Annotated in this window: 35 protein-coding genes, 1 tRNA gene and 10 pseudogenes; 21 read left to right on the top strand and 25 right to left on the bottom strand. The window is 48.8% G+C overall.

Features of this window, described 5'->3' with window-relative positions; translation table 11 throughout:
• The 9 genes and pseudogenes from JNC77_RS15450 to JNC77_RS15410 form a co-directional block, all read right to left on the bottom strand.
• The coding region (locus JNC77_RS15450; RefSeq protein ID WP_374834087.1) for a recombinase family protein at positions 1-221 on the bottom strand (221 nt) is incomplete at its 3' end.
• A 12-nt stretch (positions 222-233) separates the two neighbouring features.
• Positions 234-614, bottom strand: a complete 381-nt coding sequence (locus tag JNC77_RS15445; protein WP_374834085.1) for a helix-turn-helix domain-containing protein — start codon at positions 612-614, stop codon at positions 234-236.
• Positions 604-792 (bottom strand): annotated as a pseudogene (locus tag JNC77_RS15440) (type II toxin-antitoxin system HigB family toxin); the annotation flags it as partial. The pseudogene JNC77_RS15440 and the gene JNC77_RS15445, both read right to left, overlap by 11 nt.
• A 142-nt stretch (positions 793-934) precedes the next feature.
• Positions 935-2,473 (bottom strand): IS3 family transposase, encoded by a 1,539-nt coding sequence (locus tag JNC77_RS15435; protein ID WP_374834083.1) that lies wholly within the window; start codon positions 2,471-2,473, stop codon positions 935-937.
• A 54-nt stretch (positions 2,474-2,527) separates the two neighbouring features.
• Positions 2,528-2,884 carry a hypothetical protein gene (locus tag JNC77_RS15430; RefSeq protein ID WP_374834081.1) on the bottom strand — a complete coding sequence of 119 codons (357 nt, stop codon included), beginning with the start codon at positions 2,882-2,884 and terminating at the stop codon, positions 2,528-2,530.
• 18 nt (positions 2,885-2,902) lie between these two features.
• Entirely contained in the window at positions 2,903-3,787 is an 885-nt protein-coding gene (locus JNC77_RS15425) for a hypothetical protein (protein WP_374834079.1), read from the bottom strand.
• Positions 3,784-4,605 (bottom strand): hypothetical protein, encoded by an 822-nt coding sequence (locus JNC77_RS15420; RefSeq protein WP_374834077.1) that lies wholly within the window; start codon positions 4,603-4,605, stop codon positions 3,784-3,786. The genes JNC77_RS15425 and JNC77_RS15420 overlap by 4 nt, the downstream gene beginning before the upstream one ends.
• Before the next feature lie 28 nt (positions 4,606-4,633).
• Positions 4,634-5,287 carry a hypothetical protein gene (locus tag JNC77_RS15415; RefSeq protein ID WP_374834075.1) on the bottom strand — a complete coding sequence of 218 codons (654 nt, stop codon included), beginning with the start codon at positions 5,285-5,287 and terminating at the stop codon, positions 4,634-4,636.
• Positions 5,287-6,570 carry a hypothetical protein gene (locus JNC77_RS15410; RefSeq protein WP_374834073.1) on the bottom strand — a complete coding sequence of 428 codons (1,284 nt, stop codon included), beginning with the start codon at positions 6,568-6,570 and terminating at the stop codon, positions 5,287-5,289. Before JNC77_RS15410 ends, JNC77_RS15415 begins: the two co-directional genes overlap by 1 nt.
• 261 nt (positions 6,571-6,831) lie before the next feature.
• Between JNC77_RS15410 and JNC77_RS15405 the strand changes: the two are divergent.
• A pseudogene (locus tag JNC77_RS15405) lies at positions 6,832-7,173 on the top strand (DDE-type integrase/transposase/recombinase); the annotation flags it as partial.
• 257 nt (positions 7,174-7,430) lie between these two features.
• On the opposite strand, the gene JNC77_RS15400 reads toward JNC77_RS15405, so the two are convergent.
• Positions 7,431-9,050, bottom strand: coding sequence for a GMC family oxidoreductase (locus JNC77_RS15400; protein WP_116088964.1), 1,620 nt, complete (start codon positions 9,048-9,050; stop codon positions 7,431-7,433).
• 31 nt (positions 9,051-9,081) lie between these two features.
• Positions 9,082-9,339: a sugar dehydrogenase complex small subunit gene (locus JNC77_RS15395; protein WP_374834070.1), complete on the bottom strand. Its 258-nt coding sequence runs from the start codon at positions 9,337-9,339 to the stop codon at positions 9,082-9,084.
• 365 nt (positions 9,340-9,704) lie between these two features.
• Here JNC77_RS15395 and JNC77_RS15390 point away from each other — a divergent pair.
• Positions 9,705-10,363 (top strand): annotated as a pseudogene (locus JNC77_RS15390) (IS6 family transposase).
• Between the two features lie 237 nt (positions 10,364-10,600).
• On the opposite strand, the gene JNC77_RS15385 reads toward JNC77_RS15390, so the two are convergent.
• Positions 10,601-13,726, bottom strand: coding sequence for an autotransporter domain-containing protein (locus tag JNC77_RS15385; RefSeq protein WP_374834091.1), 3,126 nt, complete (start codon positions 13,724-13,726; stop codon positions 10,601-10,603).
• Positions 13,727-13,833: 107 nt separating this feature from the next.
• On the opposite strand from JNC77_RS15385, the pseudogene JNC77_RS15380 reads away from it, so the two are divergent.
• The 6 genes and pseudogenes from JNC77_RS15380 to JNC77_RS15355 all read left to right on the top strand — a co-directional run bounded on the left by JNC77_RS15380 (position 13,834) and on the right by JNC77_RS15355 (position 26,920).
• A pseudogene (locus JNC77_RS15380) lies at positions 13,834-15,052 on the top strand (IS3 family transposase).
• 493 nt (positions 15,053-15,545) lie between these two features.
• Complete coding sequence (locus JNC77_RS15375; RefSeq protein WP_374834068.1) at positions 15,546-18,803, top strand: S41 family peptidase; 3,258 nt, start codon at positions 15,546-15,548, stop codon at positions 18,801-18,803.
• A gap of 133 nt (positions 18,804-18,936) precedes the next feature.
• Positions 18,937-22,374: an autotransporter family protein gene (locus JNC77_RS15370; protein ID WP_374834066.1), complete on the top strand. Its 3,438-nt coding sequence runs from the start codon at positions 18,937-18,939 to the stop codon at positions 22,372-22,374.
• Between the two features lie 125 nt (positions 22,375-22,499).
• Positions 22,500-23,192 carry a response regulator gene (locus tag JNC77_RS15365; RefSeq protein ID WP_374834064.1) on the top strand — a complete coding sequence of 231 codons (693 nt, stop codon included), beginning with the start codon at positions 22,500-22,502 and terminating at the stop codon, positions 23,190-23,192.
• Entirely contained in the window at positions 23,189-25,036 is a 1,848-nt protein-coding gene (locus tag JNC77_RS15360) for a sensor histidine kinase (RefSeq protein ID WP_374834062.1), read from the top strand. The genes JNC77_RS15365 and JNC77_RS15360 overlap by 4 nt, the downstream gene beginning before the upstream one ends.
• A 745-nt stretch (positions 25,037-25,781) precedes the next feature.
• Positions 25,782-26,920, top strand: a protein-coding gene (locus JNC77_RS15355) for an IS3 family transposase (RefSeq protein ID WP_374834060.1) whose coding sequence is annotated in 2 segments (ribosomal slippage) — positions 25,782-26,049 and positions 26,049-26,920 — 1,140 coding nt in all. Because the reading frame shifts where the segments join, the coding sequence is not laid out codon by codon here.
• Positions 26,921-27,130: 210 nt separating this feature from the next.
• Here the strand turns inward: JNC77_RS15355 and JNC77_RS15350 are convergent.
• The 5 genes from JNC77_RS15350 to JNC77_RS15330 all read right to left on the bottom strand — a co-directional run bounded on the left by JNC77_RS15350 (position 27,131) and on the right by JNC77_RS15330 (position 36,435).
• On the bottom strand, positions 27,131-30,535 hold the full coding sequence (locus tag JNC77_RS15350) for an AAA family ATPase (RefSeq protein ID WP_374834058.1): 3,405 nt from the start codon (positions 30,533-30,535) through the stop codon (positions 27,131-27,133).
• On the bottom strand, positions 30,532-31,710 hold the full coding sequence (locus JNC77_RS15345; protein ID WP_374834056.1) for a metallophosphoesterase family protein: 1,179 nt from the start codon (positions 31,708-31,710) through the stop codon (positions 30,532-30,534). Before JNC77_RS15345 ends, JNC77_RS15350 begins: the two co-directional genes overlap by 4 nt.
• Positions 31,711-31,777: 67 nt before the next feature.
• Positions 31,778-33,619 carry a UvrD-helicase domain-containing protein gene (locus JNC77_RS15340; protein WP_374834054.1) on the bottom strand — a complete coding sequence of 614 codons (1,842 nt, stop codon included), beginning with the start codon at positions 33,617-33,619 and terminating at the stop codon, positions 31,778-31,780.
• Positions 33,616-35,706: an ATP-dependent nuclease gene (locus tag JNC77_RS15335; RefSeq protein ID WP_374834052.1), complete on the bottom strand. Its 2,091-nt coding sequence runs from the start codon at positions 35,704-35,706 to the stop codon at positions 33,616-33,618. Before JNC77_RS15335 ends, JNC77_RS15340 begins: the two co-directional genes overlap by 4 nt.
• 498 nt (positions 35,707-36,204) lie before the next feature.
• The gene (locus JNC77_RS15330; RefSeq protein ID WP_374834050.1) at positions 36,205-36,435 is read right to left on the bottom strand and encodes a hypothetical protein; all 231 of its coding nucleotides are present in this window, start codon (positions 36,433-36,435) and stop codon (positions 36,205-36,207) included.
• 201 nt (positions 36,436-36,636) lie between these two features.
• On the opposite strand from JNC77_RS15330, the gene JNC77_RS15325 reads away from it, so the two are divergent.
• From JNC77_RS15325 to JNC77_RS15315, 3 genes and pseudogenes are all read left to right on the top strand, one after another.
• Complete coding sequence (locus JNC77_RS15325; protein WP_374834048.1) at positions 36,637-36,858, top strand: hypothetical protein; 222 nt, start codon at positions 36,637-36,639, stop codon at positions 36,856-36,858.
• 46 nt (positions 36,859-36,904) lie between these two features.
• A pseudogene (locus JNC77_RS15320) lies at positions 36,905-37,321 on the top strand (DDE-type integrase/transposase/recombinase).
• 69 nt (positions 37,322-37,390) lie between these two features.
• A pseudogene (locus JNC77_RS15315) lies at positions 37,391-37,546 on the top strand (DDE-type integrase/transposase/recombinase); the annotation flags it as partial.
• 44 nt (positions 37,547-37,590) lie between these two features.
• Here the strand turns inward: JNC77_RS15315 and JNC77_RS15310 are convergent.
• The 3 genes and pseudogenes from JNC77_RS15310 to JNC77_RS15300 form a co-directional block, all read right to left on the bottom strand.
• Positions 37,591-37,875 carry a helix-turn-helix domain-containing protein gene (locus JNC77_RS15310; protein WP_374834046.1) on the bottom strand — a complete coding sequence of 95 codons (285 nt, stop codon included), beginning with the start codon at positions 37,873-37,875 and terminating at the stop codon, positions 37,591-37,593.
• Positions 37,872-38,165: pseudogene (locus JNC77_RS15305) on the bottom strand (type II toxin-antitoxin system RelE/ParE family toxin). Before JNC77_RS15305 ends, JNC77_RS15310 begins: the two are co-directional and overlap by 4 nt.
• Before the next feature lie 363 nt (positions 38,166-38,528).
• Positions 38,529-39,257 (bottom strand): annotated as a pseudogene (locus JNC77_RS15300) (IS6 family transposase).
• A 175-nt stretch (positions 39,258-39,432) separates the two neighbouring features.
• On the opposite strand from JNC77_RS15300, the gene JNC77_RS15295 reads away from it, so the two are divergent.
• Positions 39,433-39,702 (top strand): integrase core domain-containing protein, encoded by a 270-nt coding sequence (locus JNC77_RS15295; RefSeq protein ID WP_374834044.1) that lies wholly within the window; start codon positions 39,433-39,435, stop codon positions 39,700-39,702.
• Between the two features lie 146 nt (positions 39,703-39,848).
• On the opposite strand, the gene JNC77_RS15290 is transcribed toward JNC77_RS15295, so the two are convergent.
• Positions 39,849-40,763: a LysR family transcriptional regulator gene (locus JNC77_RS15290; protein WP_374834042.1), complete on the bottom strand. Its 915-nt coding sequence runs from the start codon at positions 40,761-40,763 to the stop codon at positions 39,849-39,851.
• A gap of 128 nt (positions 40,764-40,891) precedes the next feature.
• Here JNC77_RS15290 and JNC77_RS15285 point away from each other — a divergent pair, with 128 nt between their 5' ends.
• The 6 genes from JNC77_RS15285 (at position 40,892) to JNC77_RS15255 (ending at position 47,449) form a co-directional block, all read left to right on the top strand.
• Positions 40,892-41,932 (top strand): aromatic ring-hydroxylating dioxygenase subunit alpha, encoded by a 1,041-nt coding sequence (locus JNC77_RS15285; protein ID WP_374834040.1) that lies wholly within the window; start codon positions 40,892-40,894, stop codon positions 41,930-41,932.
• A gap of 9 nt (positions 41,933-41,941) precedes the next feature.
• Positions 41,942-43,045 carry a 2Fe-2S iron-sulfur cluster-binding protein gene (locus JNC77_RS15280; RefSeq protein WP_374834038.1) on the top strand — a complete coding sequence of 368 codons (1,104 nt, stop codon included), beginning with the start codon at positions 41,942-41,944 and terminating at the stop codon, positions 43,043-43,045.
• Positions 43,046-43,089: 44 nt separating this feature from the next.
• Positions 43,090-45,051, top strand: a complete 1,962-nt coding sequence (locus JNC77_RS17625) for a DUF2817 domain-containing protein (RefSeq protein ID WP_445482849.1) — start codon at positions 43,090-43,092, stop codon at positions 45,049-45,051.
• A gap of 63 nt (positions 45,052-45,114) precedes the next feature.
• Positions 45,115-45,909, top strand: a complete 795-nt coding sequence (locus JNC77_RS15265; protein ID WP_374834036.1) for a transporter substrate-binding domain-containing protein — start codon at positions 45,115-45,117, stop codon at positions 45,907-45,909.
• 150 nt (positions 45,910-46,059) lie between these two features.
• Positions 46,060-46,782 carry an ABC transporter permease gene (locus JNC77_RS15260; RefSeq protein WP_374834034.1) on the top strand — a complete coding sequence of 241 codons (723 nt, stop codon included), beginning with the start codon at positions 46,060-46,062 and terminating at the stop codon, positions 46,780-46,782.
• Entirely contained in the window at positions 46,772-47,449 is a 678-nt protein-coding gene (locus JNC77_RS15255; RefSeq protein WP_374834032.1) for an ABC transporter permease, read from the top strand. Before JNC77_RS15260 ends, JNC77_RS15255 begins: the two co-directional genes overlap by 11 nt.
• An 84-nt stretch (positions 47,450-47,533) precedes the next feature.
• On the opposite strand, the pseudogene JNC77_RS15250 reads toward JNC77_RS15255, so the two are convergent.
• Positions 47,534-47,875: pseudogene (locus JNC77_RS15250) on the bottom strand (DDE-type integrase/transposase/recombinase); the annotation flags it as partial.
• A gap of 8 nt (positions 47,876-47,883) precedes the next feature.
• Here JNC77_RS15250 and JNC77_RS15245 point away from each other — a divergent pair.
• Positions 47,884-48,460: pseudogene (locus JNC77_RS15245) on the top strand (IS6 family transposase); the annotation flags it as partial.
• Between the two features lie 183 nt (positions 48,461-48,643).
• Here JNC77_RS15245 and JNC77_RS15240 read toward each other — a convergent pair.
• The 3 genes from JNC77_RS15240 to JNC77_RS15230 all read right to left on the bottom strand — a co-directional run bounded on the left by JNC77_RS15240 (position 48,644) and on the right by JNC77_RS15230 (position 49,710).
• A complete protein-coding gene (locus JNC77_RS15240; RefSeq protein WP_374834030.1) occupies positions 48,644-49,024 on the bottom strand; it encodes a CrcB family protein in 381 nt (126 codons plus the stop codon).
• A gap of 10 nt (positions 49,025-49,034) precedes the next feature.
• Positions 49,035-49,424 (bottom strand): fluoride efflux transporter CrcB, encoded by a 390-nt coding sequence (crcB, locus tag JNC77_RS15235; RefSeq protein ID WP_374834028.1) that lies wholly within the window; start codon positions 49,422-49,424, stop codon positions 49,035-49,037.
• A gap of 210 nt (positions 49,425-49,634) precedes the next feature.
• Positions 49,635-49,710: transfer RNA gene (locus JNC77_RS15230), tRNA-Thr, on the bottom strand.
• Between the two features lie 513 nt (positions 49,711-50,223).
• Here JNC77_RS15230 and JNC77_RS15225 point away from each other — a divergent pair.
• Positions 50,224-51,222 carry a hypothetical protein gene (locus JNC77_RS15225; RefSeq protein ID WP_374834026.1) on the top strand — a complete coding sequence of 333 codons (999 nt, stop codon included), beginning with the start codon at positions 50,224-50,226 and terminating at the stop codon, positions 51,220-51,222.
• Positions 51,223-51,458: 236 nt separating this feature from the next.
• Entirely contained in the window at positions 51,459-53,234 is a 1,776-nt protein-coding gene (locus JNC77_RS15220) for a TIGR03767 family metallophosphoesterase (RefSeq protein ID WP_374834024.1), read from the top strand.
• The last annotated feature ends 435 nt before the right edge of the window (positions 53,235-53,669 follow it).

The following is a 53,669-nucleotide window of genomic DNA, read 5'->3' as shown; positions in this document are numbered from 1 at the left end:
AGCACAACGTCGAACTGGCCTGCCTGCGCATCCTGAATGAGCGCCTGAATGCCGGGACGCAGGATCATACTTGCGCCAGAGATGCCTGCATCCTTGTAGGTTCCGACGATCTTCCAGTTTTCCCGCTTCGCCTGTTCACGGCAGATGCGCATCTGGTCTTCAATTGATGCCGCGCGCTGATTGTCGGAGGAATAACGGGCATAAAGTGCAACGCGGGTCATCGGCTGTCTCTCCTAAGCTACCTTATCCATCCGGCTTGGCCGGATTAGCACCTCGGCCGAGATGCCGAGGCGGATATGCAATTGCCGGATCATGTCGATAGATAGGCTGCGCTTGCGGTTGAGAACGTCCGCAACCCGATTGCGCGGGCCGATCATCGGCTCCAGATCCTTGCGGGTCAGCCCCTGTTGCTCCATGCGGAAGCGGATCGCCTCTACCGGATCAGGCGGGTCCATAGGATAGTTCTTCGCCACATAGACGTCGATCAGTGTTGCCAGCACATCCAAGCGGTCGCCTTCTGGTGTGCCGCTCTTGGCGCCCCACAGCCGTTCGACATCGGCTAGCGCTTCATCGTAATCCGATTCCGTGCGGATCGGTTTCAGATCAGTTGCCATGTTCGATCTCCTTCGCGTCGATTCTGTCATAAGCCTTGTGCGTGCCGAGCCACTTGATCCAGACGATACCCTTCTCGAAGTCCGCCGACACGATGAGGCGGTAGTCATTGCCCTTGATGTTGAAGACGATCCGCTCGGCGCTGACGATGCTCGCCGTCGCATAAAGTCGCTTCACATCGGCGGTGCTCGCCCATTCCGTCTTGCTGACTTCGTCAAACCAGGCATCGAGTGCAGCCTTTACGGCCGGCTGCTCTTTCTGCCCTGTTGATTGCCGCTGAGAACTGACCCAGTGGGGGTGCGGATAAAAACTTGGACTGGTTTTACGTCACAATGCCAAGACAGTTTCGATATTCGATTGGGCTGCGTGCGCCAAGTGATATCTTAATCCGCTTCTCGTTATACCACCGAATGTAGCCATCAACTTCATTGATAAACTGCTCGAGTGTGGTGTTCTTCCAATCGCTGAGATAAAAGAACTCTGTTTTCAGCCTTCCGAAGAAGCCTTCGCATGCAGCGTTATCTGGAGAACACGCCTTGCGGGACATTGAGCGCACCAGCTTCGCATCACTGATCCTCGATAGCCAACCCGGCCAGCGATAGTGTGCACCCCGATCAGAATGCACTATTGGCCGCTCATCTGTACCTGTGAGAGTTTCTATTGCGGTATCGAGCATCGTGTTGACCAATTCCGCATCTGGTCTCGTTCCGATAGACCAGCTTATAACCAACCCATCGAAACAGTCGATGATGGGCGAGAGATATACCTTGCCAGCCGGGATATGGAATTCAGTGATATCGGTCAGCCATTTCTCGTTTGGGCCTGCGGCCTGGAAATCGCGATTAATAAGGTTCTCGGGTGCCGGACTGATTTCTCCGAGATAAGAGCGATATCGCCGCCGCTTTGGCGTGGCAACGATCAGGTTCTCCTGTTTCATCAAGCGCTGCACAACTTTCTCTGAGATTATAACGGATTGTTTGGCCAATGAAGCCTGTAGCCTGCGGTAGCCATAGCATCGACGGTTAAGTTCAAAGATTTCAGTGATGTTCTGACGTATAGTGAGGTACTTGTCGCTCATCCTCATGCGGGTTCGATGGTAAAAATATGAGCTGCGCGCCAGTCCCAACTGAGCAAGCAGATCCGGGAGTTGATAAAGATCTTTTAGGGCGCCGACCAACAGCGTTTTCTCCCGATTACTCAGAAGTTGTAGATCGACGCCCAGGTCTTTTTTTAGAATTTCATTCGCCTTCTTCAAAAGGTCGTGCTCAAGCTGCAGTTTCTGAATATCGTGCTGCAGTGTTTCGAGCTGAAACTCTAATTCTTTTCGCTCAGGCACTGGCGGTAAGTTGTTCTTGCGTTTCATGAATGCGGGAGCCTCCGGACCAAGTAACTGATTTTTCCAGTTATACAGTGTCGGTCTGCATACGCCGAGTTTTTCGGCCAAGGCCTGCGCGCTTTCTTGCCGAGTATAAAGCCCGACAACGCCCGCCTTCTTCAATGCATCAGGATATCGTGGACGTCCAGTTCTTCCAGTGACAGCTTCGCTAGTTTCGGGAAACGCCTCACGAACCCATGCTGTCAACGTTGCACGGCCGGGATAGCCCAAGGCGCGCATGGTTGCAGAAACACAACGACCATGCGTACTGTAGTGCTCAACAGCCACTTCCTTCTGCGCCTGTGTGAACTTAGGGGCTCGGGGCGCAAATCCTAAACGCAGATCAAGATGGTGCTCATATTCCAGGTACCAGCCCTTCAAAGCATTCTTGCTTGGATAGCCCAACTGGCGAATAGTCGCTTTCGGGCGCTTGCCCAGCTTGATGTAAAGCGCAACTGCTCGCATCCGGTCTTCGTAGGAATACATGAACTACCTCCCTGATAGTCCAAGTTTTCGTCCGCACCCCCACCGGGTCAGTTCTCAGCGGCAATCAACAGTGTCCGTGACAGCCTGCCGGGAGTAGGGTGTGCCAAGGCCTGTTCGGCGGCCGTTCGTGTCTCGAACGGTGCCGGCATCAGTCGGGTGGGCCGATGTGATTGAAGCGATGGAACGTGGTTTGAGCACGATGCCGATCGAGCCGAAGGTCTTGCAGTGGCCAGGCCAAATCACAGAACAGCTCACGTCGCCGACGCCGGTCTCGCAAACCTTGATGGCATCGCGCAGATCATCTGGAAACAGCCGACCTTTCAGCCCTTCGTCGCCTTTCCCTGGCCGGGAGCAATGCACGATGAGCGCGTTGCGTGATCTTAATAGGTCGATGAGTTCCTCATAGGGCATAGCAAATCCTGAATATCGTTAGATGGCGAATGGCTGTCGCGAGCCGGGCCACTCGTCGCTTTCCATCTGGAGGGCGAGATCAGCCCCAGCCAGCCGCCGAAGGCTTGAGGCGGCGATGAACTGTACGCCGAGGGCGAGTTTCACGACCTGAAGCCGCTTTAATCCGGCAGGCTTGTATCGGCTTTCGACATAGGGCGGCAGTGCGCCGACAATGGCCTGAACCCGCGCATCATCGCGGTGCGGGCGTGCTTCCGCCATGCGAATAGCTATCGATGATAGATTGTGGCCATTCTTGCCTTTCCGGAAGGAATCCGGGTCGGTGCCGTCGTGGACGAGGGATGCCTTCATCGAGAGTTCGGCGACCATACAAATCGGCTGAATGACTGAGTCATGACTGAAGGAGGTCGGTAGCGTGTTGGCAACGTCCTCGATGTTGGATCGCGCCATGCGCCATAATGTCGTTGCCGCCGGTATCGCGTGTTCGATTTCACTCAGGCCATTGGTGAAATCGTGGAGATCGGCGAACGAGAAAGCGACGTCCCCTGCAATTGCTCTATCCTGTCGGCACCAGATCCACCATTCTTCGGCGCTGGTGAAGCCCGCGACCTGCCAAGGTTGGAGAGAGACCTGGCCGAACACGACCGGAAAGGTCAGTTTGCGTATCTGATCGACGGAGGCGGCGAAACCTATCCCGGCGCCTGGCCAGTTGGTGTCGACCTCGGGCATCATGGCGGTATAGGCGTCCATGATCCGTTTGACTTCGGGGTTCCCGCCAATGCCGATGACCAAGCTGGAGCCGAGGATTTCTGTCGCGGCCCGAAATGGCCGTTGATGGATATGGATACCTTCCTCTGCATATTTCAGATCGAGGCGGCGCAGATCATCCAATGTCCATGAACTCATGCTCGATCTGCCTTTGCTTCCGAATCCCGGTTCCGCTCTTGCTCGATGGGAATGGGTATAAGGTCGAGTGGCCCAAAACCACGCAGGCGCAACTGCCAGAATTTTTGACTAGAAAGGTCAATGTCGAGCTCTGACGTGAAGGGGATGAGATAGGTACTGGCGTCGAAACCGTTGAAATTTATGCCTTCAGCCTTCAGCGCCTTGAAGACCTTACAAGTAGCCGAGACAAAAATCGGCATAAGATCGAGATATGCTTGATCGTCGGGGTATCTGTGCTGCGAACGGAAAGCGCGGATTTCTGGCAGTCCGAGTTGAGAATCGATCACCGTAAACCGGCTGGTTGCTTTTGCACCTTTCACGGAGACGTCCAGATATGGCGATGCACGCGAAGGGTCGAGGCGTGCGTCCAGATCGTCCAATCTTATATGGTGGGACATTAAGATCGGAGCGCCGTGGGCTGTCGGGTGGTTGGCGAGCAAAAAGGACGCGCCGAGCCATGGTTCTATTCCACCTCGCTCAAGGTGCAGGCGTCGCTTCAGACTTATGAAGAGTGGGTGATTGCGGTGATGGGTTGCGTTTCGTATGGCTATCATCAGGGCGGTATCCCCATGATCAAAATAGGGGAATAGATTCTTTGAGACATCGTAAAGCGTATGGAACGCCTCAAGCTTCATCTCGAAGCCACGATCGACATTATCAATCGCTTCTTCGGCGTCGATCTTGAACAGCTCGCCAAAACGCATTTGCGCTTCAACGTAAATTCTCATGCTGTTTGCGAGCTTGCTGACTGCATTCTCGATGATTTTGCTGCTATCCAAAGGCTTGTCCTCGCCGATACTCGGCTTGTCAGCCGTTTGGTTCCGTCCCGGATGATTTCGAAAATAGGGCGTGCCGCAATTCGATCTGCGAACCGGCTGGGCGGGTATGCCGCGTTCGGAATCGTTCGATAGTTTCGATGGATGTAAGTGGCGTGGGGCCGTCAATGAGTATGAGGGGCGAGTGGTTGGCGATGGCGGCGGCAAGCCGCTCCTTCGCAAAGCTCACATCTCCGTCGAGCACATAACCAAGCATACAGCCCACAGGTAGCTGCTCAGCATATTGTTCCGTAAGAAAACGCATCATTCCCTGGGTCACGTAGACCGTAGCTAGGGAACTGCGACTTCCGGCGTTTATCACGTTGAGCCGCTTGCACTCATAGGCCAGATAGCGCTCCCGTTCCCAATCGAAGAGAACGGCGATGTCGATGATGCCCTTGCTGTATTTCGAACCATCCGCCGCAAGCCTGAATGGTTCGAACTGATACTCGACCCAGTGGCATAGCCGACGTACCACCGCATCTTTCGCTAGACGGTCGACGAGGTTGATGGTGATGTCATCTTCCCCAGGCTGTGCGGGAAGAATGGCCATACAAGCTGGCCAAGCTGTGGCGATCCTCTCCAAAAAACGATCATCGAATGAAATAAAGTTGTCAGCCCATCCCTGCACATCGCCGATCAGCATCAACCAGCACCCCACTGGTTCGGCGCGGCGATTGCCTGCTGGAGATCCAGTGCTATTCCATCGGCATCGGCAAGTGCCGTGGAGCGTAGCCAGAAGCGCATCTGCATCGGTTTGATCAGGTACAGACAATCACCGACGAAAACCCGGAGGTCTGGGATTAACTGGCAGTTGCCATCAAGTGGCCGCTGGATATGCGCTGCCAGTTGCTCAAGAACTGCGCTCAGTTCTCCGTCTGTATCTTCGGCATAGTCTTCCTGGCCTCCCAAGCGCAGCCGAAGGATCGCCAGATCTGCCCCGCGCGCCATAAGGCGAGCATCGATTTTCTTGCCGTTGAACCAGTCAGCAAGGCTGGTTGAAAGGGTGCGCGCATATTGTGCCCGTTGCGGTTCGTCCGGCGCTCCCCACAGCTTCGGGAAATGGCCTTCATGGGGTTGAAGCGCGGGTAGTATCGCCTCGACGGTATCGTCAATCAGCGCAATTTCGTCAGGTGACAGACAAAAATATTGGTATGCCAGCCGATCAATCGCACGAAGAATCTCGTTCTCGTCGATCTGCATAGAAAAGGGTTCACGGGAGCGCTCGTATGCGCAATCCATAATCTCAATTAGCTCATGAGCAGCCTGAGTGGCAGCATCTGGATCAGGGACATCGGCGGGTGACGGAAAAGGCAATCGCAGTAAGTCAGCTTGTTTGACCTCGGGGCGATCAGAACCGTAGGACGCGGTACCATGAAAAGCGTACCAGATCGCAATACGACTATTGAGTATCGCGGTTAGAACTTTTGCACGGAGACCTTCTCCTGCGGGCACAACGATTGCCTGCAATATATCCTGAAAGGTGAGCGATTCATCGCTATAAGCAGCTCGGAGGCGGTTTTGCGACGTCTCGACCCCGCGCGGGATAAGGATACGCGTGCCCTCGAAACCAGCCTCGAACCCCCGGCGACGAACAGTCGATGACGGGGCTGGTCGCAAGCCTTCGGTAGCCAGAGCCAAGCGGGAGTAAGCTGCGATCGGCAAGTCCGGCAATTGGCCGACGTAATTGCTCACAAGCGGAGGTGTGTCGCTTTCGCTGTCCTCATTGTAGGGCTGATAGCCTTGCCCAATCACCCATCGGTCGCCCGGCTCTTCTCGGCGACGGCTAAAGCTGCCGAAATCTCTAACGAAATCTCCCAGCTTAGGAAACCGCGCGAGGTAGCCGAAGAGCTTGGCCTCTGGCTCTCGCATCCATAGTCGCTGCTTGAAAATGAGGGGGTTGTCGAGGACTGTGCCGACACTAAGCATGACCTTGTCGGTGCTGCTCAGGGTGATGATGCGCTTGATCCGTAGATTGAGGTCGGCCTTCGGCGCCCAGTAGTCGAAGCGATATGGGAAACCGTCAGCCTTGGCGTTGCCGTAGATGATCAGGGCGGTGGGGCGATGGGCTTTCTCGAAGAGCTGAAATCGAAGGTCCGCGAAGTTGATGACGCGGTGAACCTGAGATCTCCGGAAGAACGTATTACGTGCATCGACTGCGTTCTGCCGACGGCGTTCGCGTCACCCCCGAGTTGGCGGGTTTATGAAACTTATGTGTAAGTCCCAGGACAATGGACTTACCTTTACCGAGTCGTCGTCAAATTCGGCAACACGATCGATTTCTACCTGTCTGCGACGCGCAACGCCAAAGCAGCCAAGCGCTTCTTGGGGAAGGCTTTGAATAGCTTGAAAGACTGGGGAAAGCCACGTGTCATCAACACTAATAAAGCACCAACCTACGGGATTGCCATCACGCAGTTGAAGGCCGAAGGCAAATGCCCTGATGAACTGGTGCATCCGCAGGTCAAATATCATGAGAATGATCTAATCGCCCACACCATTTCGGCAATGCACCTGGCTGCGCCATTCAGAAAGATGGTACATCCGAAGTCTGTAGCGGGCGGCAACTGCATTCACTACTGCTCCAAGCTTTAAGCTTTTCCAAAACAACCACGTCTTTATATATTTTGTCCAGCGCCACTAAGCATTCCCACGGATATCTGAGTCAGAGCCCTTGAGAAACTCCATTGTAGTGGCCATCGCTAAACTCCTGCCAAATCAACACAAATGTAAATCGCAGATAGAAAACACAGAAGGAAGGTCATGGTCTGATAACTCTTACCTTAAAGTCAAAATTTTACCGTCGCAGCTATTGCCGGCACTGCTTTCAATGACAGGGCAGCAATTGTGAGTGTAGGATTGGCCGTCGCTGATGTTGGAAATGTCCCTGAACCCAATAGAAATAAATTCCGATGATTGAAGCTACGAAGATCAGCATCAACGACTGCACTGGCAGCATCCGTCCCCATACGAACCGTACCGATTACGTGACCCGATCCTTGTATGTCCTTAGCATGATTGATGTTTGTTGCACCTAAAGCTGTGAATATTTCCGTATGAGCCTTTTCAGCTTCAGCTAATCCGGCTCGCGTATATTCATCATAATTATACTCTATCCGTGGCAGTGGCATGCCATTGGCATCACGCTTTTCCGGATCGAGTGTAACTCGATTACTGGCTTCGGGCGATTGCTCTACCAGAGAAGCCAAGCGGATATGTCGCGAAGTAACCTGTCTGATTGCAGCGTCAAGCTCGGCACCGCGTAATCCTTGCTTTGCCAATTCTACCGCCGTTGACAACGGCGCACCCGTTGGCCAGTTATGACCATCATTGCCAATCTCTATTCTAAAAGCCGCACGGTCTTTGCGAAATTCACCGTCACGCAGATTTTCAATTCCTGATGTGGAAAGCGGTCCACGATAAGGCCAGACGGGATCCTTAGCCTCTGCCCAACTTAATTTGCTTGGATGATCCATCAAATTGCGACCAACTTGATCGGAGCTATTGGCAACACCATTTGCGGCCCCCTCCTGAGCAGAGTTTAACAATAAGCGTGGCGTCTCAATAGCATGAGCAGCTACAACAACCACCTTGCCTTTTGCCGTTCCAGTGCTGCCATCAGCACGCCGAAAATCGACAGAGGCAATTTGCCCGTCTGGCGCGAGGTTCAATCTTGTTGCTGTCGTTTGATCATAGATAACCGCGCCCGCACCTTCTGCCTGATCCAGATGGATAGTCGCATCATATTTCGCCTGCACCGGACAGACAGGGATGCACGAGCCATTGCCGCAACATTCAGGCCGATCGCCTATTGCTACAGAGGTGCGACCTTGAGGTGTGGATCGAACTTGATATTTCGATCCTTCCAGTGCTTTTGTGAATTGTTTATCGAGATATGTCTGCGGTATCAGCGGCATCGGGAAATCACCCGATCTTGGTGAGCCAAGGTCCTCTGTGCTATCACCTGCTACGCCGACTTCCTGTTCAGCCGCCAGATAAAAAGGCTCAAGCGCATGATAGTCGAATGGCCAGTCAACCGCTTGTCCGTAAAGTGAATTCATCTTGAAATCAGCAGGCACATTGCGAAGTGTCGTTCCCAACCAATGCCAGGTGGTTCCGCCCACAACCTTGATATAAGTCGATTTGAAATTCTCAGGCCCCATTTGTTGATAATAATCACCAATCCTGTGAGCTAACGGATGCGGGGCTGTCGGATCATTCGGGTAAGCCGACTCCGGAACCTTAATTTTCGCATTCCAGAATTTTTCGACGGCATCAAAACGATCAATACGCTTTCCACTTTCCAAAAAGGCCACTTTCATACCCTTTTGCGCCAATTTTGCACCAGCAATTGCACCAGCAATACCGCTTCCGATAATCAAAACATCAACAGAAATATTTTCCGACATGTAACAATCCCTAGTGCCTCGATTAACGGAATTAAGCTTCTGACGGTTCAGACCAATAGCCAATTGTGCCACCGCAGTATCCCATTGGTTTGGTGTAATCCATCGCCTGCCAGATCAGCGCATCCGTATATTCTACCACCACCAGATCATCCGGGTTTGGAGATTCACCTGTATACCAAGTGGCAACCAATGAATCAGATAGATCTTGATTGTCATCACCTGCTGCCAGTTGGACGAGATCATCTTCTTTGCCAAGTCTGATATAGACTTCCATAATTGTGGTCGCCATGTCCTTAGAAAGTCCGGTCTGTCCCAGTTGTTTTTCTGAGAGTCTCATGAATGAGTTGACATCATAAATTGATGTAGCCGCCCAAACTGGCAGGGGAAATAATGCAAGAAGAGGTGCTGCTGAGGACGAGCATAAAAAAGTCCGCCTCGTGAGAGCTGAAGGAGACTTGACTTTGTGGCTGGGCATATTTCTGATCCTCGACGCAAAATGAATATTCAACCTACTTTTATTTGATTTATGTCCCTGAGAATTCAGCAAAGCCATCCCTGAAAACTGGTACCTGTACAATAAATTGTAATAGCCCCGAATTATTCGGTTATTTCTCACCCTTAATTGAGGGTGAGGAGTAATGTTAGGCATATGACATCATTGCCAGGTTGTTTGAGGTAGGGGGGCGTTTTCCGCGTGAATTTATTGCTTGCGCTGTCTAAACCTATCACCGATTTGCATTGAGCACGGCCGATGTGGAAGATCTTCTTGCTGAGCGTGGCGAGTTTGTCAGCCGAGAAACCGTTTGCGTCTGGATTAATCGCTTCGGTCGCCATTTAGCCGACTGTATCCGCAGGAGTCTGCCAAAGCCAAAAGACAAGTGGCACCTTGATGAGGCTTTCATTACTATCGGAGGAAAGAAGTTTTGGCTTTGGTGGGCAATTGATGCAGATGGCGATGTTCTTAATATTATAGTTCAAACGCGTCGAAATACTAAGACTGCCAAACGGTTTTTCTCCAGACTGGTGAAGCAATTCGTCAATCACGTGTGATCGTGACGGACAAGCTGCGTAGTTACATTGAGCCGATACAAAACCTTTCAGCAGATGCGGATCACCGGGTTCATAAAGGCTTGAATAATGCTATAGAAGTCTCTCATAGGCCAACGCGAAAACAGGAAACGATATTGGGTCGGTTCAAGTCAGCGCGACAGGCGCAAAGGTTCCTTGTCGCTCACGATCAGATCAACCTGATTTTCCGTCCGCGTCGCCATAAACTCACAGCTCAATACGGTTTGCATCGCACTGGACAGTGACTTGCCGCGCCGCCAAATTGCCTCAGATTTCAGTATTGGGCATACAAAGCTTATAAAAAAAATCGCTTCTGTTATCGATGAAGTGAAGACACTCTCACGTCCACGGATATGACTATGGTTGGGCGCAAGATATCGCGGTCACCCATGCTCATTAACATCTCCTTCTGTCCCACAATGGGGAGAGAAGGAGACGTCGCACGAGTAAGCTGCATAGCGACATGTTTTAACGTAAATTCATCAGAACTGGATTTTCAAGCTGGCATTCAGACCATTTTGCGTGATGCCGGAACCGAATTGCCCCTGATAAGTAACTCCAAGAACTGCATTTTTTTCAAGTTGGAAATCCAGTCCGGTCGAGATAAGTGCGGTGTTACGACCAATAGCCATGCCATTGATAGTAAAAGCATCAGATCCGGTGAAATTTGCTTTTGATGTTGGTGTCACATCGCCAAAAGCGTGTCGCCATGCAATGTCGGCACGTACTTTAACCGGGATAACCTCTTGATTAAGGTCGGCCGAGATCCGAAATCCGAGCGATGCCAACGCCGTATCCATTGTGGATTTATAAATGTTCAAGGCTGCGCCATTACGGCCGTCTTCGCTGAATTTATCTGCTCTCAAATGCACATACGCAAGATTGGCATAGGGTTCGATAGCGAATTGTTCCGTGGTTTGATGCTTGTAGCCGAGTTCTCCAAATATTTGGAACGTTCCCGCTTTATAATCTGCTGCTAGCTTATCTTCAAAGCCGGCGAAGGCGATACCACGGTTCATGTTAATATTATGCCATGTATAAGCAGCCCCCGAGCGGAATGCGAAAGTGCCTTGATTATGGGCCATTTCAGTACCAGCATAAGAGCCGATGGTATAATCGTCACTTTTGCCGGAAGACATGCGTTCATGAATGCGGAACTTACTGTAGCTGTAACCAGCCAGTAAGCCAAACCGCCAATTATCCCAAACCTGTGCATCAATACCGGTCAGAAAACCGCCAATACTGTTTCTTGTTTTTGCCGTATTGTCGTTGCCGGATTGTGTTGTCCATTCACCAAGGCCATGCATCCAGAAATTCGGCTGATCCAGATAACCGATTGTTGTTTCACCAATGCCTGAAGACTTGGAAAAGCTTCGGGACAATTGATTATATACAGCTGTACGGGTGTACGCGCTGTTATTGATCAATGAGGATTGTATCGAGGCATATGCCTCACCCGAGAGTTGATCATAGGCTTGCCGGGCTTCTGCTTCGGTCAGGAACAGTAAATGGTCATACAAGATATCGCCTGCGATCTGGCTGTCCAAGGCTGTTGCGGTGGCATTTTGATTGTTTGTGACGGCGATATCCGCAAAAGCCACATCTGAGCGGCTGGTTTCTAAAAAAACATTATTGCTATCATAATCTAAGGCAAAATCGATGAACGGCGTTTGCGTAACCAAGCTGCCGCCCCAATTATCATAGGTACCGATAACACCGTCACTGGCTGTAAGTAACGTGTAGCGTCCAGCAGCAGTGCCACGCCCGGCGCCTTGGCGCACAAGCTCCAATGAACTATTACTGCCAAATATAGCTGCACCATTGATGCTGATGTGATCAGTGCCATTAGCGGCTGCCAGACCTGCAATATAGGTTGAGCCGCTTTGTTGGATAAAACTTCCATTAACCGTTAAAGTGCCGATTGCATTGTCTGCAAAAATCGCACTGCCTGGAGAGATTTTGCCACCTTTTGCCAGCATTACATTGCCAACAGAGCCGCTACCGGACAATTGGCCTGTCTGCGAGACATGGCTTTCCGATGTAATACTTCCCTGTACTTCCAGACCACCGCCAACAATATTGGTTGGTCCCTGATAGGTGTTTTGACCGCTAAGAACGAGAATACCAACGCCACGCTTGGTGAGATCACCTATGCCGGAAATGGAGTTTGACCAGATTGAAGAATAACCTTGTGTATCTACATCAAAAACACCAGCGTACCGAAAGGCCATTGGTCCGTCGATTGCTGCTCCAAGATTGAGCAAACCCTGTCCGAATTTGTCCTGATCTTCAAAACCGGTTTTTGTGGTGGTGGTTAAAATGGTTTCAATGGTCTGGCGGGCATTCATATAGGGAAATGCTGAACGCACAACCGCCGCGGCGCCAGCAACATGTGGCGCTGCCATAGATGTGCCGTGTATGTATCGATAGCCATTATTCTCATCGCCTTGCGGCCAAGTGGAGTAAATCCCTCCCGAAATATTCTCACGGGTCATCGCTCCACCGGGAGCCGCTATACACCACTCCGCCGTTTCACCGCATTCATTGCTGTAAGGAGCGAGCTTGCCGTCACGGCCAACCGAAACGACCACAATCAATGACCCTTTGAGATCAGAGAAATCCATATCATCAAAAGCAGGATCACTCGGGTCTAAAAACTGATAGGTATCAGGATTTTGTTTATCGACAGTTTCCACCTCATCATCAAGGAACTTGATCTTGCCACTGTTGATAAAATCGCGAGTGATGAGCGGAAACATGCCATTACCGATGGGTATACTCGTATAAGCACCTGGTTGCTCTAGTCGAGAATTACCTGCTGCAAAGACCATGACAACATCTTCGTCTGCTGCATGTTTCAGTATTTCATAGGTTGAATCTAATCTTTCGGGGCTGTCCTCGATAAGTTGATAATCCAATATTTTATAATTTGGATTTGTGGATCCGTTTTCTAATTTTTTCTTGGGAAACGTATCTGGCCCATAACTACCATTGATAACTTTTGCACCGTGTTCTACAGCATACAATATGGCCTCATCCGTCGGCGAAAGAAACTCATTACGACCATCGACAGCAACTGCGAGTATAGGCATCAGAATAGAATCGTAGGCAACGCCTTGCATGCCAAAGCCATTACGACCCGCACCAATGATTCCTGCAACATGATCGCCATGTCCATTTAATTCTCCATTATCTATTCCTGGGAAAACGTCACGGACTGGCTGTTCGTTACCAAAATTGTAGAAAAAGGGTGAAATACGGCCTTCATATTCAGGATGATTAACGTCTAAGCCAGTATCAATCACTGCTACGACCACACCTTTACCGGTATATCCTTTAAGATAGGCGGGCAGGGCGTTGATCATATCCAGCCCCCAATTGGAGTGATATTCCGCATCAGCGGCTGGCGGAATGGCTTCGGCGTTTTGTGCATAGGCAAAGGTTGATACAAAAGCTGGCGCTGCAAGTGCCGTGGTTAACGTCAGGTATTTTAAACCAACCTTTATAAGAGACATAATTTCCGCTTCCTCTAAGAAAAAGATATTCCGCGATATTTTTTGCAAATTGCAAAATGAATATTTATTTGAACAATTTAAATCATCACGCACGGTCAATAGATATACCTGAAAACTGGTATATTGGTTTTTGTAAGAGCCCCCGAATTATCCGGACATTTTCTCACCCTTAATTAAGGGTTAGGAGTAATGTTAGGCATATGACGAGTCATAATTCGCATATTGAAATTTTGGGCGGTCCAGAACGTCGCCGTCGCTGGACGAGCGCTGAGAAGCTTTCGATGGTTCAGGAAACCTATGAAACTGGTGCAACAGTCAGTCTGGTTGCCCGTCGGCATGGTATTGCGCCCAATCAGCTTTTTGGCTGGCGTAAATTAGTGACACAGGGAGCTTTAACAGCTACATCGGCAGATGAAGAGGTGGTTCCATCATCGCAATATCGCGCACTTGAGCAGCAGGTTCGGGAATTACAGCGTCTTCTGGGCAAGAAGACCATGGAAGTCGAAATTCTCAAAGATGCTCTTGATGCCACATCTGATTTAAAAAAACAGACATTGCGGTCTTTGTCATGGCCCAAGGGCGGCATTCGATGAGTATTGTTTGCGAGACACTGCAGGTTGCTCGATCCAACATCACTGCGCGTGTTGCTGATCGACCTAAAAAACGTAGAGAACGACCACCCCTGCCAGATGCTGAATTAGTGTCCGAAATACAAGATATTATTACTGAGCTTCCAACTTATGGCTATCGCCGCGTCCATGCGGTTTTGCGGCGCAAGGCGATATTGGAAAACCGGTCATGGCCGAATGTCAAACGTGTTTACAGGGTTATGAAAGAGCACAGCCTCTTGCTTCAGCGCTATACCGGTGATCATCAAAGCCGGAAACATGATGGAAAGGTCAGTGTTGGGCAATCCAATCTTCGATGGTGCTCAGATGGCTTTGAGATCTCCTGTGATAACAAGGAAAAAGTCCGCGTGGCATTCGCTCTCGATTGCTGTGACCGCGAAACGCTCGGTCATGTCGCAACGACACAAGGTATCAAGAGCCAAGATGTTCAGGATTTAGCCATCCTTGCCGTTGAGTATCGTTTTGGCTCAGTCAATATTTTGCCGCACAAAATTGAATGGCTAACCGACAATGGCTCCTGTTTCATTGCCAAAGACACAAAATCGCTACTTCGGCAATCGGTATGGAGGCCAGAACAACGCCTGTCAGAAGCCCGGAATCAAATGGTATGGCTGAGGCATTTGTCAAAACCTTCAAGCGCGACTATGTCAGCATTAATCCCACCCCGGAAGCAAAAACCGTTATCAAATCATTGCATTTATGGTTCGAGCATTACAATGAGCTTCACCCACATAAAGCTTTAGGATATCGTTCACCCCGTGAGTTTATCGCGGAGCAAATTAACCAGTAAAAATGGCCGATCTTTCGGGGGCAACTACAGTTTTATAATCATTATTTGTAATTGTTTCTTATGTATTTACCCTCTTAGTAATTGTTATAAAACTACCAGTTTTCAGGGATATTTTTGCAGGAAATATAGTGTTATAAATAATACTAGAAGTTCTCACATTCGTTTCGACGTGTTGTAGTCGATAGTTAAGCGGAAAATGTAGTATATGAGAGGAAAAAGCCTCGGGATTGATCGCGGTGATGGATCTTTCTATGCCTGACGGTTTAACCATTCGGAAAATTCTGCGCCTTCTTCCAATCTTGCCAACGTCAGAACAGTTAGTTTTACAAAAACAGGCAGTAATTGTGCAGCAATTTGTGAGAAATCAGAGTTAGTGAATGCTTCATTGTCGATACTTGGTATGGGTGTTTCGACGAATGGGGCAGTTTGGTTCTAGTATTACTAAATATGGCGTGAATGAAAATTTCAGCGTGAAATTCTGACGGAGACGGTCATGATAATGCAAAACTTCGTAATTTTTACTGCATTACTAACCCTGACCGTGATTGCCCCCAGTCAAACAAAAGCCGATTTTGACGGTGAGCCAGCGCGCTGGATTCAAAAACCGGCGCTATCACCAGATGGCAAACTGATCGCCTTCACCCATCGCGGTCAGGTTTTTCTGACGGATAATGATGGCGGGTTGTCAGTCGCAGTTTCACCGGCCAATGCTTATAGTCATAGTGTTGTCTGGGCTCCGGATTCTCAGCGGCTGGCTTTTGCTTCAGATGTGAACGGCAATGATGATGTTTATCTGGCTGATTTTTCTGGTAAATTGCAGCGCATGACCTATTCATCGGCGAGAGAAGTACCGACGAGCTTTTCTCCGGATGGTAAAAGCGTACTTTATACGGCTCTTCGGCTAGGAGATGCACAACGCAGTGTGCAGGGGGCTGCAACTTGGAAGCCCCAGCTTTACGTCGTAAATATTGCCAGCGGTCGCGAGTCACTGGTGCTGCCGAATTTTGCGCTTGAAGCCAGCTGGAATCCGAATGCTACCAAGCTGGTTTATAGTTATGATCCGTCAGCTGACCCCATAGAGCGCCAGCACAGAGTTGCGGCAAATGCCCGTCAATTATGGGTTTATGAGCGGGCTAGCGACAAATATGAGCGCCTTTTTGCTGTTGATGGCATTGATCGGCTTGATCCGTATTGGAGTGCAGATGGTCAATCGCTTTATTATCTATCTGAAGCTTCCGGCTGGCTAAATGTCTGGAAGCTAAATCTGGAAAATAAGCGCGAAGAGCAGCTTACCCATTTTGAAGGCTCTCCGGTGCGCGACCTAACCGTTGCTGATGACAATACAATTGCCTTTTCTTTCAATGGGCAGGTCCATACGCTCGCAGCGGATGCGGATAAAGCAGAGCTGGTTGATATCAATACGCTGGAACAGGGGATGAATCATCTCGTGAATTATCAAGCGTTGAGCAGTCAGAATTTTCAAAGCTCTCCTGACGGGCAGTATTTTGCACTGATAATCAATGCAGATGTTTTTCTTATTGATTTGAAAGGTAATTACCGGCAACTGACTAAAACAGCAGGCGAGGAACGCGATATTGTTTTCTCACCTGATGGTCGCATGCTAGCCTATGCGGCAATGCGCGATCATAAATGGGGCATTTATGGCATTGATCTTTCTGAAGATCAGGCAAATGGCAAGCTTGGCCTGACCTACGATGAAGTCCCGCTTGTTGTGTCTGCCAATAGTGATGCTCTCGATCCTAAATTCTCGCCTGATGGGAGTAAATTGGCTTTTTGGTCGGATCGTCGCGAGATCAAAGTCTTAGATCTGACCAGCAGAGAGATTGCCACGCTGTATCAGCCGTCAGATTATAACTCGGATTACTTTGACAGAAATGGTGAGTTCAGCTGGTCTCCGACCTCAAAAGATTTACTTGTTCCATGGCGTAGTATTGACGGATCAGGATTGAATCGTGTTGCAATCGTTCCCGCTGATGGCAGTGCCCCGATGCGTCCGCTGGCACTGGCTGTCCCTAATTTTTATGATGGCTTGTGGAGTGCGGATGGCACACAAATTATTGGCTTAACGACGCTTTATACTGCACGCAGCGCTGATAATCGCCATCAGAATTCGCGCTTCGATCTTTATCGCGCCTTTTTGTCTGGGCAGTCACGGCAGGATTTTCTGGCAAATGCCAAGGACGAAACCGATCCGAATGATGGGGAGCAACTGCTCAACCACTATACACCGGATCGTCAGCGCAGCTTTTTGCTTGAAGAGCGCTTGACCAGCAATTTGCCAAAAATGGAATTGCTGGCCACTGCACCGGATGGTAAAAATTTGCTGGGTTTTTCCGCAATAGATGAGGGGCTGTCGGTGAATTTGATCAGCCTTGAGAATGGTGATTTACAGGAAGTGACAACAATTCCGGTGGCTAATCCGGAAGAGATACAATTCATCCACTACAATCCTGCTATACAAACAATTGATATTAAAACACCCACCCACATCATCCGAAGCTCTATAGAAGATCCGGCGCAGAGGGTAGAAATACCGCTTAATATCTTATTCACCCGAGATGAAAATGCCGCATTGAGCGCGGCATTTGAACAGGCTTGGGCTGATATTAATGACCGCTATTATGATGCGGCGCATGAAAATCGTGACTGGCAGCAGATCGGTGCCAAATACAGAGCCTATCTGCCCTCTATTGCCGGACCACGTGATCTTGAACGGTTACTGGCCGCCATGTTTGGCGAATTGTCGGCTTCGCATCTCTTTACGGATATGACAGCACCTGATCCAGCCCTTGTTGGGATGGGAACACAGAATGATGCTTTGGGGATTTATCTGGATAATGATTACACTGGTGCAGGGCGCAAAATCGCCGCCATCCTGCCCGGCGGACCGTTAGATCGACAAAAACTAAATATTGGTACAGGTGATATCATCACCTCGATTAACGGACAGCCAGTTCCGGAGGCTGGTGGCATTGACCGTTTGCTCGATATTAATGCGGGTCGGCGAGTCGTTGTTGGTGTTGCGGATAACAGCGATAATGGCGAGCGTCTTATTGAGGTTACCCCCATCCATTGGAGTGATGAGTTAATTTTGGCGAGCAAAAATCTAAGTGCTACTCGCCGTGCTATGGTCAGTAAGCTTTCCCGCCAGTGTATTGTGTATCAGTCTCTGGATGCGATGGATAATGACAATTACCTGTCTTTGCTCGGTACATTAATATCGCAGCGCGGTCTGGCAAAAGCAGCTCTGATCGATGTGCGGTCCAATAATGGTGGTAATCTGACACGTGAATTGATCACTCTGTTAAGCGGCAGTCCGGCCTTTAGCTATGGAGTGGATGGCCGTCCTCGTGAAAACGGTCCTGACAATGTCTGGCTCTGGCCAAGTGCAGTATTGGTTGACAGTTTCAGCTATTCTGATGGTTCAATTTTTCCGCAAGCCTATCAGGATCGTAAAATTGGCAAAGTCATTGGCGATGTGCTCCTCAATACTGGTACCGCAGTAACTACCGTCAACAGCAAAATCGTACCCGGACTGCAATATAGATTTCCGGTTTTGCCTTATCGTCATGCTGACGGGCGCAAATATGAAAATGGTATCATTACACCGGATATCGTCGTGGAATTTGATCCGAACCGTTTCAGTATGACATCTGATCCGCAATTAGAAGCGGCAGTGGCATCATTGATGCAAGACATCGGTGCTGACAGTGATTGCCGTGATAATTAGCTATCACTTGAAAACACTTTTTATAGTAAAACTACCAGTTTTCAGGGATGGATTTACAATAAAAATGACGACATACATAAAAATAAGTGATGCACCGGCTCAATTTTAGATTGCCGTATTTGAGGGGAAAACAATGACATCCAGACTGATCGCCAAACTGACAATGTCAACTTGTCTTTCGGCCGGTGTACTCTATGGGGCAATGATTAATCCTGCCGCTGCGATTAACACGCATGTGGTCAATGATCCGCAAGGCACCCCCTTTATTCAGTTGCGGTTTTTCGATGTGGGGGATGGTGTCTTTGGTTTTGGCGATGAGTCCGAATGGGACTTAAGCGATTTATATAAAAATCAGATAATCGACGCGACAGGTTATTGGGCGGAAGTGATTAAACTTGTGCCCGGCAACAATCCTGCGATCATTAATGTCGGCGCATTAATTGGCGGGACGGGGGCGGCAGCTGGCAGCCATGCCGCAACTATGCTGGATGGTTCTCCGACAACAGTGCAAGCGGCATTGACCAATCAGTATTATACGAACCTGACGAATGGGGCGCATGGTGCAATCGTTGTTTATAATAAAGTCGGGACAGAGGACTGGTCACAAGCTCCATATACGCCCTCCCATATTGCACTTACCGCTGAAACATCGCTAGGCACCGTACTTATTCACGAAATAGGCCATGCACTTGGCGTTTTGTCGAATGCTTTCAGTTGGGAAGATCAAAATAATCGACTTGCAGCATTTTCTGCTGACGATTTTGGTCCTGGCTTTGATGTCTGGAGCACGCATTTACGGGATGATAATGATAACTTTGCAAGTGCTGGTCAGTTTATAAATTGTAAGGGTTGTTATGTTCCAGATGGTGAGGATGCTTTTGATGTCCGAAAAGATCAGGCCTATTTCACCGGCACCCATGTGAGCGAAGTGCTGAACGGAGCGATGAAGGGTCTGCCTATGCGGGTTGCGACGGATTACGGACCTTATGACGCTCCTTTTTTCAGTCATATTGAACTTAAAAATAGTTTGATGAGCCATCAGCTTTATCGCAATTATAGCACACTGATGGAAGCCGAGCTGGCTGCTTTGCAAGATATTGGTTACACAATCGACCGGCGTAATTTTTACGGGCATTCCGTTTATGGTGACGGGCTGACTATCATTAATAACAATCCGTATTTTGGACGAAATGCGGATGGCACTGCCTATACCGATAATACATATAACACTGCTGCTTTGGGTTTGGGGCTGCATGTCTATGGCAGTCATAATACCATCACCCAGAATGCAGATCTACTGTCTGTGGGGGCTGGCGGCGGCGGTATCCGTATTGATGGAGCTGCCAATAATCTGATTGTTGCCCCTGATGTGCAGGTGCATGCCAATGGTGCGAATGGCCGTGGCATCATGTTCGCTTATGGTAAAGATCACACATTAACCCATCGCGGAGATGTGCAAGCGATGGGTCACGACGGTATCGCGGTCAGCTTTGACTTTGGCCATAATTCACGTGGTGACGGAACGGGCTATCGTGGCTCTTATATTCTGGAACTTGATGACAGAGTGGAGGATCAGCGCGCTACTATTTTTGAGGAGCTGAATGGAGCCTTAGTTTCCACCTTCGACCTGACCGGCCGTGTTGCAGGTAAAAAGGCTGCAATCTTCATGTCTGAAAATGCCTTGGTGGGACAGATCAATGTCATGCAGGGTGCCAGCATTACTGGTGATATTATTTCCGAGTATGCAAAAGCAGATGACAATGGCAATTTGCGTTTGACTGAGCTGAGTTTCGGCTTAAAACCGGATGGAAATGGGAATTCAACGGGTGCAGCGGATGCAGATTTCAGGTTGGCCTATGATGGCAATATCACGGGCAAGAATATTTCGCTGCATCTTGATGGCGGTACAACACTGTTGACCGGTGACCATCAAGTCTTTGATGTCGATGTGGCACAAGCAGCAATGCTTTCCGGTCAAGGGATCTACCAGTTTGATGCAACTCAGCAATTTCGCAACAGCGGGATTTTAAACCCTTCCGTTGCTGGTGCGGCCATCACCATTAACGGCAATTACATCCAATCAAACAGCGGTACCTTGCAGCTCGCATTCAATGATCAGCGTGACATCGCTAGCCTTGTTGTAAAGGGTGGTGCCGATCTCAATGGCACAATCAGTTTTGCGCCTGATCGCGGTTATTATCGCGATGGTTTTTCGCTCACATCTGACCAATGGTTGCAGCCTGACACAAAAAAAGGTTACTTCGCTGGAGTAACCACCTCATTGAACTCGCCAACACTCACCGCGACTGCTACACATGATGGCGATCTGGCTTATACGGTGGCGTTGAGCCGTGATGCTGATGCTTATTCGCAATATGCGGGCACTAGTGAAGACCGTGAAGTTGGCGCTGCATTGGATAGTCTCGCCATTAATGCTGCAGCAGAGCTTAAACCATTAATCACAGCACTGGATTTTTCTGCGCCTGACGGCTCAACCATTCGCTCAAGCCTGCCGCAACTAAGTGGTGAGGCCTATGCATCCGCAAGTGGCGTTTTGCTCAATGCCAGTGGCATCACCCGGTCATCGATCAATAATCGCCTGTCTCAGGCATTTGGCGGTACACCGGTTAATCCGGTGTCTGTGATGGCCTATGGCCCGAAAGCCAAAGCCAGTCAGGCAGGCAATGCCATTGATCATGTTGCGCCCGTCAATACGGCCGATCTTCAGCGCTATGCCGCATGGGGGGCAGCATTCGGCAGTTGGGCTACGCAATCAGCAACTGATAATGCCGCGCGCACCAAGTCGACCATTGGTGGGTTCATCACCGGTATTGACGGTGATGTTTATGATAGTTGGCGCTTAGGTCTTATGGCCGGATACAGCCGTTCAACCTTTAAAACGCCAAGCCTTTCTTCATCCGGCTCCAGCGATAATTATACGTTTGGTGCTTATGCAGGAACCGAATGGGCGACAGCACAAGGCGCGCTCGGCTTCCGCTCAGGGCTTTCCTACTCCTGGCACAATATCGAGATGAGCCGCTCGGTTGCTTTCAATGGCTATTCCGACAAGCTATCCGCTGATTATCATGGCGGTACGTTTCAGGTGTTTGGCGAGTTGGGCTATACGCATGATCTCAGCCCGCGTTCGATCATCGAGCCTTATGCCAATCTTGCCTATGTCCATGTCAAAACGGATAGTTTTACTGAAAAAGGCCATAATGGTACAGCGCTCAGCGTACAATCCGGCGCGATGGACACAACTCTCTCAACTCTTGGTATGCGTCTCTCGACCGGTTTTGAACTTGGCAATATACAGACAACCGCACGTGCTGATCTTGGCTGGCGGCATGCTTTTGGCGATGTGATCCCGTCATCAACCGCGAGCTTTGCTGCTGGTTCCAACGCCTTCACAACATCGGGCAGTCCGATTGGAAAAGATACAGCACTGATTGAAGCCGGACTTGATTTCGCCATTACGAAAAATTCCAAACTTGGTGTCTCTTATCAAGGACAGTTTGGTTCAGGTATCACTCAAAACGGCGTCAATGCCAATTTTAGCGTGAAGTTTTAAACTGAGTAAGAATAAACTGGATTTGGAGACCTGTATTTAGATAAATTTAGCCGTTAAGTTTCATGCGGCTAAATTTAACTGTATTAGATTGTGTAACCATTACGGCCTTCTTGAGGAACCAACCTATGTCTTTAGGTGCAATAGCGGTCAATCTCATTTTGCCTGCACCGGTACTTATCGTTGAGGACGATATGCAGGTTCGCTTGAGGCTGGAAAATCTTCTGCTACAATTTGGCTATAAAATTGACGCCCTTATTTTTGCTGCTTCACTGAGTGAAGCGCGCGCGCAATTGTCAGATCAGCCAGTCGCCTTGGCGCTGATTGATATTGGCTTGCCGGATGGTAGTGGTATCGATTTGATATCCGAGCTGAATACGAGTGATCCTGGCCTCTCCATTTTGGTTATCTCGGCATGGGCCACAGAGGACGTCATTCTAGGTGCCTTGCGTGCCGGTGCTGTCGGTTATGTGCTTAAAGAGCGGGATGATTTGGAGATTGCTATTGCATTGCGTAGTGTTTTACGCGGGGGTGCGCCAATAGATCCTTTTATTGCAAAGCGCATTATCGATGAACTGCCTTCCAAAGCACCTGAAAAAGACGGAGACAATAAAGACTTTTATCAGCAAGTGCTGACCGCACGCGAAAATCAAATTTTATTGCTGGTGGCCGACGGACTTGGCAATAAGGATATTGCAGATCATCTTTCTTTGTCGCGCTATACAGTTGAATGCCATATTAAACATATTTACCGAAAACTCGCAGTCTCTTCACGCACACGTGCTATTCATGCGGCGAGAGAGCGCGGTTTGTTAAAGTGAAGTGGCTGCTTATTATATGGTTCAGCCTTTTTGCTATGCCTGCTTTGGCAAAGACGACTACTGCGCAATGTTCCGCAGAGATCATTGATATTTCTGCCGCAAAAGCTGGTCCTGATGGACGTAAATCTGAAAATTTACGGTGGGAAGCCGTAACCTTACCAAATTATTGGAACCAATTGCATTCAGAATATTCAGATGAAGTTTGGTATCGCATTCATTGGCGACAGACATGTTCTGAAGCAGGTCATAATCCTGTTGCGTTGTTCATACAGACAATCAATATGGCCGGAGAGGTCTACGTTAATGACCATTTCCTCTGGCGTGATAAGAATCTGACAGAGCCATTATCGCGCAGCTGGAATATGCCGCGTTATTGGGTTCTGCATAATGCATGGTTGACTGAAGGTATCAATACACTTTGGGTTAAAACTGTTGGTGTCAAAGGACAAACACTTGGGCTAGGCTCTGTTATCATTGGTGAGCCAACGCAGGTCCAAAGTATTTATGACAACTACTGGTGGCGGCAACGTACTTTATATGTTGCAAATGTGATAGTTTCCGGCGTTATCGGTATTTTGTTTTTTTGTATCTGGATCATACGCCGTGATAAGACCTACTACGGGTGGTATGCATTTTCGTCACTGTTCTGGCTTGTCTTCATAGCTAATATTCTTGTGACCACGCCTTGGCCTTTTTCGAATTCTGTAACATTCGTAAGAGTTAACGCAATTGCCTTATTGCTGAATATTGCATGTTTTTGCATGTTTACATTGCGCTTTGGCGAGCTGGTTTTAAAGCGTTATGAACGCTTTTTATGGGGGATTTTCAGCGTACTTATTGGCGCACTCATTCTTACACCACAAGATTATCTTGGTGCGATCCAAATATCGAGTGTACTCGTTTCGTTAGGCTTTTTCTTGTTTAACTGTTTGCAGTTTCCGGTATTGACGTTTCAAAAGCGCAATCACGAATATTTTTTGTTCTCAATTTGCTTATTAGTACTTTTCGTGACGATTCAGTACGATGCGTTGCTCCTCTTTCGGCCTGATCCGGAAAAATTTCCAATATTGCCATATGCGAATATTGTCATCACATTATGCCTGGCGGGGATACTGGGGCTGCGTCAGGCGCATAATGTCAGACGCATTGAACGGTTTAATGTTGAATTAGCCGAGAGCATTGCGAACGCACGTTCAGAACTAGCCGTTACATTAGAGCGAGAACATTTCTTAGAGCTAAAAAATGCAAAATTAAGAGAGCGTTTGGATATCGCCCATGATCTTCATGACGGTATCGGTGGAACGCTCGTTCATATGATGGCAAAAGTTGAACAAGGCAGTGAGCAGGTTCACCGTCCCCAAGTCATTTCAATGTTGAAATTGCTTCGGGATGACTTGCGTCAAACCATCGATCATAATTCCAGCCCTAGCACTAAAGTTCCAGCTACGCCGCAGGAATGGATTGCCCCGTTACGTCATCGGTTTAGCATTCTTTTTGATGAGCTTGGCATTAAGTCCGACTGGCAATTTCCATCGGCTTGGCGGAGTACACCCAGCACATTACAATGTCTTGCACTCACACGTGTTGTTGAGGAGGCATTAACAAATCTCATAAAGCATAGTCGAGCGCAGCAGATGTGCTTTCGGTTGCAGCAAAGCCCAAATGAACTCGTACTTGAATTGGAAGATGACGGTATCGGATTTGATGTTTTAGCGGTACAAACAGCCAATATCAGTGTTGGTATGAGAAGTATGTCAACAAGAATTCTCAAAGTCGGTGGCAAGTTAGAAATTTCATCAACGCCAGGAAGAACCGTCGTAAAAGTGATTATTGCACAACTTTAATTTCCGATAGTCACGGACATTACAGTTGTGCCTGCTATCTTGTCTCTCCATAGACCAGCTAGCTGATAAGGCGGCTAGATATCTATCAACGCAACCTTTTAAGTGTGTTTAGGCGCGGTAGTGGCGTGCTGCGCGTCTCCGCTTATGACATCTAGTAAAATAGCTATATTTTCTAATGTAGCACTGAAAATTTTAGTAACGTGTCTTCTACAAATGGAAAGTTCTTTGTGTGACATCAATTCGGTTGCGTATTCTAATAGATAAGGCTTAAATTTCAATTGAGAATAAGTGTCGGTATCGGTAGTTGCGTGTCCCCGCAACCAAATAGAACCCAAAACCCTCAATCAATTCAAACGGTTGGCTGAGGGTTTTTTGTTGCCTGGAATCCATCAAACTTACCAAAATCTAGTTTCATCAGTTATAACTGTGCCTTAGCTAAAATAGGTTCAAATCGGGGGTGGCTACACACGCAACCACATACAATATGTAACGACCGTAGTTTGGGGCAGGGGACAACCCAAAAAAGTGCGAGCCTGGCGGTATATGTTGATGTTTGTCTAGCGCGGGTTGTTATGAAGCATCCAAGACAATCGAAAGGCAGCTTTGCGCCTTCATTGCAGTCGTTTGAGGGGTCCGGCAAGGGCCCCAAAAGCGGACAGTCAGAGGTGGATCGGGAAATCTGCACAGCTAGGATAAGTGGAAATTCTGCCTGAGTTCGGCTTAGATGCCGTGAACAGGAGATACCATGACGAGACGACCACGCCGGAACCATAGCCCAGCTTTCAAGGCGAAAGTTGCGCTCGCTGCGATCAGAGGCGAGCAGACACTAGTGGAATTATCCCAGCAGTTTGACGTGCACGCGAACCAGATAAAGCAATGGAAAGATCAGCTTCTTGAAGGGGCGATCGGTGTTTTCGGCGACGAGACCAAGGGGGAACCAACAGAGCCAACCGTCGACGTTAAAACGCTGCATGCCAAGATCGGTGAGCTAACTCTGGAGAACGATTTTTTAGCCGGAGCGCTCAGCAAGGCGGGATTGCTGGGCGGAAGGAAATGATCGACCGCGCTCACAAGCTTTCGGTCGCACGACAGGCAAAGCTCCTTGGGTTCAGCCGTAGCAGTGTCTACTATTCACCGCGCCCTGTATCGGATGTCGATCTGGCACTGATGCGCCGGATCGATGAATTGCATCTGGAATATCCATTCGCGGGAAGTCGGATGTTGCAGGGGCTTTTGAAAGGAGAAGGGCTTGAAGTTGGGCGGCTGCATGTCGCTACACTGATGAAGAAGATGAGCATCGAGGCGATTTACCGTCGCCCAAACACCTCGAAGCCAGCGCCAGGGCATAAAATCTATCCCTATCTCCTGCGCAAGCTAGCGGTCACCAGACCCAATCAGGTGTGGGCAATGGACATAACGTATATTCCGATGGCACGTGGTTTTGTCTATCTGTGCGCTGTCGTTGACTGGTTCAGTCGCCGGGTTCTGTCATGGCGACTGTCGATCACGATGGAGGCGGACTTCTGCATCGAAGCGGTTGAGGAAGCTCTGGTCCGCTATGGAAAGCCTGAAATATTCAACACGGACCAAGGATCACAGTTCACGTCCATCGACTTCACTAATGTGCTGAAAAAGGCAGAGATTGCCATCTCAATGGATGGCAAGGGTTCGTGGCGGGACAATGTCTTCGTCGAAAGGCTCTGGCGGTCAATCAAATACGAAGAGGTTTATCTTCACGCCTACAAAACCGTGTCCGAGGCCCGTACGGGCATCGGCAGATATCTAAATTTCTACAACAGCCGACGGCCACATTCATCGCTTGACCGGCAAACACCGGATCAGGTCTACTTCAACGCGCTGACACCAATGATGGTGGCAGCATAATCGAGGCGGTAATCCACTTAGCAAAACGCCCGAAATTGTTCAGACAAACCGAACCACCTCTGTCCCCATGCAAGCCAATGGAATTTGAAAACGATGTGGGATTAGCTTAACTCGGCGTCCACGAAACCGACAGCAGGCCCAACCTTGCGTTCTACATCGACTACGAACGGCTTAGTCGCGACGCGGTACTAGGTGGCGACATCACCCATGCTAATGCGGCATCTCCACGACGGAAACACTCGGAATGCTCTTGCGAGCAAGCTCCACCAAGTGCGTATGGTGCGTGAAAATGATTGCCTGACCGCTCCGTCCGATCTCGGCACAGAGATTCAACGCGGCAGATGCGCGGGTGTCGTCAAAGGTTTCCATAATATCGTCGAGAACCATGGGGAGGGGGCCCGGATCGCGCGCGAAGCTGCGGTAACCGGCCAGACGCAGGGCAAAATACAGTTGGCCCATGGTTCCGGTGGACATGTTTTCCACCTTCACGGGGTCGCCGCCGGGTTTGATGCCAACCAGCTTCTCGCCCTCGGTCTCACTCCATACCACGACTTTTTCCCATTCCTTAGATGTCATGGTGACGAAGGCTTCTTCCACGTCTTTCAGCATTGCGCTGCTTCGTTCAGCAGCCAGGCGCTTCAAGGCACTCCTCGCTGCCAGGATCCCGAGCCTTGCGACAGCCGCCTGCCGTGCACCGTTTCGCAACTCTTCGAGGATTGTGGCCTGATCCGTGATCAGATCGCTGTTGTCAGCGGCGTTGTAGGCTTCCTCATAGAGGCGTTCTTTTTCATTACATATCTTCAAAGCGGCATCTCGTGCCGTTTGCGCATCATCAAGTTCTTGCTGCAGTTCCGCTTCTCGCGTTACATCAGGTAATCGCGTCAGCTCTTCATCAAAGAGCGTACGATCCACGCCGTCGCGCGCCTGATTGCTGCTGCTGTCCGCATTAGCTCGGTCTTTGCGCAACTCGTCGCGTTCAGCCAGAAGCGCCACGCGCTCCGTCGGTGAAAGATCTTCACCGCCTTGTCCGTCAAACAGCTCGTCCAACCGGGTTTGCGCTTCGTCGCGGGCAGTTAGCGCACGCTTTCGGCCTGTGACCTCTTCGTCGAGAAGCTCCTCTTCGCGTTTCCTCACCCGATCCGCTTCAGCGGCTTTGCTTACTCGCGCACGAGCTCGATTGATGATGGGGAGGGGATCGTCTTTTAGGTTGAAAGGCTCCTCGAGGATCTCTGCCAATCGTGCAGCGCTCTTTGCCAGGGTTGAAAGGGCGCGTTCGAGGGCTTCAACACGCCCAGCCAGGCTTTTTTGATTGCTTTGAAGCTGTTGCAGCGTGCGCAGCTGCGGCAGCGCTGTCTTTACGCCGGCGGCCGAGCGATCAGGAAGAGGCAGCGCCGAGGTCAGCGTTTCCAGTCGGTTCAGGGCTGCCTTATGATCAGTCTCGGCTTGAGTTTCGGCTTTTTCGTAGTCGGCAATGTTACGTTCCCCGCGACGCCAGTTCTCCCATGTCTGACGGACATTTTCCTGAAGTGTGAGAGCTTTGCCAACCCGCCCAGGAAGGTCACTTTCTTCACCCTTGATGCCGACAAGGCTGCCTGCGGCGAGCAGATCGTCAAAGTCTTCCTTACGGCGCTTGGTTCGGTCTTCCAGAGCATTCTCCGCAATCATGACCTCAGTTGCAATCTCAGCCGATGCCGTCAGGTCCGTAAGTCTTGCGGCAAACGCAGCCGGTTCCGTATCGTCGGGAAAGCCAACGGCCCTCGCAAGTGAGACCACACGCTTCGCCAAGGTGTCGCGTTTCCCGATCAGTACTTCGAACTTGTCTTTTGCTGTGTCACGTGCGGCTTTTGCGGCGCTTTCCTGTGTGCGCGAGTTCGCAAGCTGTTTTCGCGCCTCCGTGCCCATCAGATAATTCGTTCGGGCGCCATCATCAGCATACATGGCCTCCTCAAAACGATCCGCCGTTTCGTCGGAGAGACTGTTACGATGTGATTGCCAGGCTGTGTCACGCTGACGACGCGTTTCTTCCGTTGCTGCCGCGCCAATAGAATCCGGTGCGCTTTCGTCGGCTTCGCGTTTTGCGCGCGCAGCTTTGTAGCCCGCTTCGCGTCCTTCCAGATCTTCTGTGGCGGAAACGATGTTGGCAGTCAGGGTGTTCCATTCCCTGAGGACTTCATCGAGACTTTCACGGGCAGGAAGACCGTTCTCGATAAGTGTCTGCCAGGAGGCAGGCAGTCCGGATACTGCTTTTGCAAGCCGGGCGCGTTCCGATCCGAGGTTATGTTCAAGGCCTGACACGTCTGACACTTTCTGCCATGCGTCATACGCCATCTGCAGGTGAGACAGGTCCTTCGGTTCGGTTGGAGCATCGCCCAACTGATCGCGTGCACTCTTCAACACGTTTGATGCTGCTCGCAGCTCTGCCTCAGTGGTCTGACACGCCTGTACCGCCTCTGCGAGTGTCTCCAGTTCTTCGGTCGTCAGGACCAAGGCCTCTGCAGGTTCGTCAGGTACAGCCAACACCGTCAGAATCTTTTTTATCTGGTGTGCCGCATCATCGCGTTCACCGGTGCGCTTTTCCAGATCCGATCTGGCCGTATCCGCCCGCGAGGTGAGGGAAGCCCCGTCGATCCTGATTTGATCCAGCTCTGCGAGTTCCGTAACGAGATGACCGACGGCCGGGTCAGCCTTGTTTTCTGAAATGACCGTTTCATGGCGCGCAATTCTGTCATCAGCGCTTGCGATACTTTCTGCCTTTTCAGACACGATTGTCACGAGCGTGGCGACCTGTCCATCTGTGCCCTTCTTCAAACTCGCACCTTCCGGAAAACCGGCAAGAGACTCGTCGATTTTCCGAATTTCTTCCGATTTGTCGTACCAGGTCTGCGCAGCCGCTCCCGCTGCCTGTCGTTTTCTGGCCCGTGTAAGATCTGTGTCCGCCTGTTCGAACGCCTTTTGAGCTGTCTGTTTGTCTTTCCGAAGGGCCCGCTCCCTATCCGGTGTGAAACGTTCCGTTCGCAGTGCCTCATGGATCTCTTTCAGGCGGTCTTTACCGATCTTGAGCACTGTACCTCGGCCGTTCTTTTTATGGAACTTATCGGCGCGGGTCGTCATGTTCTCCAATGTCGCCGCCATGCTGGTTAGGCCAGACACACCTGCATGCAGCAGCTGGCCCAAGTCGCCTTTTGCCTCAGCAATCCGATCACCGCCTTTGCGGAGTCCTTCATCGTTGAGTGAGAACCTTTCGACATAACCGTCCATGGAAAGGCCATGGAGAGCACTCGAGAGGATGGCTTCGTCGACCGGGCGGTCCTGATGATCAAGCAGAGACTGAGTACGTTTGCCGTTGCGGCGCAGAACCGTTAAACCGCGCCCGGGAATGTTTAGTTCGGCTCCTACCAGAAGATCATTGCGATCGAACTTGAACGCATAAGGGTGATTGACTGACTTCAAACCGAAGAGAAGTTCCAGAAATCCATTAAAGGCCGTGGATTTTCCGGATTCATTCGGTCCGTAGATTATGGTGACATCCGGGGTGCCGGCGTCAGGACGGGGGAGCACTATTTCGGCACCATCAAAGCGGCCATAGCGAATGAAATCAAGCCGGTTCAGTCTCATTCCGCGGCTCCAGAGTGCAAAGACAGCGTGATTTCAGCGATGGCTGCTTCCAAAAGGTCATCCAAGGCGTCTTCCGCCAAATCGTCGGCGATTTCGCGGGGCAATGCGTTTCTGAGCTCTTCGGTGATCTCTTTGGCGGCCAGTTGGAAGCCCGGTTCGGAGAGCTCGGCCCGCATCAGCCGCGCCAGGTCATCCGCCTTCGCGTCGGCCTGCTGTTTAGGGACGCCCACTTTGATTTTGTCGATAAATACGCGATCGATGTTTTCGAGCAATTCGCTCGCAAGTGCTGTCAGCGTCTCAGCGGTATGATGGCCCGTGGTCACCTGCAGGCGGACTGCTGTGTGGTGTTCGGAATGCTGCGCCCCTTTGAGTTCAGACCGAAGCGCGCTCAATACCTCCTGAACATCTGAAGATTGACTGAGATCCAAAGCGCATTCGGTGAATCGCAGATGTCCAACGTGATGCCGTTCGATATTCGGAGTGTCGCCATCAAGCTCGACAATCGCGACGGTACCGCCGGTAAGTTCCCCGAAGTGGCGTGGTTGCGGAATGCCCGGCATGACGGCGAGAACTGGGCCTGATGTGCGCTCAAAGGGGGCATGGATGTGGCCGAGGCACCAAAGGTCATAGCCATGCGCTAGCAGATCCTGTTCGGAGCAGGGAGCATAGGGATCGTGACCTGGCGAGCCATCGAGCGACGTATGCATCAGTCCGACGTTTTTCCGGCCCGTCACCGGCGCCGGGTAGTCGGGCAGGAAGCTTTTTGAGACATGCGCCGTGTCGAAAGACAGTCCGTGGAACCACACGCCACCGATTTCCACGCTGGGCTCCTCCTTATGCAGCAGATGAATATTCGGGCCCAGGTTACCATGGGCTCGGTGATCGAGAAGGGCATCGTGATTGCCACGGATCAGTACTGTGGGAACACCCGCGTCAGCGGCGCGTGCCAATTGCGAGATCAGAAATGCCCGGGACTTCAGATCTGGTTGGTCATTATCAAAGATGTCGCCAGCGAGAACGAGTGCATCGACTCTTTCCGAGATTGCCAGGTCAACAATGCGAATAAACGTGTCCCGACTTGCCTGTTTCAGATGGTCACCTAGATCCGGATTGCGCATCGCGACCGAACGGATCGGCGACCCGAGATGAATGTCGGCTGAAGCGAGGACACGCATAGATTTCAACTCTTCCTGAAAACGATCGATGTGAAAAATTCAATCAGCATAAGAATCTGTCCTGTACCTACAAAATTGAAACCTGGCCGTTCTGGAACAGACCGCGCTCGATCAGTTCTTTTTTGGCCGCTTCCGCGTCTCTCGAAAACATCAAGATCCTAAGGTTTACTTCCGCCCGTGAAAAACAAACATACGCCAGTTTTTGAGTAAGTTCTTGCTGTCGGTCTGTTGGATCGCCCGCAACGCCTGGGGTCAAAACTTTTGAAAAGCTGTAGGTATTCCAGGCTGCCTCGATATCGTCGATCATGACAAGCACGTTCTCATACTCTTCGCCTTTCGAGCCGTGCTGCGTACTGAAAGGAGAGTTTTCATCCAAAAAATCGATGTACTTCTCGAGTTCGTCAGCCTTCAGCTTGAAGAATTCATCAGCCAGCCAATCGCCTTTTTCCCTTTGGTGATCTTCATTGCCGGAGTCATAAGGTTCGCGGGCAGCGCGAGCCAACTGACCTGCAAGGCGGTCCGACATTGGATAAAGCGCGTTCGCGCTACAGTATTCCAAAATGTCTTTGACTGTATTACCTTCCCATTTTTCCGCCAAAGCAGCGGCGTGTTTTGAGGCTTCTTCGAGCATCTGTTTGAGGGTTTTGCTCTTGTTATCTCCAGTGTCGTCAAAAGCAGGGCTTATTCTTCGCAGTGTTTCAATCAGCTTCTTAGGATCGTTGTTGCGGGATGCATCGACCAATAGAAAAATGCCGTCCACAAAGGGTTTGAGAAGATAGTGCGTCCCGTCTTCATAGTCAGATTGGGATCTGGACGATGAATAAGCACCTGTAAATAACCTATGTATTGTGACAAAACCGATCCTGCGCGCAATCATTTGCCGAGCCAGAAATAGATTCTTCACAGTTGCATTATCTGTCCATCCCCACTTCTTTACCGCTTTTTCGAATTTCGCCGCTACTTCGTCCAGCTGCTCGGCTGAGTATCTGTTTCCGTTGGCAGGTTCAGGGGCCTGCGCGACCGTGATCAAAACGCTGCCCTCAATGTCGGCATTTTTCCCGCCAGGAACTTGCTTCAGATCGGTTCTGAAGTTGTTGAGAAGGTCAATCACCGAGGTTGAGCTTCGAAAATTCTCTTCCTTCGGAATCCTTTTGGAACCTTCAGGACCGGCGAAATGTCCGGCACGCTTGTCGTAAATCTGCTGCATCGGATCGCCGAAATATCCGACGACGGGTAACCCTTCACCCGCGCAAACAGCATTGAGGGCCTCTACGACTTGCGAGAAGGTGTCTTGAGCCTCATCGACGAAGATGTAGGGGTATTTGAACCCGAGGCCTTTGCGCAAGAGCGGTTTGTTTGTGATCAGATAGGCCGCGACGTCAATAACATCATCGTGGTTCAAGACACATTTCGAATAGTCGCTGATAACGGTTTCTTCGTAAGAGACCGATGGTTTTTGATTGCTTAGCGCAGCAAGCTCTACGGATAGGCGTTCCAGATCCTTCCTGGCTTTTTGCGCTGCCTGCGACATACCTCCATTATCTTTCTGGCGGGCCTTTTCCATATGCCGCGGAATGATCGCCTCACGAAGGGCCTCCCGAATAGCGTCTTGAAAGCGCGCGATTTCTGCCCAAAGAAACCCGTGCAGAGTCGAAACGTAAAAAAGGTCATCGAAACCTAGTCGCGACGAAATCACTCCGACGGCACGGTTTGTGTATGTGATACACGCGACGCGCTGACCGTTTTTCCGAAGCTCGTTTCCACGAGACTTCTGAATTCCTTTCAGAGCTTCAACGAGCGATGTGGTCTTGCCTGATCCGGCACCTGCGATAACCGAAAAGGAAACGTTCTTCGCGATGCACTCAGCAATTTTCGTATCGGCTTCAGTTGGCTTGAGGGTTGCTGTCATTCGCCGGCTCCCTGGTTTTGTGAGAGACGTGTCTCCAGCCACTTTAGGCCCTCGTCGATGTAGTGTGGGACATTCCAGTCCCTGTTCTGTCCCGCATTAGTTTCTTCGTCCTCGCCTGCCAGTATTTCGAAGGCAAGGACATCCATGGCAAATTCGGTTTTTTTGAAAGTATCGCTTTTAATGCGCCGCCAGACGGCCTCCTGCAATTCGGCTCGACCATCCGGCAAGTCAATGCCGATACTGAGTCCATCGGTATGGAAGTGGTCGAGGTTTTCGAAGACAAAGGCTTCTTCAAGGGTTCGTCCGTGGAAGATTTGAGCATTGCCCTGCCGGTTAACTTCTACAGGCTTTTGAAAGGCGACAAAACGCATCCCTTCAGCTTGCAGACAATTGTCGAAGGTTTTGGCGGAGAGTGCGGCTACTCCATTCTCTCCAAAGAAATATCCCAGAGTCGCATTCGACGAAACGGCTCCCGGATGGGTAGCGACGCAACTTGCCCGGTTACTCGCGGGATCGACAGAGTCAATGTCGGTGATGACCAAATAGGGGATTTCGAGGAATCCCAACAATCCGGCGAAACGCATCCCATAAGCTCCACCTACCTCCATAATTGTCAAATACTTCTTGTTCAGTTGCTGCGCCGATATGTCGATCATGCGGGGCAAAAGCAGTTTTTCAGCAGCCCCCTCAACGAGTATGGCGGCATCGGAGAAGAACAGGTCGCAATGGGTAAGTCTCAAATATTTTTTTAGAAAAGAAAGTGCTTTCTCTGGCTCGATCACATCGCCGCCCAATGCGAGTGGCTCCGGTTGAAATTGCCGAAGGCTGTGCACGGTTGTTCCCTGATAGGTCACTCCCTCCTGTTCTCCGCGGATATGGCACCGGCGGAAGTAGCGGATTTTTGAGAAATCGACTGTGTCTAGGATGTGCGACGAATGGGTCGTGATTGTAAGCTGGGGCTTGCTTTCACCTTTGGGCGCTTCGGCTGTGAGAACGTCCCACATCTGGCGAATGAATGTTTGTTGAACCTGAGCGTGCAAATGCACTTCCGGTTCTTCGATAAAGATCATCTGGCAAAGCGGGCGGTTGTCCTCAGTCGCTAGCCATTGCCGATAAAAATGATCAACCTGAATGGCCATGAACACTAGGTTCTTGAAACCCAGTCCGTTATAGGCTTCAGGGAGCTCATGTTTGGTGCTGGCATCGACGTAGAAGAGTTCGGTGTTACCTCGTAGTGCAACCTCCGAACTGAGTGTCGAAACGACCTTCATTGCGCGGTCGTTGTCGGAGGGAAGGCCAAGACCTCCGATCATCGTCATCAGTGGTTTGAAGCGTTCGTCATAATGCTTGGTCAGGTTCTCATTGTTTTGTTCGATGACCGTGACGGCGTCTTCAGCGTGTTTCGCTTGCTCCAGGTTTCTCCGGTAATATGTCGCAAAGGCATCTGACAGCCTATTGCTTCTAGCGGCATTTTCGTCGTCAATATTCCGCTGGGCATCGACGAAATCGACGCGCAGCAGAGAATTGAGAATCTTCTTGCCTTCTTGCGTAGAAAGTGGCGTTGCCACGAGTTCCTGTTCGAGCTTTTCCAGCGAAGACACCTTGATGCCGAAATACCTTTTCAAGTTGCCTTCCATTCCAAGGAAGAAGCTCAAGGGGCGCTTGCGGGTGCCATCCTCCTTTGGCGGGAAAGCTGCATCGTAATGCTTCCAGAGTTCTGCTGCGTCATCCACGGCGAACGCGCAGCGCATCCCGATTTCCGAGAAATCAGCGGACAGGCTCGTTGCTAGGGCAAAGACCCGACCGAACGCAATTGAGTCCGGATCGAGGTGAAACCAGAGATCAAGTTCTATTTGGGGTAGGTTGGTTTCGTTCCCGGGAACGTAGGCGTCGATAGAGGCAATTGCGAAAATGCAGAAGTCATGGATTTTGAATTCCCGACTCCCGAGAAAGCTGCGAATGGCAGCCGTCGCAGAGGTTTTGCCACTGTTGTTCGGGCCAACAAAAACAGTTTCCTTGCTTTCGAAATCAACGGATACATCATTCAGACGCCGAAAGTTTCGAATGGATATACTACCTAGACGCATCGAATCCCCCATAAGTTGCGAAGACAATAACAATCATTAGGTGTGTTCGGGAAGGTTAATTTCTCGTCGGTAGATACAAAACTGATGCTCGCAAAGGCGTGAATGTCACCAAGCTGACAAAAGCAAGACAACGGCGTCCCCCATCCAAACCCACCTTATGAGGCGGGGCTTGTCTACAGGGAAAGGGGGCGTCCAATGCACGGCTCCCTAGGTGTAGAATTTCGTTAGGACCGAACCATGGCAAAGAGGAATGCCTCCTCATTTGCATTCATCGCCATGAAGCAGCCAGTCCGCAGTCGGCCCCAAACCAGATATTTACATGGTGAGCAGAAAACTGCTGTTTTCTGCTTTTCTTGTTCTCGAGCTTGGTGGTGGAGCTTTGAGCGGCGAGGCTTGGTGCTTGCAGGCAGCTCTTCACCATTTTGGAGAGGGGTATTGTGTATTATGACCCGCATAGATCAGCCAGAAGGCGTGATGATATCTCTCTTTAGAGTCTTGCTAGATCGCTACCTCCAACGAATGTCGGTATCGGTAGTTGCGTGCCCCCGCAACCACTGATAACGACAAACCCGTAGCATCTGCTGCGGGTTTTGTCGTTTTTGCAGCCTTTCCAAGGATTTGCCGCTCCGTCCAATTGAGAATTGTGCCCAGTTCGCCGTGCAGCGTTGCGTAAATCTCGCCGCGTTCTGGCCCCGGTGTGAGCGAAATCTTCTCAATTAGGCCACGCAATGTCTCCGCTGCTTCCTGTTCGCTCTTCCTTGCGATTGAGCGCCTTGGTCAGGGCCGAAACTTTCTTAACATAGATCGCCGAGGCGCTCGGCAGAATGTCCGGTGTGTCCTCTGGCGCGTCGGCCAGCAGGGTGTTGCAAATTTTCATCATTGCTGAAGTATATGCCAGTTATTGTGAATAATTGAGTGAGGTGGAAGCGGATGGCGGTCGATTTCAAGGGAACTCATTTCCCTAAAAGTGTCATTCTGCACGCGGTCTTCTTTTACGTGCGTTATCCAGTTTTCTATCGTGACCTTCAAGAAATTCTGAACGAACGTGGCGTATGCGTCGATCATGCAACATTGAACCGATGGGTTATTCGCTACTCGTCTCAAATCGCCACTCAGGCTCAGATGCGCAAGCGACCCACGGCCAGTTCTTGACCGTATTGACGAGACCTACATCAAGGTTCGTGGCAAATGGGCCTATTTGTACCGAGCCGTTGACCACAACGGGCAAACCCTGGATTTCTTGTTGTCTGAACGTCGGGATATGGCTGCAGCTCGGCGTTTATTCAAGAAAATGATCACAAAACGACACTCCTGAGAAGGTTATCATTGACAAAAGTGGCGCAAATCTGGCCGGACTGCACGCCGTCAACATCATCCTGAAATTCACAGGCGCAGGCGACATGATTGAAATCCGGCAGATCAAATATTGAACAATATCCTTGAGCAAGACCATCGTTTTATCAAACGGATCACCAAACAAATGATGGGCTTCAAAGCGTTCCATTCCGCATCAGCCACCATCGCAGGCATTGAAGTGGCATACATGATCCGCAAGAACCAGTTTACAAACGACAACCAATCACCATTCAAGGTCTTTGCGGAACTCGCAGCATAACTACGACCAAGGATAAGCACGCTTTTAACTTACTGAAAAATTTGCGACACAACCGGCCTGACTGTATGTGATCATCGTCAGCATAAAGGGGTGAATAATCGAGCAGAGAATTCGCATCAGCCGATATGACGACGAGAGCGGGTCATGAAGCGCTTCAAGTCAGCGCGACATGTGCAAAGGTTCACATCAATTCACGATCCAATTTACAATCTTCATTACTTTCCAGCATGGATAAGGTCACGCAAAATTAAGTCGTTTACATCATTCATTTAAGCCGCCTCCAATACACGCATTTCTACGTGCATTCCCGCAGAAATAAGCATGTTAACAAGGGTATCAATTGCGAACACATTAATTTTTCCACGTTGAAGATCAGATATGCGGGGCTGTGTTACACTAAGACGACGGGCAGCCTCTAACTGTGTCCAGCCATTTTCGCGGATTTTCTTATCTAAGGCCAACATAAGCGCGGAGCGAAGTTTCATATTTTCGGCTTCGGTGTCTTCAATAGCATCCCATACATTAGCAAAAGTCTTGCTTTCGTTTTTCATCATTCTAACTCCTTAACAAGATCGGTATATCGTTTTGTTGCTAAGTCTAGATCAGCTCTGCTCGTTTTCTGTGTTTTCTTTTGGAAGCAATGCAGCACGTAAATTGCGTCTGCGAATTAACGACAAAGATCGCACGGAAAGCGCCTGTAGCGTCTCCAACACGTATTTCCTGTACGCCTCTGCCCGACTATAGCTATAGGCTTCCAATCGTCCGGTGTATCGCCATTTTGCACCTTGTCGAGCTGATAGCCTACCTCACGACGTGCATTGATTGGAAAATCTCTTAAATCAATAAAGGCACTGCCCTAGATGCGTAGCTCTCATAAGGGGATCATACAAAATTTTGTATATTCGGGCAAGCACTCTTTTTCAATGTCTCATTTTTGGTGCATTTAAGTCTGCTTACTGAGCTAGGCGCAGATATATTGATATATTGTATTTTTGAGCTAGTCCGGGCATGATGGTTCCCTAGCTGGACTACGTGAAACCGGTACTGTATAGGCTGTTTTGACCACTTAAAACAGACCGGTACACACAAATGACCCTAACAGTACCAGCTAAGGTTACAATTTTCGTCCGCGCCTATCTGCGCGCATCCACCATTGAACAGGATGCATGGCACAGTAACTTTAACCTGCGGTCGGCCGTAATTTTACCTATGATGCCGTTATTACGCGGCTTTGAGGCATGCGATTTTCGTGCCATATATTTTTAGCGGTGTGTCGTAATTCACGGTGATGGGCGGCGTTGAAATGATTGCGGGGGAAGTAAAGAAGATTGTAAATTGGATCATGGATTGATGTGAACCTTTGCACATGTCGCGCTGATTTGAAGCGTTTCATGATCCGCTCTCATCGCCGTACTGGTTGATGAGAATTCTCAGCGCGACTATTCAACCTATTATGCTGATGATGATCACAAACACCAATGCCTAATTCTCATTTGGCTGCGCCATAAGAACCCAGTTTGTCTGTGACCATAACACGTGGTGAATAGCCATGACCGGATAGAAGCTTACGCATAAACGCTTGGCAGCCTTTGTATTGCGGCGTTTCTGGACAAGGGCTTCAAGTACAAACCCATCCTGATCAACTGCACGCCACAGAAAATGGAGCTTGCCTTTGATGCTAATAACAACTTCATCCAAATGCCATTTATCGCCAAGACGTGGGGTGAGACGCCAGATTGTATTGGCATAAATCTCAACCGAATTTCTCCGCCCATTCACGTACCGTTTTATGGGTAACAAGAATGCCACGATAGGCGAGCATGTCTTCAACCATGCGGAAACTTAGCGGAAAGCGGAAATACAGCCACACCGCTTCCGCGATAATCTCGGCAGGAAAACGATGGCGGTGATAAAGAGATGGGCGGCTGTCGGTCATTCCCTATTATCGCTGCAGATGTTTACGCCGAAATTAAGGGAATAGAGCCGTCAGAACTCTGTATAGCCCGAAATCGTGCCTTCTTTTTTGTAGGTCAAAGCGACAAAACCTTCAATAAAGTCGAGCGCTAAAGCGCATTTCCGGCTGGAAGCCGGAGGTCTGAACTAATTAGAGGATGATCAACATTCTGGCCGATGCCAAGATAAAAATAATGGACGGTCGTGGGCATTATCTCGACAACATTTTCATCGAAAGACTATGGCGATCCCTCAAGCAAGAAGCCGTATATCTACATGAATTGCTGGACGGCTTCCAAGCCAAACGTATAATCAAAGACTGGATTGGATTTTATAATACAGAGCGACCGTACACCCCCTTGATAAACAAGCACCGGATGATGCATACTTTGGCGCAATACACATCAACCAAGCAGCATGACACCTAACCAGGGTGCATCTTAGCTGGACAGTAAACCTGTTCAAAAAACAGGACCACTTCAGTTTAGCTGAGGAACTTTCACACTATGATTAAGCCATAGAAATAAACGTCATAGTCGACGCATATGTCTTTTGCTTACAAAAATTTGCGACATTATTGCTGGGATATTTGCGCCTGTTTACGTGCCATTTGTACAATCCAACGCTGAAAGGCTAATCCAAATGGCTTTTGAAGCGCAGAACGATCCCATGCAAGAACATAATTTTCAGGCAATTTAAGTCGAATATCAAAAGGGATAATTAGACTACCAGACTTCAATTCATCATCTATCATAGAGATCTGTGCTAATGCAAATCCCCGCCCATTTACAGCGGCGCCAATCGCACTACTGGAAAGACTAAACTGGCAGCTCGATATTTTTAGTTTATCATCCGCTTGAATGTGATGTGCCCAATCAGCCCAGCTTGGTGGGGGCAGAAAGTCCTCTTCCCATTCCAGACTGAGGAGTGGAAATGATAAAATATCTGCAGGAAAATGAAGACTGCGACCTTCTAATAAGCGTGGTGAGCAGACAGGAACGACCCAATCTGTATAGAGCTCGGTGTAATGCTCATGCGCCTCAAAACGCTTGCCATATGTGATACGAAAATCGACTGGCTCATGACCTAATTTAGGCTCGTTTTCCTGACCATTGATTTTGATTTTTGAATCAGGATGTAAGACATGCCAATCGAAAATTCTGCTACCTATCCATCGATTCGCAACTGATGATAAGGCACTGAGTGTAATAGTGTTTTCCGTTTTTGCACGCTCAAGAACATCATCAGCTTTAGATAATTGCATGAAGCCTTTAGTGATTTCATGATGATATAGCCGACCCCATGTCGTCAACTCAACATGCCGGCCTTTACGCTCGAGAAGCGCAATACCCAGGCTATCTTCTAAAGCTCGAATTTGCTGGCTGACGGCACCGGGTGAAACACCCAATTCGCGGGCAGCAGAAGTGACGGTTCCGCATCTTCCGACAGCTTCAAAAGTTTGTAATCCTTTGATGGATGTTCTGATCATTTATGCGTTGTCCTCCTCCTGCTACTTTTTAGTTATTCTAAACAGTATCGTAGCACAAGCCTGCTTGAGTTGAGGCTTATTTACCCTGACTATCAAATAAAAATTGAGACGTTCAAGGGGACTTAGTAATGTTTTTGAGAAATGCATGGTATGTCGCAGCATGGGATCATGAAGTCGGTCGCTCGTTAAAAGCTGTCACAATGTTAGGTGATGCGATTGTTCTTTACCGCACCCAAGATGGTAAAGCCGCAGCATTGGAAGATGCATGTCCTCATCGTAAATTGCCGTTGTCTATGGGGCGCATCAAAGGTGATGATGTTGAATGTGGCTACCATGGCTTGACCTTCGACTGCACCGGAACTTGCACACGAGTGCCAGGCGCTGAGCGCATTCCGCATGTTGCACGTGTGCGCAGCTATCCGGTTGAAGAACGGTACGGCTTGGTATGGGTTTGGATGGGCGAACCGGCTCAGGCTGATCCTGCTAAGATCTTTTATGTCGAGCATTTTGATGACCCATCATGGGGTGTTAACCGTGGCGAATCCATGATGCTGAAGTGTAATTATCTTTATATGACAGATAATTTGCTTGATCCTTCGCATGTCGCATGGGTGCATCAATCATCTTTTGCCAGCTCTGCTTGTGAAGAAACGCCACTGGAAACCACAGTTGCTGAAGATGGTGTGACCGTTTGGCGTTGGATGCTTGATTCAGAACCTGCACCATTCTACGCGCCTTTTCTGCAATTTGAAGGCAATACAGACCGCAAACAGCATTATGAAGTGCGCTATCCGAGCAATGCGATTATTAAGGCTATTTTTGCGCCAGGTGGAGCTGGTGGTGAAGGAGAAACTCTGCCTGAAAATACATTCTTGATGGATAGTTATAATTTCATGACACCGGTGGATGAAAATCACACCAAATATTACTGGTTCCAGATGCGTAATTTTAAACCGAATGATGCTGAAGTATCTGCAAGTTTTGCCAAGTCTGTACGTGGCGCTTTTGAAGAAGATCGCGTTGTCTTAGAAGCCGTCCATTATGGCATTTCCAACCAGAAAACACCGCATTTGGATTTAAAAATTGATGCCGGTCCTTTGCGTTTCCGTCGCAAGCTCGCTCAGATGATTGCTGCCGAGACAGAGGAAAACTCTGTTGCAGCTCAATAAGCGTGCAACATGGCAAATGCTGATCGTATCCGGTTTCGCCCTTTTAAAGTGGTGTCAAAAATTCGTGAGAGTGAAACGATTTCATCGTTTGTCCTCAAACCGATCAACGCGTCCCATTGGACAGATTTTGAGGCAGGTCAATTCCTAACAATCCGTATACCAGATAAGGAAAATACAGGCTTTGTTTTACGTAATTATACCGTTTCGTCCGCACCGGGTGATGAGGGATATTATCGTATTACAATTAAGCGTGAGGCGGCTTTGCAGCCGGATCATGCAGATGGGCATGCTTCATGCTGGCTACATGATGCCGTGGATGAAGGCAGTGTTCTGGAAATTGATGGACCACGTGGAGCGTTTAAACTCGATCGCACTACAAAACGTCCTGTGGTGTTGTTGTCTGGCGGTGTTGGCCTGACCCCTATGGTTTCAATGCTGCGCCAATTGTCGGCTGAGCAAGATCGTCAGGTTCATTTCATTCATGCTTGTGATCATGGCGGTGTCCATGCGCTCAAGCAGGAAATTGCTGAATTTGCATCCAATTATGACCTGATAAAGGTACATTATTGTTATCGTTTTCCGAACGATCAGGATAGAATTGACAATCATCATCATTCAGAAGGTGTGCTAACTAAAGCCCGCTTGCAGACTTTGTTACCGCTTGATGATTATGATTTTTATCTCTGTGGCCCACGCCCTTTCATGCAGGCAATGTATGATTATCTGATAGAAATGGGCGTTAGTGATCAGCGTATTGCCTATGAGTTTTTCGGGCCTGCAAGCCTGTTAAAAGCTGGTGGCGGTGAGGCTAAGCCGGTTCAACCGGTCCCAGCAGCACCAAAAGTGGTAGATAGCTGCGGCTGTAAGGTGCATTTACAACGCAGTGGTCTTGAACTTGTCTGGGATGATAGTGCTTTGTCATTGTTGGACTTTTTAGAAGCCAATGGTGTTGAGCCGGAGTTCAGTTGCCGTGCCGGTATTTGCGGCAGCTGTGTCCACGGCCTTATTTCGGGTGAGATAACTTATTTTGAAGAACCACTCGATGAAATGGCTTCTGACAAGGTGCTGTTATGCTGCGCCCGCCCGTCCTCATCTATCGTGCTTGATCTATAGCTCAATAGGTCATGATAGTATTATTTATGAAAGTGTAGCCGACCATGCATGCGACTAACACTCACAGCGAAAAACTGTCTTCAACAGCAGGATTTATTCCGACTGATTATCATGCAATGCAGTCGCGGTTTTTAAAAACTGCTCAAAAGGCAAAAGCTACAGTCACTGAATATCCGCATCCATTGCCTGGCCCCGCCGGCGAAGCAATTGCAACTACTGTGGCGTTGCTGGGCAAAAGTAACGCACGACAGATGCTTGTTGTTATTTCCGGCACACATGGCGCGGAGGCTGCTTATGGTTCTGCCTGCCAGAGTGAATGGCTGCAGCAACTGAACGCAGACCGTTTGCCGGATGATGTTGCGATTTTGATGATCCATCTGATTAATCCTTGGGGTGCTGCATGGATGCGGCGCGTTACGGAAAATAACGTAGACCTGAACCGTAACTTCATTGATTGGAACAAAGCTCCACCTCTGAATGAAAAATACCGACAGGTACATAAAGCTGCGGTCTATACTGAGATTGAAGGTACAGGACGTGCTGAAACAGAAAAAGCATATGCCGAAGCCGTTAAACTGTTTGGCAGCAATGCAGCTGTGCTCAATATCATTGAGACCGGTCAATACGAGTTTTCTGATGGCTTGTTTTTTGGTGGTTCTAAAGCTGAATGGTCGAATGAGACACTGCATAAAATTATCGCAACCTTCGCACAAAATGCAGAAAAACTAGCATTTTTTGATCTGCATACGGGTGCGGGTCCTTATGCTTATCCCGCACTTTTGTCTGTGACAACTAAGGACCATGAAGGCATAGATTGGGGGCGCGATTTATTCGGCCCTGCACTAAATGTCATCGTCACCGGGACGAATGCAGTAACAGATAGTGGCATTGCTGCGACTGCAACCGGTTATGTATCTGCGGCTATGCGTAAAATGTTACCGGATACATTCTTGCTGCCATTGGTGATTGAGTGTGGAACGCTTGAAGGTCATCATGTCAATAATGCCGTTCGCGCGGATAATTGGTTGCATCTTTATGGCGACCTACAAGCGCCATTGGCGCAAAAAATTAAAGCTGATTTAAGAAAAGCTTTCATTCCTGAAGATGAAAATTGGGAAAAAGCCTGTATTCCGGCAAGTGTTTCGCACTTCAACCGCGTTTTAAATTCGCTAATCAGTTTATCGGCCATTCAAAAAGCTGAGCCTGCACGAGTGACCGCGCCGGATACCAATCAAGAGGGTGAGCCGGCGGTTAAAGTCGTAGAACTTCATAAGTCATTTGGCAGTCTTTCTGTTTTGAATGGCGTGAGTTTGACTGCGCAGCCTGGTCAGGTTGTTTCTTTGATTGGTTCTTCCGGTTCGGGAAAAAGTACATTCTTGCGCTGCATTAATCTGCTTGAACAACCAGATGGCGGCAGCATCATCATTGATGGTGAAGAAATACGCATGAAAAAGGGATCCGGTGGTAAAACGGTTCCTGCTGATAATCGTCAGGTTGAGCGTATTCGTGCCAATGTCGGTATGGTGTTTCAAAATTTCAATCTCTGGCCGCATATGACAGTGCTGGAAAATATTGTTGAAGCACCAGTGCATGTGCTGAAAGAAAACCGGGAAGAGGCGATCGAACACGCCCATCAATTGTTAAAAAAAGTGGGACTATCAGACAAGCACGGGCATTTGCCAAGCAGGCTTTCTGGTGGGCAACAGCAACGTGCAGCTATTGCACGTACTTTGGCCATGCGGCCTAAAGTGATTTTGTTGGATGAACCGACTTCGGCACTTGATCCGGAACTGGTAGGTGAAGTTTTGCGGGTTATTGCTCAACTTGCGGAAGAGGGGAATACCATGATCCTCGTGACACATGAAATGCAGTTTGCACGCGAAGTTTCGCATAAAATTATGTTCTTGCATCAAGGTAAAGTGGAGGAAGAGAGCGCGCCGGAACAGCTGTTCACAAATCCTCAATCTGCCCGCTTGCAACAATTTCTGGCACGGACATTCATTTAAAGTCGCTTGCCTGAATAGACCTGACAAAAAGGTCGTCTTATTAATCATAAAAAGGGGAATACTATGTGGAAAGTTTTAGCACTTGCTGCTGCTTTTACCGCTTCAATTCATAGCGCTCAAGCGGCTGATGGTGAAATCATCATTGGTACTGAAGGCGCATATCCACCGTGGAGTATTGCTGACGCCAACGGTAATGTTACCGGTTTTGACGCTGAAGTCGGGCAGGCCGTTTGTGACAAAATGGAAGCAAAATGCCGTTTCGTGGTGCAGGCTTTTGATGGCCTTATTCCGGCTTTGAAAGCCAAGCAGATTGACGCGATCATTTCGGGTATGTCTATCACCAACGAACGCAAGAAAGAGATCGGTTTCTCTAAAGGTTATGGTGATTTGCCGAATTTCTTTGTTGTTCAAAAGTCTGATGATTTAGCCAGCATCACTGATTGGGAAACGTTGTTGAAAGCTCTGGCTGATAAGCGCGTTGGCGTTCAATCAGGTACAACACATGCGCTTTACATCAACAAATATTTGCCGAATGTTGATCTGAAGACTTATGATTCATTGGATCAGATGCAAATCGATCTGGCCAGCGGACGTGTGGATGTCTCTTTCTCAGATTTATCCGCAGCAGATGATTTTCTCGCAAAGGCTGACGGCAGCGCATTCCAGCTGATCAATGTTCCGATTGATAGCAAATCTGATGAAACATTGGGTGACGCCGTGGGTATTGGTCTTCGTAAAGACGATACAGACCTGAAAGCAAAAATCGATGTCGCACTTTGTGCTGCAATTGCAGATGGTACAATCGGTAAAGCCAGTGTGAAATGGTTCAAAATGGACATCACACATCCATGTGAATAAAGACCGGCTATATTTGTCAAATAAAAACAAGCAGGAGCAAAAAAATGCTCCTGTTCTTGCTCTTGAGATCGGATTACATTTCCGAGATCAACAGCATTCACGGCATTTATATGCTTCAGTCAATTCACTCAGAATATGAATGGTGCTTTGATGGAATTCGGACTTTTGCAGGTCTGGCAAGGCGGATGGGTTGGCGCAATTATACGCGGTGCCTCCATTACCATTGCTGTCGGTGTACTTAGTATGATTTTAGGCAGTATCATCGGTATTGCTTGCGGTCTTATTAAATGGGCGCGGGTCGTGCCGTTTAACTTTGTCGTTGACGGTTATACGACCGTTGTACGTGGTGTGCCTGAACTGCTTATCATTTATCTGCTCTTTTTCAGCTCGGTTGAAGTTGTCAATAAAATAACCACGGCTTTTGGTTATCAAGGCCTAGCATCCGGTGGTTACGCATTTGTGATTGCAGTCATTACGATCGGCATTATTTCTGGTGCTTATTCAACCGAAGTAGTTCGGGGTGCTTTGGCATCTGTGCCACGTGGTCATATTGAAGCTGGCCGCGCATTAGGTATGTCGCCTTGGCGGATATTCCGCCGCATTATTTTGCCGCAGATGCTGCGCATTGCAGGTCCGGGTATGAATAATGTCTGGCAGATTACAATCAAAGACACAGCTTTGGTGTCGGTTGTCGGTTTGGCAGAACTAATGCGTATTGCATCCGTTGGCGCAGGTTCAACACGCAGCCCGTTTTTGTTTTATTTGATCGCCGCCTTAACCTATTTGCTAATTACGCTTGTCAGTCAACATGGTTTCGACAAGCTTGAAAATCGCATGAAATCACAAGTCAGCGGGGGCGAGCATGGACATTGAATTTATCCAGAAAACCGTACCTGTCCTCATGCAGGGTTTAAGCAAAACTCTGCTTCTTTCCGGATTGGCCATATTGTTTGGTTTTAATCTAGGCCTTGGGTTGGCTTTGGCGCGTTTGTCTGAATGTCGGATAGCGGCAAAATTTGCCAAGGGCTACAGCACATTTTTCCGTGGAACGCCTCTATTGGTGCAAATCTTCCTGTTCTATTACGGGTTTGGACAGTTCGACTTCGTACGTCACAATCCGGTATTATGGTGGATTTTCGGTGATGGTACGCGTTGTGCAATTTTGGCACTGTCATTAAATACAGCCGCTTATACGTCTGAAATCTTGCGCGGTGGATTGATGTCTGTACCGGTCGGATTGATTGAAGCCGCTAAAGCATGTGGTATGGGACGCTTTTTACAGTTCCGCCGGATCCGCTTTCCGCTCGCTATCAGACAGGCGCTGCCTGCCTATGGGAATGAGGTTATTCTGGTCGTTAAAGGAACATCATTAGCTTCGACAATCACGGTTTTGGAAATTACAGGTTATGCGAAACGTTTGATGAGCCAGACCTATGCGATTTTCGAAGTCTTTGCTTTGGCAGGTGTACTGTATCTGGCCATCAGTTTGACGTTGATTATGATTGTTCGGTACTTTGAACGCCGACTGAGCATGTTTTAATGATAGAATGCCATCGAAACAGCGCTTGATGGCTCTGTTGCAAATTTGCGTTCTGGTTATGATGATCGTTAGTCAAGCCCCCGATTATCTGGGAGGATGGCGATTTTCAGGATTTTGAGCGAGCAGAGCTACGGCTTCTGTCAGTGCACTTGGTCTGATGCCAAAAGCACGTTCAACGATACGTGCTTCTCCACGCATATCGCCTGTGAGATTGAAAAATGCAGCCTGTCCTTTACGCAAAGCGCGCATGACCTCGAAACCTTTGATCATCGCATAGGTCGTTTTCAGCGTCTTGAACCCTCGCACTGGTTTGATCAGTTGCTTCAGCTTACCGTGATCAGCCTCAATAGTATTGTTCAGATATTTGACTTGGCGGTGTACAAGACTAGCGCGACATTTACCTTGGACCTTCAATTGGGAGATGGCGAGGCTCTGTTACCCATAAAACGGTACGTGAATGGGCGGAGAAATCCGGTTGAGATTTATACCAATAAAATCCGGCGTCGCACCCCACGTCTTGGCGATAAATGGCATTTGGATGAAGTTGTTATTACCATCAAAGGCAAGCTCCATTTTCTGTGGCGTGCAGTTGATCAGGATGGTTTTTTACTTGAAGTCCTTGTCCAGAAACGCCGCAATACAAAGGCTGCCAAGCATTTTATGCGTAAGCTTCTATCCGGTCATGGCTATTCACCACGTGTTATGGTCACAGACAAGCTGGGTTCTTATGGCGCGGCCAAACGAGAAATAGGCATTGGTGTTTGTGAACATCGTCAGCATAATGGGTTGAATAGTCGCGCTGAGAATTCTCATCAACCAATACGGCGATGAGAGCGGATCATGAAACGCTTCAAATCAGCACGACATGTGCAAAGGTTCACATCAATCCATGATCCAATTTACAATCTTCATTACTTTCCCCGCAATCATTTCAACGCCGCCCATCACCGTGAATTACGACACACCGCTAAAAATATATGGCGCGAAATCGCAAGCCTCAAAGCCGCGTAATAACGGCATCATAGGTAAAATTACGGCCGACCGCAGGTTAAAGTTACAGTACCTTCTAGCGAGGGTCCATATACAGAGGCTGATATAATCTTTCCGTCGGCCATACACATCTCCCCCGAACTGGCAGAGGCGCAGCGGGTGGTCAAGAAGAAAGGCCAGCCCCGTACAATAGAAGCAACGACTTCAATTATTTCTGTCGCCGATCCGAAGGCCAAGTAAAACAGCTACATAGCCAATGACGATACTGAGAACTAAATAAGCTATCGCTGGGACAACCCCTGCTGTTGATCCAGACATGAGAACATAAGCGCCATATACAAAGCTTGAGAAGGTGGAAAGCCCACCCATGACACCCGTAGCTAGCAGTGTGTTTACCCCTGAGCTGAGAATGCCCTTTTTATAAAGGCCGGTGGCTAAGCCAAGTAGAAATGATGCGACGACATTCGCGACCAAAATCGACATTGGAATGCCATTTGATAAGTTCGGCACTCCTAGCATTAAAAACTCACGAAGCATTGCACCGACAGCGCCGCCGATAAAGACGAGTATGATGGTATTGATCATCGTGCTTCCCTCACCCTATCCAGCTTGCGAGCAATGCGCCGAATGCCGCCGCCGCTAAGCCGACCAAAACCGAACCCACCAAATAAAAGATTGCCAAGCCTTGATAATGATCGCGAGCAAGCTTCACGGCATCAAGCTGCATTGAACTAAATGTCGTGTATCCACCGAGGAAGCCGGTCAGTATACCCGCTTTCAACACATCGCCGAAACGCTCGTACCATTCCACAGAGAATAGCACTGACAAAAAACCAATTGCGAAAGCGCCGGTTATATTGATCAGAAATGTTCCCAGTGGAAATTTGCCGTTATAGCTTTCACCTGCCATCTTCCCGACCCACCAGCGAAAAAGCGATCCCAAACCACCGCCTAGCCCAACCCATAAAATATCTAACGGTTGCATTCGCATCCCCACGAATTTGTGAACTTACACGACACTTATTTGTAGGGTGAAAAAAAAATCGCACAAGTAGAAACCGCTGGAGCTTTCAACCATTCGATTTGAGCGAACGGTTGCTCAGCTCAATTATGAGCTATGTGTCACGAGATATCACTAATGGTGACACAGGCAGTTATGAAAGGGTAGAGTTTGATGCTAAGTCATTGATTTTATTGGTGCCGCTTATAGGACTCGAACCTACGACCCCATCATTACGAATGATGTGCTCTACCAACTGAGCTAAAGCGGCAAGCGATACTCTTTATTTATGAGTAAGACGCATCAAAAAAAGTCGTCTTTTAAGAGAAGCGCATGCGTCAAATAACGAAAAAACAACATAAAAGCAAGACAGAAAACTCAGCTCCAACTAAATCACACAATATCCAGTATCGACCCATTTCTTATGTTACAAATGTTCGAAATCGGGTTTTAATCGTGTAAAAATGACAGCAAGACAAGCTAAAATTTTCTTAATAGTATATTATCTCAACCACATTGAAAAATCCTCAACAGAACTATTCACGAAATAAAACTTGGCAAAACAAACGGTTATCACGGACAATCATTCGAAAAACATAAAAACAACTTTATTTTATGCAATTAAAACAAAAGCTTATAAATAAGCCTATTGAGAATTTCATTCTTGACGCTCGATAACTGGTAAATGAATTATTAAAAGCCCTTGATTAGAAAGGGAATTTGGCTAAATCTGAAGCTGACAATAAACGCATTGAACCAGCATTGCCTTAAGAAAGACCAGCATTTGGAAAGCATCGAACGCGCCATACGTAACGCATTAACAAAGGCTGATGCGACAGATTCTGAAATACGTCAGCGGATTTACGCTTCTGCATGGCAAGCGCATGAGCGTGCATTATCACAAAATACACAGCTTAATGAAACCGCCCGCAACCAGCGGCGTGAACAGCTGACAAATAGTATCCGTCAAATTGAACATGAATATGCTACGCAGCAGACGAGCTCTTCACAGCATCCGGTCAATTCAGCACCTGAAAGCAATCAGAGTGATCTGAGCGGTTCACTTGATCGGGTTGCTCCTTCACGTAAAATAGTACAACACGATGACGGGATGGCTGATTTCGGCCAGACTCCGGAACGTATTCAAAAATCCAAAAGCACTCCCTCTAAGAGACGCTCAAAATTTAAGAGATTGGCGGTTCCGCTCATTTCACTCGCAGCTTTTGGTATCATTGGCATTTCAATCTACAATAGTTTGAGCGATCTTAGCTTCTCACCCACAGGAAACAATCATTCATCCCTGAATACCGGCCCCTTCAAGGAAGGTGAAAATCCGGATGACGCCAAATGGATCACAATTTTTACACCCAAAGATGCAACACGCATCTCGTTAAGTGGCACTGCAACTGCAGAAATTACCCGCGTTGAAGGCGTTGATTATCTGCGCATCAAATCACCAACCGTTCAAGACACTATCCGCTTTGATGTCGGTGAAGGTATCCTCAACCAGCTCGTGAATACCACCGCGACTTTTGATATTGTTGCACGCAGCAGCGAAGGCAAACCTGTACAAATGTCGGTAACGTGTGATTTTGGCGAGATGGGTGACTGTCAACGTCGCCGTTACGACGTAACCGGATCGCAAAGTGACTTTCTGTTTGATGTCAAATTTGATACGCATAAAAAGACACAAAAAAGCGGCATAATCAGCGTCACCAGCGACTTGAATGGCACTGGCCGTGCTGTTGACATCTTTGCGATCAGGGTCGGTAAGCCGGAATAATCCGGCTGATCAAAGCTTAAAATCATTCACATCATTCTTTTTACAATTTTCATACTGTTTCACGCCAACAATGTGTGATTTACAGACATTGCTTTTTATGCCTATAATAACGCCAACAATTAGAAAAATAATGACGATATGTTGAAGTAAAATTAAATAAATTTAATATGATTATTAAATATAATCATAAGTATAAGGGTCTTATAATGCCGTTTTATACTTCTAGAAGAAATTTATTGAAAACAGGATTTTTCACCACCCTTGCAACCCCTTTTCTCTCAACATGCAGATGTGGCATTTCCAGCGCTTTTGCTGCGGAAGAAACACCCGATGATCAAACTACGCTGACACGCTCTCTGGTTCCGGGCGAATATTTATCTAAAGGAAAATTATATCGTTGCATTGCTGCTGATAATGGCTGGCCAATTGTTGTGCGTGAGGATTTAAGCGAGGCGCTCACTGAGCGCGAAGCAAGACGTAAACCCCTTGTTTCTTTTGCTCATGTCACAGATTTGCATATTATTGATGCGGCATCACCGTCCCACGCATCCTTTTTGCGCCAATATAAAGGCACCATCAATGGTGCGCCTTTATCCAATGCTGCCCGTGCGCAAGATACGCTCACGGTTCATGTGCTGGACGCGATGGTGCGTCGTATCAACGCAATTCAAAAAGGCCCGATATCACAACGTGTTTTTGACTTTGCTATTTCCACCGGAGACAATGCCGATAGCCGCGGGTTACATGAATTAGAGGCAGTCATTGCTGTGTTGAATGGTGAAAAAACCAGTTTCAATGCGACTGGCGGCCGTTATCAAGGTTTGCAAGATGAAACAACGCTCGAAGGCAATGCCTATGACGCATTTTGGCATCCGGAACCGGTCAAAGCCAACCAGCAGGACGATGTTTGGAAACGGGCTTATGGCTATCCTGTTATTGAAGGTTTTATTGATGCAGTAAGCACACCTATTGCATCGGAAGGTTTGAGGTTTCCGTGGTATACTGGTTTTGGCAATCATGATTTAATGGATGCCGGTGTTTTGCCCAATGGCAGTGGCCTCAGCCATTTTCTGGATTTGCTTGCCACTGGCGACAAACTGCCGACCGGCATTCCGGAAGGCATGACACTGCAGAACTTCATCGGTGCCGTTATCCATCCCGATCAGCACGGTATTGAAGGGCTGATTGCCAAAATGCCAGTGCGCACTATTACCAGCGCGGCTAAAAGGAAACCCTTTAGCAAGGAAGATTTCATCCGCCTCCATTTGGAAAAAACCGGCAGTTACGGGCCGGTCGGACATGGCTTCAGTCCGGATAACCTGAGCGAAAAAACCGCTTATTATACCTTCCAAATGGCCGATAAAGTCACCGGCCTTATGATGGACAGCACCAACCCCAACGGAGGGCCGGACGGATCGCTTGATCCCGCGCAGGTTGAATGGCTGACCAAAACACTCATTGATCTTCATGCCCGCTATTATGATGAGAACGGTGTCTTAATCGAAACGAACAACAAAGATCAGCTCATTGTTCTATTCTCGCATCACAATTCACGCACCTTCGACAATCTCACCCATGCCCCTCATGAGACAACAAGCGACCGATTAGGCTCGGATGCTTTGCTGGAACTGCTACGTCGTTTTCCCAATATTGTGCTCTGGGTTAACGGCCATATGCACGCTAATCGTGTTTGGTGCCACCCTGACCCGCACGGTCGTGGCCACGGCCTGTGGGAGATTAATACCGCAGCACATATCGATTATCCGCAGCAAGCCCGCACTATCGAGATTTTGGACAATAGCGACGGCACACTTTCTGTTTTTGCCATCATGATCGATCATTCTGATCCGGCAGACATTATTCGCCAAGGCGGGCAGACACGCGCATCGCTTGCCGCGTTAAGCCTTGAACTTGCGGTTAATGATCCGGCACTTGACCGCCCTTTCCGGCTTGGTTTGCCGGAAGATCTCAATGTCGAGCTAATTATAAGAAGACCATTTGCTTTAGCATAAAACACATTTGTCAGGGCAATAACAAACCCGCCTGACATCTACAAGCATATTCTTATCTTCAAGAAATCAAATATTCTATAGCAGCCTATACGTTGGTATATTTTGGATAAACTTATAGAACAAAATTCATCCCTCTTTGTTGTTGAACCGTAAACAGCACTGATCTATGACAAAGCAACAGAGCAAAAGCTTCTGTTTTTTCATCCGGTTTTACAAAGGACCCCCAAATTAAATGCCAAGCGACAGTAGTCAACAAACCAAGCCGCAGGATGCGTGGCGCTGTAACTTTAACCTGAAGTCGGTCGTAATTTTACCTATGATGCCGTTATTACGCGGCTTTGAGGCATGCGATTTTCGTGCCATATATTTTTAGCGGTGTGTCGTAATTCACGGTGATGGGCGGCGTTGAAATGATTGCGGGGAAAGTAATGAAGA

This window comes from Paenochrobactrum pullorum, assembly GCF_041929845.1.
Classification (GTDB): Bacteria; Pseudomonadota; Alphaproteobacteria; order Rhizobiales; family Rhizobiaceae; genus Paenochrobactrum; species Paenochrobactrum pullorum.
This window is presented reverse-complemented; position numbering and strand designations above follow the sequence as displayed.

What these genes read in the sequence shown, in the direction of transcription:
- JNC77_RS15340 (WP_374834054.1), bottom strand. Translation starts at nt 33,619, where the DNA reads ATGACAGCAACCCTCAAGCCAACTGAAGCCGATACGAAAATTGCTGAG.
- JNC77_RS15410 (WP_374834073.1), bottom strand. Translation starts at nt 6,570, where the DNA reads ATGCTTAGTGTCGGCACAGTCCTCGACAACCCCCTCATTTTCAAGCAG.
- JNC77_RS15260 (WP_374834034.1), top strand. Translation starts at nt 46,060, where the DNA reads ATGGAATTCGGACTTTTGCAGGTCTGGCAAGGCGGATGGGTTGGCGCA.
- JNC77_RS15415 (WP_374834075.1), bottom strand. Translation starts at nt 5,287, where the DNA reads ATGCTGATCGGCGATGTGCAGGGATGGGCTGACAACTTTATTTCATTC.
- JNC77_RS15280 (WP_374834038.1), top strand. Translation starts at nt 41,942, where the DNA reads ATGGCAAATGCTGATCGTATCCGGTTTCGCCCTTTTAAAGTGGTGTCA.
- JNC77_RS15345 (WP_374834056.1), bottom strand. Translation starts at nt 31,710, where the DNA reads ATGCGTGTCCTCGCTTCAGCCGACATTCATCTCGGGTCGCCGATCCGT.
- JNC77_RS15350 (WP_374834058.1), bottom strand. Translation starts at nt 30,535, where the DNA reads ATGAGACTGAACCGGCTTGATTTCATTCGCTATGGCCGCTTTGATGGT.
- JNC77_RS15290 (WP_374834042.1), bottom strand. Translation starts at nt 40,763, where the DNA reads ATGATCAGAACATCCATCAAAGGATTACAAACTTTTGAAGCTGTCGGA.
- JNC77_RS15435 (WP_374834083.1), bottom strand. Translation starts at nt 2,473, where the DNA reads ATGTATTCCTACGAAGACCGGATGCGAGCAGTTGCGCTTTACATCAAG.
- JNC77_RS15445 (WP_374834085.1), bottom strand. Translation starts at nt 614, where the DNA reads ATGGCAACTGATCTGAAACCGATCCGCACGGAATCGGATTACGATGAA.
- JNC77_RS15375 (WP_374834068.1), top strand. Translation starts at nt 15,546, where the DNA reads ATGATAATGCAAAACTTCGTAATTTTTACTGCATTACTAACCCTGACC.
- JNC77_RS17625 (WP_445482849.1), top strand. Translation starts at nt 43,090, where the DNA reads ATGCATGCGACTAACACTCACAGCGAAAAACTGTCTTCAACAGCAGGA.
- JNC77_RS15395 (WP_374834070.1), bottom strand. Translation starts at nt 9,339, where the DNA reads ATGGCGACCACAATTATGGAAGTCTATATCAGACTTGGCAAAGAAGAT.
- JNC77_RS15240 (WP_374834030.1), bottom strand. Translation starts at nt 49,024, where the DNA reads ATGATCAATACCATCATACTCGTCTTTATCGGCGGCGCTGTCGGTGCA.
- JNC77_RS15370 (WP_374834066.1), top strand. Translation starts at nt 18,937, where the DNA reads ATGACATCCAGACTGATCGCCAAACTGACAATGTCAACTTGTCTTTCG.
- JNC77_RS15255 (WP_374834032.1), top strand. Translation starts at nt 46,772, where the DNA reads ATGGACATTGAATTTATCCAGAAAACCGTACCTGTCCTCATGCAGGGT.
- JNC77_RS15310 (WP_374834046.1), bottom strand. Translation starts at nt 37,875, where the DNA reads ATGATGAAAAACGAAAGCAAGACTTTTGCTAATGTATGGGATGCTATT.
- JNC77_RS15265 (WP_374834036.1), top strand. Translation starts at nt 45,115, where the DNA reads ATGTGGAAAGTTTTAGCACTTGCTGCTGCTTTTACCGCTTCAATTCAT.
- JNC77_RS15285 (WP_374834040.1), top strand. Translation starts at nt 40,892, where the DNA reads ATGTTTTTGAGAAATGCATGGTATGTCGCAGCATGGGATCATGAAGTC.
- JNC77_RS15430 (WP_374834081.1), bottom strand. Translation starts at nt 2,884, where the DNA reads ATGCCCTATGAGGAACTCATCGACCTATTAAGATCACGCAACGCGCTC.
- crcB (WP_374834028.1), bottom strand. Translation starts at nt 49,424, where the DNA reads ATGCAACCGTTAGATATTTTATGGGTTGGGCTAGGCGGTGGTTTGGGA.
- JNC77_RS15295 (WP_374834044.1), top strand. Translation starts at nt 39,433, where the DNA reads ATGATCAACATTCTGGCCGATGCCAAGATAAAAATAATGGACGGTCGT.
- JNC77_RS15400 (WP_116088964.1), bottom strand. Translation starts at nt 9,050, where the DNA reads ATGTCGGAAAATATTTCTGTTGATGTTTTGATTATCGGAAGCGGTATT.
- JNC77_RS15335 (WP_374834052.1), bottom strand. Translation starts at nt 35,706, where the DNA reads ATGCGTCTAGGTAGTATATCCATTCGAAACTTTCGGCGTCTGAATGAT.
- JNC77_RS15425 (WP_374834079.1), bottom strand. Translation starts at nt 3,787, where the DNA reads ATGAGTTCATGGACATTGGATGATCTGCGCCGCCTCGATCTGAAATAT.
- JNC77_RS15325 (WP_374834048.1), top strand. Translation starts at nt 36,637, where the DNA reads ATGGCGGTCGATTTCAAGGGAACTCATTTCCCTAAAAGTGTCATTCTG.
- JNC77_RS15365 (WP_374834064.1), top strand. Translation starts at nt 22,500, where the DNA reads ATGTCTTTAGGTGCAATAGCGGTCAATCTCATTTTGCCTGCACCGGTA.